Source organism: Mariniphaga sediminis (assembly GCF_003573545.1).
Classification (GTDB): domain Bacteria; phylum Bacteroidota; class Bacteroidia; order Bacteroidales; family Prolixibacteraceae; genus Mariniphaga; species Mariniphaga sediminis.
On the sequence record NZ_QWET01000026.1, the window covers coordinates 1 to 55442 of the forward strand.

Consider the following 55442-nt stretch of genomic DNA (forward strand, 5'->3'; position numbering starts at 1 on the left):
TGCACCTGTAAATCACATGATTTAATTTCTTAAAATTACTCATGTGACGAAGTTAATAAATTTAAGGCGTAGCCTATTAAACATGACCACCCCCGAAGGAGGTGGTTTTAACGATTATAATAAAAAATATTAGTAATGCAAATCAAGAGTTGAACCCACTTCGGGGTTCTTTTCATACCCAATTCATTACCATGGGTTTTACCCGTGGCTATTATTGTTTAATCCCTTTCGGGATAAAAAAATGTCTGAAGGACATAAATAAAAATAGCCCCGTGCGAAGCTCGGGGTAGGCAATGCGGGGTAAAAACGCAACCCCGGAGTGGGTTGAATTTTTGATAATCAGCGAATGTCAACTTTTGATTCCCATTATTCCTTCATCTTCTTATTCCACTAATATTTTTAATGTGTTCTGCCTTTAGAAATTAAATAGGAATGTTAGAAATGTCACTTCCTTTCTGTTTAGGCAGCTAAAATTTTTGCCTAAAAAACTAAATCCACCGGACTTTAAAGGTAATCCATAAAAACTTTGATTATCAAATATACCGGCAAGAAGGTTTTGGTGTAGCCAACGCAATGTTACTGGATGAATGCAGGGAATATTCAACTGAAGAAAAAAATGCCTACGTGTGAAAATTATGGTTGATAAAAAGTTTCACAGATTCTGTCACTATTCATTCGGTAATTCGCCGATTTCTTTCAGAATCTGTATCACCCGTTCTAAATCTGATTCCAAAACCTGCAATTCAACAACAAACGATGGAATGTGACTCATCACCTGGGTTGTCAGTTCATTCTTTAACCGGCATTCAATTCCCTCCGATTCCAGTCTGCTTTTCAACACAGCAAGCTCCGCTGCATAGTGTGATTCTTTAATGGTTACAAATTTCATTTTTTTATCAGAATGATTCTCAAAGATAAAAAAATAATGAACGCTGCAGCCTGGCAGCTATCGGTTAAAATATACTACGCGCGCAGTTTTTTTCCTACTCTTTCCCTTTTATCTGAATTCTAATTTAGGGTGGACCTTCAACGTACGGTAACCATAAATAGCAATCACTACAAAACTGATTAAAGGAAGAATAAATGAAAAATTGACTGCCGGCAACCAGCCAACTGTACCCTGGTCAATAATTGCTCCCTGCAGGGGTGGCATCAGCGCTCCTCCGACAATAGCCATTACCAGTCCGGCTGCACCAATAGTGGCATCGTCACCCAAACCTTCGAGGGCAATGCCATAGATGGTAGGAAACATCAGTGACATAAAAGCGGAAGTAGCTACCAGCAGATATAAACCGGCCATTCCCTGAATGAGAATAACACCTGTTATGGTAACCATCCCCCCCATGGCAAAAACCATAAGAAGAAGACGCGAATTCAGGTATTTCATAAGCATGGTACTGATAAAGCGGCTCGAAAGGAAAATGACCATTGCCACAATATTGTAGTTTTGGGCTGTAGCTTTGGGTATTCCAAGGTTATCGGCATAATGGATGATAAAAGTCCAGCACATAATTTGAGCCCCCACATAAAAAACCTGGGCAATTACACCTTCACGGTATCTCACGTTTTTGAAAAGTCGCCTGAAAGAATCACCTGCCCGGACGGTATGGTTTGCATCGGCCCGGGTGGGCATTTTAGCAAGCAAAATCACAACAAACATCACAATGACTACAAAACCCAGAATAATATATGGATCACGGATAACCGACAGATCGTGCGTACGGATACCTGCTTTTTCGGCTTCGCTTAAAGCAGTAAAAATCAGGTTTCCATCCGCATCTCTTTTTTCGGATTCCAATGCAGAAAGGATAAAATTAGATGCCACAAACATCCCCATCAGCGATCCCAGGGGATTGAACGACTGGGCCAGGTTAAGCCTGCGGGTAGCAGTTTCAGGCGCCCCCATTGAAAGAATATAAGGATTGGCTGTTGTTTCTAAAAAAGCTAACCCGAATGTTAAAATGTAAAGTGAAACCAGAAAAAACTCAAAAATTTCGTACTGGGCAGCAGGAAAAAACAACAAGGCGCCCACTGCGTACAAAGCCAAACCTACCAGGATTCCTTTTTTATAACTGAATCTTTTTACAAACAGCGCCGCGGGGATAGCCATGGTCGCATACCCGCCATAAAAAGCAAACTGCACAAGGGCCGCTCTCACATTGGAGATTTCCATTACGGTTTGGAAAGCAGCAACCATCGGGTTGGTAATATCGTTGGCAAACCCCCACAAGGCAAACAAACTGGTTATGAGGATAAACGGAACTAATAATTTCTTTGAAACAACAACTTTTTCAGGATCTTTCATTCTTTTAGTATTCATCGGTTTTATTTATTCGCCAAAGATGTGAAATTTACCGGCAACCAGTAACCTGTACTTTCCAGTATCCTCAAATTACAGAAACCGATCCTTTCTTTCTGCCTTTAATTGTTCCACTATCTTTTTTACATCTTCGGCTTTATCACGCCTGCAAACCAGTGTAGCATTTCCATCCCTGACAACAATTACGTCGTCGAGGCCGATAAGCGCCACCAACCCATCATCAGAAAAAACATACGAATTTTCGGAATCGAGAAATGTAGCCTCCCCCACTCCGGTATTTCCTTTTTTATCTTTTTCGCTGAATAAATAAACCGACTCCCAACTGCCCAAATCATTCCACTCAAAGTTGCCTTCCACAAGGAAAATATTTTGAGCATGTTCCATAATTCCATAATCAACGGAGATACTTTCCACTGCCCGGTAAATCGTATCCAGTGTTTGCTCATAGGAAGATTTTCCCAATTCTGCCTGTATCTTTTTCAGATCGTGGTAAAGCGAAGGGGCAAATTTTTTAACGGCATCGAGAAAAACTGAAACCTTAAAAATAAAAAGCCCGCTGTTCCAGAAGAAACCACCCTGCCCGAGGTATGATTTTGCCGTATCTAAATCTGGCTTTTCTACAAACTGTTTTACCTTAAACTGCCTGATTTTTTCCCCTCCGGACATTTCCTTTTCAACCTGAATGTACCCGTAACCGGTGGCAGGATAAGAAGGGGTAATTCCAATGGTAACAATCCCGTTTTGTTCACGGGCGGTTTTAGCGCCGGCCAGCACCGTATCGCGAAAAAGTTCTTCATTTCGTATCAAATGGTCTGAGGGCGAAACCACCATCACACCTTCCGGGTCCTCTTTCTCGGCAAACATGGCAGCCAACCCGATACAGGGCAATGTATTTTTCCCTACCGGCTCATAAATCAGGTTCCTGCGTGGAATTCCAGGGGTCTGTTCCTCCAACACCTTCTTTTGGCTTTGACTCGAAACAATGTAAATATGCTGCCTGTCCATGAAATTTTCAAACCGCCGGACTGTAGATTGCAATAATGATTCGTTTCCAAAAAGATTCAAATACTGCTTCGGTTTAGCCGTCCGGCTGCTCGGCCAAAAGCGGGTACCGGAACCTCCCGCCATAATCAGACAATACATTTTTCCCATTGTTTCATTCTTAAACATGAAAGGCTAAAATACTTTTTATTCCGATTATCGCAAAAATGAAAACGACAATACCCCATGTCAATTCTATATAACTGGCTATTTATCACTAAACTAAATTTCATTTGATTTGTATTTTACAGAATTTTTTTTTTACCTTAGTGGCCCTTTTTGGAGAATGGAACGTGTTTATCATTTAAATGGAACATTATGGAAGTTTTAGCCAAACTAATCCACCAGACAAATATAACATATCTTCCAACGAAATTGCCGGTTCAATATTACGGATTACCGGACGGCAAAGTATACCTGATTTACGCCCGGTTTTATGAAGTCAAATTTGACCGGACATACCTGGAGTATGTATTTGCAGAGCATAAGGAGTTTTCCTACGATTTTGAAAATGAAAAACTTATTCCTCACAAGACTTCCAGAAACAACTCCCCTGTGATTTATAATGAAATGGTGGATAAACCGAATCCGAAAATTAAGATCTTAAAAATTTACAGAAACATTCATTCTTTTGCCGAGGCCCGGACCGAATTGTACCGAAAAGCAAAAGAAATAGACAAAAATCTTCGTTCGCAAAAAGAGAATGAAGCACACGAAATACCTTCTTCAAAAATAAAAAACCTGGGGGCAACGGCTTAATCTCCCCTGTTATACAAATTCTCTTCTATCCGGAACAATATTGAAACGGATGCAAAAAAAACTTCATTCCTAAAACCTGTTAATTAAAGAAGAACAAACGCAAAACCCACATGGGAACCCACCAGTAAAAGAATACATAAAAAGCAACAACAAAAAGTATAACTCCCCAAACCAGACATACCAGGGTTACGTAGAAAGCAATCATAAATATGACCACTGTAACCACAACATAAACAATCATTGTAACAAAAATGATAACTGCTACGACCACTGCCACTAAAATATACTCGACTACTTCCACCAAAGTATCCACATAATCCAAAACATAATTTCCGGCTTTCCTCAGCCAATTGGGAACCCAGGCCGGAACTACAGGAACAAGCTTCCGTACCAATCTCGTCACAGGCCTTTGAACAAAAATGGTCTTATACACCTGTTTGGGGATACTAAGTACCACCTTTTGGTAAAGGTTATACCACTCTTTCCATATCTTCACTGCAGTTTTCCAAACCCATTTAAGGCACCCCCAGAATGAATCCCAGAACACAACAAATGGAGAATGGTGATAGGGAACCAGTTTGGTACAAAAAAATACACGCATAGGCGTATTGGGAAAACTTGCCCATAACGACCAACCGGCAAACAGAATAAAGACCACAGAGGCAAGTAGCACAATGATTGCCGCCGGCCAGGTTGCAGGCAGTGTTGCAATTTCAACAGCAATTGTAAAAATTATGAAAAGTATAATTCCGATATCGAGCAGCCATTTGGGGACAGTAGGGACATCTGACTGTGCAAGCTGCAAAAAGCCCCCGGCAAAAGCAATTCCCAGATAAACTTCCGCCAGAATTAAAGATGACCCTACAATCAACCAGGGAGATGAAAAGACATACTCCCAAAACATTCCCTCCCTTATCAGTTGGGAATAGCGGCCCACCGCATCGGGAACCGCTATCCAGGCCAGCCAGATAGCACCCAGCGCAAATAAATAAATAACCAGTGTGGGGAAAATCCCTTTTCGTACCCGGTTATACTCTTTCGGAATTTCATACTCATGCAGCCAATGAATGTCTTTCGGAATCCGCGACATCAAGTGAATAATCCAGGCTAACACTACCCATGGAAAAACAGAGATGAATGTGTCAGAAAGAAGCCATGAAAATTTCTCAAATAAGATAGGTGTAGTTTCCATTTTTTCCTATTTAGTTTGTATTATATAATTCAAACAATCCTCTGATAATCTGTTTAAAACGCCAGCGAGAATATAAAACACCTGATAACTTTCCGCAGGCAGCAAACAGCGCCACCCCGGCAAAAGAAAAGTAGAATGCAGAAGATGAAAAAAAATCGGACCAGGAACCAAATTCAAAAACAGAAAAACGAAAACTTAAAATAATTACAATTATTCCAAGCAAACTTCCCAGGGCACCTTCGCCGCATCCACATGTACAAGCATGGTAGTTTAACTTCTTTTGCCAATAAAAATTATCTGTTGAGTTTAACAGCGAAAGATTGAGAACAATCTTTGTATTTGCCTTTTTAATCGATCTTCGGAAAGAGTGCAAATTTTTCAAATCATCTGCACGGGTAATGTGAATTATATTTTTAGTTCTCATAAGTTTGAAAAGCTTTTGGGATTCAAAGCGTCAAAAACATCAACCGACCCAACTACCTCGCTCAATATGAAGCCAATACAAGTTACAAAAATATTTCAGACAAACAAGTATTAAAATCAACAAAACCTTTACAAGGAAATAAAATCAAAACAATATTCCCTTTTCATTTTGCATGAAGCTCTAATAATTCCGGCAGAATACCGATGCATATTTCACAGCGAAAAATATCGAATCTACCAGTCGACCACTTTCCTTCTATAATCATCTATACATATACACACCTACATAAAATGACATCTTTTCAGAGCAAATAAACACAAAGCAGACAACATGTCATTAAAAATATTGATTTGACCCAAAACTTCGTCAGTATTTTTGGATTGGAACGGGAATTGACTAATTCCGTTCAGAAAATGAAAATAATAGTTTTACAATTAAATTTTAGGAGGAAAAGTCATGAATTTAGTAAGATTTCACCATCATCCGTATCGCACTGTTAACCAAAACCTGGTAGACGAGTTATTTAACAACTTTTTGAAAAACGATTACGACGAAAATTATCTGAAGGGGTGCAACTGCAAACCCGCAACAAACATTTTTGAAACAGAAAAAGATTTCAAACTGGAATTGTACCTGCCAGGGTTCAAGAAAGAGAATGTTCAGTTGAACTTCCATGAAAACATTTTGACAGTAAAGGCAGAAGCTGCCGAAAAGGAAGAAAACAAAGAAGAATTCAAATATGAACACCGCGAGTTTGGAGTTTACAATTTCGAACGGAAGTTTAAAGTTCCAAAAACAGTAGATGCTGAAAAAATAAATGCCCACTTTGAAAACGGAATTTTAGAACTGGTACTTCCCAAAAAAGAAGAAGCCGTTGAAAAACCGCCGGTAGATATTAAGATTGGGTAATTACATATAGCAAATAAAAGGAGTGAAGGTTTAAAGCCCGGTAAGAATTTACCGGGTTTTTTCGTTTCCGTCACCAAATCTACTCATTAACTAACTTTCAATACAAACGGTGAATAAAATTTCCACGGTCAGAAAATACGCATAACGCATTCCCAATCAGAGCAGGAACGCCGCCCAGGCTTACGTTACCGATGAAAATAAACAATTCTGAACCCCTAAAAATTGAAGTTAAATGTTATTTTTACTTTTTTTAAAAATGGAAGGTATAATTATTCCAAACAATTGTCAACCAATAACTGAAAAAAGAAAATGCTTGAACAACTCAAAGAACAAGTATTTCAGGCTAACATTGACCTTGTAAACCACGGGCTTGTTGTTTTAACACGGGGCACTGCAAGCGGTATTGACCGGGAAAGTGGTCTGGTAGTGATTAAACCAGACGGGATTCCTCATCAAAAAATAAAACCCAAAGACATGGTTGTTCTAAACCTTTACGGACAGGTAGAAGAAGGTAACCTGCAACCATCTGGTGATGCACCAACCCATCTGGTACTTTACCGCCAGTTTAAAAATATTGGAGGAGTGGTTCATACTTATTCGGAATGGGCTACCTGTTGGGCGCAGGCCGGTCGCGGGATTCCACCACTCGGAACAGCGCATACCGAATATTTTTATGGAGAAATTCCCTGTACTCGTAAAATGACCCGCAATGAAATGGAAAGTAACTTTGAACATGAAACCGGGAAAGTCATTGTAGAGCGTTTTAGGGAACTGAACCCCGACCAGATTCCTGGAGTACTGGTAAACAATCACGGTCCCTTCACCTGGGGAGCCGATGTCAACAATGCTGTTCAAAATGCCATAGCATTGGAAAAGGTGGCCCAAATGGCCTTTCGTACCTTGATAATCAACCCGGATGCCGAAATGGGAGCAGCACTATTGAACAAACACTTTTTCAAAAAAAATAAGAATTACGGACAAAAATAAATCTATATAAATGAGTCAAAAATATACTATTGGATTGGACTACGGAACGGATTCTGTTCGTTCCCTTATTGTGAATGTAGAAAACGGAGAGGAAATGGCTGGCGCTGTATACAATTACCGTCATTGGAAAGAGGGACTTTACTGCGATGCCCCGTCCAATCGCTTCCGCCAGCACCCGAAAGACTACCTCGAAGGACTGGAATTTACTATCGTGGAAGCGCTGAAAAAAGTCCCAAAAGAAGTAGCTGAAAATGTGGTCGGGATTTCAGTTGACACTACGGGTTCAACCCCGGTGGCGGTTGATGAAAAAGGAACACCGCTTTCTCTGACACCCGGATTTGAAGAAAATCCAAATGCCATGTTTGTTTTATGGAAAGACCACACGGCTGTAAAGGAAGCCGAAGAGATAAACGAACTGGCCCGGAAATGGGACATCGATTTCACCAAATATGAAGGTGGTATTTACTCTTCGGAATGGTTTTGGGCAAAGGTTTTACATATCATTCGGGAAGATGCAGGGGTTTTTCGCGCTGCCTATTCCTGGGTAGAGCATTGCGACTGGATTCCGGCGTTACTCACCGGCGACACCAATCCCAAAACCTTGAAACGGAGTCGTTGTGCGGCAGGGCACAAAGCCATGTGGCACGAGGCATTTAGCGGTCTCCCGTCCGAAGAATTTCTGATAGCCCTCGATCCGATGCTGGCCGGTCTTCGCGAGCGTCTGTACAAAGAGACGTTCACCTGCGATGTGGCCGCCGGAAAACTTTCTCCTGAATGGGCAGAAAAATTAGGATTATCTTCAAACGTTACAGTAGGCGTTGGAGCTTTCGACGCTCATCTGGGTGCTGTAGGAGCAGAAATCAAACCATACTACGTTTCCAAAGTGATGGGCACATCTACCTGCGATATGCTTATTACCCCGATGGAGGAGGCTGGAGACAAACTGGTAAACGGTATTTGCGGACAGGTAGATGGTTCTATTGTTCCTGGAATGCTGGGACTCGAAGCAGGACAATCGGCCTTTGGGGATATTTATGCCTGGTTCAGGCGCATACTGGAATGGCCTTTAAAAAATATCCTGGCAGACACAAACCTGGTGGACGAGGAGACCCGGCAAAAACTAATCGAAGAAACTTCAGACAAGATAATTGCAAAACTGAGCGAAGATGCCGAAAAGGTTGCACTGGAAGATAGCGGGATTGTGGCCCTTGACTGGATGAACGGACGCCGCACACCCGATGCAAACCAGGCACTAAAGGGAGCTATTACAGGTCTGAACCTGGGATCGGATGCTCCGCGGATTTTCCGGGCGCTGGTAGAAGCCACCGCGTTTGGCTCCAAAGCAATTAACGAGCGTTTTGTGGAAGAAGGAGTTCGCATAGACGGGGTGATTGCCCTGGGCGGGGTAGCCAAAAAATCGCCATTTGTAATGCAGGTGGTAGCCGATGTACTGAATATGCCTATCAAAGTAGCCCGATCCGAACAGGCCTGCGCACTGGGATCAGCCATGATGGCCTCGGTAGCGGCCGGGGTGTACTCCACTACCCTCGAAGCCCAGGAGAAAATGGGCGGCGGCATTGAAAGCGAATACCATCCCATTCCTGAAAATGTAGAGAAATACCAAAAACTTTACGATAAGTATAAAAAACTAGGAAAATTTATTGAGTTCGATTACTGAAAGAATCATTTATTATTAAAATAGTTTCTTACCCCATTTCAGGTTTTGCCGGTTTTTTTCGACTAACCACTGCACCGTAATAGGCAATGATTCCAAACGCAATGGCCGGCACCCAAAATGCGAGCTTAATACTGCCTGACTGGTCAGACACAATTCCCTGGATTTGGGTCAGAACCGCTGCACCGGCAATAGCCATAATCATGCCGGCGCCACCTATTTTTGTGTCGCCACCGAGGCCGGCAATACCCAATCCGTAAATGGTCGGAAACATCAGTGACATGCAGCCGGAAATCCCAACCAACGCATAAATTCCAATCCAGCCTCCCCCGTAAATGGTTACCAGTGTGCATAGAATAGCCAAAAAAGACAGGGTCGTCAACAAGATACGTGGTTTAAAAAACCGCATCAATCCGGTGAAGGTAAACCGGCCTACAACAAAAAGCACCAGGGAAAGAATATAATAAGTGGCCCCTGCCTGCTCCGCCGTTCGCGGTAAAAATGCCTTTATACCCAAAAACTCGGTAAAGTTGTAAAACCCTGCCGACAGTGGTTCAATACTTCTCAGACTGGCAATAATTTCATCCGGTGAAGCATCTTTTCCCAGTTGTGAAACAATGGCATCCAACTGCAACTGTTGCATCGCATATCTTATTATAAAGGACCACACCGCAATTTGCGCCCCCACATAAAAAAACTGCGCTGTAACTCCCCACACATAATTCCGGTTTTTTATCAACCGTCGGAATGTTCCCAAAAAATCCAGCTTTTTATCCTCTTCTTTGGCATAAGGCATCCGGGTCAGCCAAATAGCCAGCAGGATGAGCACCATAACCAGCCCGAGCCCCATATAGGTTGCCGTAACAGCATTTAGTTCTGTTCCCTGAATTTTTATCAGTTCCGCAGCAGGCAGGGCCGCCCTTTCTTCGGCACACATTGTATTCAGTTGCGACAAAACAAAAATCTGACTCAGAACAACCCCTGTAATGGCCCCAAAAGGATTGAATGACTGGGCAAAATTGAGGCGTTGTGTTCCGGTTTGCTCAGGCCCGATTGCATACACATACGAGTTGGCAGAGGTTTCAAGAATAGACAGGCCGGCAAAAAGGATTACCAAAGCCAGAAGAAACATTAAAAAACTGATGTTTACATTTACCCCGGCCATCAGCATCGCCGGATAAAACATAAACGCTCCCAGCGCGTACATACCCAGTCCCAGCATAACCCCCGACTTGTACGTATATTTTTTGATAAAAAGCGCAGCCGGTATGGCAAAACCACCGTAACCAAACAGGTAGCAGGCCAGTTGTATCCAGGCCGTTTTGGAATCGGTCAGGCTCATAATCCGCTTAAAAGCAGCCAGCATTGTATCTGTCAGGTTATTGGGGATAGCCCACGCAAAAAAGAGGGAAGTAAGCAGAATAAAAGGCCATACGATCCCTTTGGGAATAATTTGTTGCTTCTCCATATTACAGTATCAGTTACCGAAATTTTGTTGCAATCTCATTCAGGTTGAGGCCAAACAGATCTTTCACCAATTTGGCGAGTTCGGCTTCGCTTCCCTGCACATGAACCACTCTTTGGGAATGGGTAAGCGATTCGCCAGGTTTAAGATCGGCCCCCGGAGATGACGTTTCGATTTCATAAAATGGCCCCATAATGGAACCATCTTCCACCGGCCCGTCGTTGTATGCATTAATGGCATCCCCGGCAAAAGGATTGTCCTGGTCGCCCCACTTGGAGTTCACATAATCTTTTTTCCCGGAAGGCAGCGATCCCCAAAGCAGTGTAAGCATCTTACTGGCTGAATCGTAGCTTCCGCAAAGATCTTTGGCCCTTTCCGGTGGAATGCCAATCTTGCTTCGGTATTTCCCATCGATTTTAAAATAGGCTACTCCCCCTTCAACTCTCAACCTGTCGGAAGGTACTTTCCCAAAATAATCGTCGTTTACAACGGCTCCGTCACCCGCCTCAAGGTAAGGAAGGAAAACGGTGGTTGTTGGCGACGGGCTGAACATGCATAGCATCCAGATTGACAGCAGTCCACCTTCCTTTGTCCAGGCCCGGTCACTTAAATTGGTTATCATATTATCAGACTGGTAAGCAACCACATCGAAAACATCTGCAGGAAACCGAACATTAAAAAGATCTCCCAGCGTGTCTTTTGGTAAAAGCCTTACCCTGCGTTCAATTCCAAGTTTAAACTCAGCCCCTGAAGCATTTTTCAGCGTGGTATTTTTAGCGAAGGTTACACTCCCTTCACCCTGTTCTTTTATATCAAACCTTTCCGTATCAATTACGGCCGGCACATTCCAATTTTCGTAAACCTGTTCTTTCCCCTCTTCAAAATAGATGGAAAAAGGACCGCCTTCAGGCCCCATCCAGAAACGTTCCTCGCCGCCAACCGGATTAAACTGCTCACTTACCTTCCCCGACTCAATGAGCTCGTGGTTAATCCAGCCAAAACTCATTCCTTCGTTTCCATTGGCCGTAGAAGTCATCACTCTTCCCTGGTAACCCGGGGCAATTAATACACAGGCTTTTGAAACTTCATCTTTTAACTCAACTGTTTCAACCTTGTTCTTTTTCAAAAAGGCAACATCAAAACCATAAGTCCCTTTTTCAAATTCGTTTCTTCCTTCTTTCACTTTATTTGCATTTTTATTCCCTCCGGAAACACAGGCAACCAAAACGATAAATGTAGTGGCAAAGGCTACGGCTATGTTTCCGGAAATGGTTGTTCTCATTCTATTCAGGCCTTTAATTTTCATCGAAATAAATCCTTTTATAAATCTAATTCACCTCCAACGCTTCCCATTCCGGCAATTTAGGAAATTTCGCATGAGGTTCGGCCTGGTACCAGTAGGCGACCGAAGAGATGTCCGATTTCTGGGGCAGATATCTTCCTCCGTGCCTCCAGCCAAGATCCTGCATGGTAACCCTCAAATCTTTTCCAAAACGGACAGGATCCATGATATGCCAGCGATAAAGGCCAAAACGTTGTTGCGATTTATAAGTTCCATCAGGCCTGATAACCTGGTGAAATCCAGCATACGGAGTGCTGTACTCTTTATATTGACTATCCCTTATAAAACCATAAGATCCACAGAAATAATCTTCAGTACCGGTGCCGCATATAGTCGGGAATTTCCCATCGCCGTCAATAAAAAATTTGATCTCTCCTTCTCCCCACCAACCATTGTTGGTTACTCCCCAGGCCATGTAAAGCCCTACAAAATGTCCTTTCCCCTTTATATTGTCAACAACTGTATAGTCTGAAGTCTCATTGGAATTGGCCCTTCTGAATTGAGCATGAAAGTAGGCAGCATCATCCGGAACATCTGACAGCGTATAATCTATCTGATAGTAGAGGCGCATATCATCTTTATCATTAATATTCTCCATGGTAATTTTGCATTTCTTCCGAAAAGGCATGGGCCAGTAACAATTAAAGGCGCTTCCCGGATTAACACAAACAGCCAGTGAATTTAGGGGAGCGTACTCACCCCATCCCATGCCGAAAAAATCGCCCACAGGCACTTCTACCGAGGGCGTTTCTTCATCATCCCAGTAGATACGGATAATAGAAAAGCGCCAGTTCCCGGTCGGGGTCATCCATATGTGCTGAATTGCTCCCGGCCCTTCAATTTCGGCCAGGGTGAATGTTTCCCCGGACTGAATCCGGATAAACGGATTTACTTTCCAACCTTGCCCCAGATCACGGGCAGCATGGGAAGCATTTGCCGTATTTCGGGGAGCATCCGAATCAGGAACAGCCATGCCGCCTTTTCCTTTCTCTCCCGTAAAATTCTCAGGACTGATGGAGCGGGTTTTAGCATCAGACATCCGGTACAAGTTGCCCATGTTCATATCAAGACCATTAAAACCCGACTGAGAATATCCTGCGTACATTGTTAAAGAAATCGATAAAAGTAAAATAATCCTTTTCATAATATCTGATTTTAAACAGTTAGTATTTCGTCAAAAAACCGATCCTCTTAAAGTCATCTATCATTGATATTTTGGAAACCATTCCCAGTTAAAAACGGTTGATCCAAAATCATTTCTTCACGACCTATCTCCTTCGCACGCCTCCTTCCGGAAGGGCAATCGTCTGTCATTTTTCCCAAAAGAGATGAAATGAAATGTGAGATACATACATCATTTTATGTATTACATGGCCAACTTACACAACTGACCTTCTCACTTCTTCCACACAAATATATGCTTAAACAATAAAATATTAATGCTTTAAAACAGTGGAATATCTTACAGAAGTATGAAAAATTAGAAAAATGGGCTTTCGTATAAATTTTTCAAATCTGGTGAGTCTGAAAAATAATGTATCCGTAAACAGCAAAACGGACGAGACGAAACAGGGCATAACGCAGAAACCGGAAAGACGGGTAGCCTGCGGAACCCACCAGTAGACAAACCGCCGACCAGGGCAGCGGTGTGAGAGCAGCCACAATAATCAGAAAAATACCGTATTTTTTCAACTGGGGCCATAACTGTTTCAGAAATTTAATCCTTATATAGCGGAACGTAACCCGCTTATACAAAAACCGGCCGATAAGAAAAGTTACGTAGCCAAGTCCGTAAGAAGCAACAGCAAAAAAACTGAGATTCAAAAAGTAGTGGGTAATATTGGCTTTATTAACGGCCCAAATCATAAAAAGCTCGGGAGGGATAATTCCAAAGAAAAACTCAGAACAAATGTAAATAAGATAAATAATCTCAGGACGAGTATAAAATTGTGCGACCCATTCATCGGGAGCATTTGAAATAACAACTTTATTAAAAAAGAAATAAGCAATCAGCAATATAGCCATCCAGGCTAATCCCCGCAACCCGTTTTTTAAAAGAAATCTCATTCTCGAACTGAGTCTCATGGCTTTTTAATCGGTTTTTAAATAAGCGCGAAAAATACAACAAATTTTGTTCCTTTAGGGGATACGAAAGCCCTTTTTGTCTGTTCAGGCTCAGTTAAATTTTACGGGTGCAATTTTCTCTGTTTAGGATTTAGCGGGACTTTCAGGTAGCTCAAACCAGAATCTTGCCCCTTCCCCTTCTCTCCCAGTGCTTTCCACGCCAACCCTTCCATCTAATTTTTCAACAATACGCTTAACAATGGAAAGTCCCAGTCCGTACCCTTCTGCTTTTTCAGGAGCAAGCCGGATGTACTTTTGAAAAAGTTTATGCTGATTCTCCAATGAAATTCCATTTCCATTATCCTGAATCCAGAACCTAACCACACCGTTTTGTAAAGTATCTGCACCCACTTCGATTACCGGGGGAGTCCCTCCGTATTTCATTGCATTTGTAAGATAATTTGCCCACACCTCTTCAATCCACGGGGCATACCCCATGGCAACAGGCCAGGTATCGGGGGTATGAATCTGAGCATTACTTTTTGAAATCAGGTTTTTTAGCTGATTCTTTGCATCTGAAAAAATACGGGCCATTTCCAACGGGGTTCCTTCAATCTCCTGATGACTAACCGTAGCAAGAATCAGTAACTCCTGCGTAATATTCATGGCCTTTTGGGCTGCTTCCCTAACGAGGCCTGCCATTTCTTTCAGCTGTTCCGTATCGCCATCCTCGGCACTCAGTTGCATAACTTCACTGGAAGCATAAACAGAACCGAGCGAATTGCGGAGATCGTGAGCTACTGCATGTGCAAACGCATCAAGGTCCTCTATCAACCGGCCACGTTCTTCCACCTCATTTTGCAACTGCTCATTGGTTTCTTTTATCCTGTTTTGTGTCTGTTTAAGTGAGGTAATATCATTCAACTGCACAAGATAACCGGAAAACTGCTGGTTCCGGTTAAACACAGGAGATATCTGAGTCTGATAAAAACGCAGTAACCCGGTATTGTATACCTCCAGTTCAATCACCTTTATTTTCTCTCCTTCCAAAGAAGCTACCAAATCCTGGTACCTGGCAAAAATGCGCGAAAAATGCTTGCGGATAATGGATTTGCCATTCAGACTAAAAATCCGGTAAAGGGCCGGGTTGCAATCCTCAATGAACCCTTCAGAATTGATTACAATTACTCCGTCGCTCATCGTGTCAATGAGTTTATTCCGGGCAAATGGAACTAAATCAAACATCCGGTACCTGACAACACCGAAGGTAATAATCAGGCCGGGAAACACGAAAAACAGGGGTGTCCAGTCGAGACCAGGAATTGGATTTATCCCGGTAACGTACATTACATTTCCCAAAAACGGAAACAATGTGGCAACAAGCAAGGTATTTGCCTGCGACTTGTAATAAGCCGTGAACTCGTGCATAGCATGGAGCAGATTATACAATCCGGCAAAAATCAAGGTAATGGAATAGCCCCAGAAAACCCAAAACCAGATACCATGTTTATAAAGAAGCATGTTCGCCCCATTTGCAAGCCACACTTTAGACCAAACCAAAAGATGGTAGTCATTTGTAAAAATCAGCAGCAGGGTAAAAAATGGGATAATGGACAAAAGTCCGATGTTCAGCGGCGTAATAACATGATACTTCTGACTGAAGGCGGTGGTAAACAGAAAATAGCATACGGGTAAAAAAGATATCCCTAAATAGGATAGCTGCGACCAATGCTTTTTTGTTTCGAGATCGGGGGAAGAAAATTCCATTCCGTAAGTAAACGCCCAGATTGCTGCAAAAAATTCAATAAACAACATATATTTCACTTCCGGGGACTTCCTGTATCTCCAAAGTATAACAATGGTGCAAACAGCCATAACCACAGCCAGAAATTCAATAATACTTTCCTGTGGCAATGTGTCTAAAATAGTATGAACAAGCGTTCCTGCCATTGAATTTTCGAGCGCAAAAGTAATTTATTTTTACTAAAAACAGGCGAACGACATACTAATTTCTCACTAACTTTTTTGAATAATAACAAAGAAAATTTATTAAAAAAGACCAGATCACCAGTGAATTATTCCTCTTAGCTAGCCAGGAAACAAAGGAGCTCTTTATTTTCATAAGTTCATTATCTTTTAAAAAAGTAAACAAAACAAAAAATAATCTCCTTCGATACTATTTTGAGAGAAATGCCAGTCTCTGATTATTCCCGTAATGAAATAAATATATATTTTGCCAACTGTTTTTGTTGTCATCTCTTTAGGTCGGGAAGACGGTCAACGAAGATATTTCACAAATCACCGAAACAAAATCTATCCACCGTCAGGCAAAACATTTATTTACTGCCCTGTCAGCAGAACCGGTCCCTGCAAACCCGCTTCCTTTACTTCCCAGGCCGCAGCATCAAATGGTTTATAATCGATATTCACAAAATTAATGTCGTAGAATTTTTTCCAATCTACCCCTCTTTTGTCCAAATCACGAATGCGGTTGGCAGCCACATTTGTGACCTCTACCTCCAGCAGGTTTTTGCCTTGTTGCAGGTTGTCTACATCTATTTTAAAAGAAGGGCCCAACAGGGTACCATAATCATTCCCGTTTAACCGAACCCGGGCACAATTCTTTACGTTGCCAAGATCCAGGAGGCCTGAAGTTGCTGATTCATTCCACTCAAACTCCACGGAATAATTTGCCGTTCCGGCAAACCGGCTGGTTTCACTATCTCCCAGCTCAGTCCATGAAACCAGTTCTTCCATAGAAATATCACCCGGAAAAACTGGCCCACCTTCCACAAAGGTAATTTTCCACATTCCCTTTATTTCCCGGCTCTCTTTGTTCCTGTCAAAGTAATTATAGGCTGGTACATTTACCTTCTTTGCAGTACAACGGACAAAAACGGCCCTTTCCGGCTCCAATTGAAGGTGTACCGAGTTGCCCTCATTTTCAGCCTGTGCCATTTCACCGGTTTCAGGGAAATATAACAGGTACGATTTTGCCCGGGCATTCAACTCCACCCATTCATCCAACTCATTCATTCCGGCATTCAAAATCCAATACCATTCTTCACCGTCCTTTTCCACTTTCAAAAAATGAAACCCTTTTTCAACAAGCGACTTTTCTCCCGGAACATTTGCCTTTGCAAGTAACCCGGTAACATTACCTACCTGTTTTACAGACTCAATTCCTGCTTTTATTTCATTGAGTTGTTTTTCCCTTTCCTCAAAATGCAGCATTCCCGGAACACTTTCGGGTAGACTCTCATCGAAAAAAACCTTCCCGCCGCCGGCCATAAAATCGACCAGTTTTTTCATGGTTCCCGTCGGAATGTACTTTACCGGGGGTACAACCACTACTTTATATTCAGCTTTTCCTTCCGTAACAATTCTTCCATTGAGCATCTGGCAATTACCCAACTGCTTATCCGAAATATAATCAAAGGTATAGCCAAAATCGCTCAAGCTTTTAACCGTTTTTGCAAAAGGGGTATCGCTGAACCAACCGGCATTATCCCCTTTGTCGATATTCAGATTATTGAAAAGCCGGCCCTCACTTGCCGTTACATCATAGTAGGGCCAGTAAACCAGCAAATCACTTTTCGGGTTTGTTTGCTGCAATATGGACTGGGAGCGTTCGATGTATTTAAACAGCGCCGGCATTTCGCGCCACAGCGGATTACGATTATTCATCTGCGTGGAGGCGTAAAAAAGCCAGCCGGGCCATTCTGCATCATCCGGAGAGTAACAGGTTCCATGAAAAAAGATGTGGTTAACACCAGCCAGAAAAAACCGGTTGGTAGCGCGCATCATTTCACTGGTTGTTACGGTCCAGTGATCATTAAGCCAGGTAAAACTTTCTGATGAAACCAGCTTTTGACCGGTTACGTGTGCTGATGATGAAGCAAATTTATTTACAAAAATGTTTGCTGTTCCCGGCTCCACTGTTCTGAAAATTTCGGTTTCAGGAATATCACAGGCCGCATACAAATCGAGAATATTGCCTGGCGAACCATGTGCCTGGTTCCGGTTTAAACTTCGGTGACTGTGCGTCCAATCCGTCATTGGCTGAATAAAAGACTCCAGCACCAAATCCGAAAGCGTTTGCCTGTAATCCGATTTCACGCGGGCAATCAAATCTGAATCTTCGCAATCACCGGCCAGTATGTGCAGATATTTTGCCAGATTATAGCCACGCCGTTTTTCGAATTCCTCCGTAAAGTGGGTGGTAAAATCGCCCGAGTATTCAAATGAGTCGTGAAAGAAACAACGAAGCAGGCCTTCATCTATTCCCAGTCTTTTCCAGAACTCATTCAGATACCAGCCGGTTATTTCTTCATTAAACGTATCGATTGCCCAGCCTTTTCCCCCGTCGGAAGCCCGTTTAACCTTATCGTGATTTTTTATCCTTTCGGCAACATAAATTCTTCCGGCCTCGGGCACGGCAAAAGACTCTTCAGGGGCCAAAACAGTGGCCTCCCCCCTTTCATTTACAAACGATAACGCAGCTGCATTTTCAATTCCTTCGGGCATTTCCCATGTTTCCCCGGCTTTCAAATCAAAGCGGTGCATCTTCAACGACCAAAGCCCTTTTTCTTCGGGCACAAAAGGCCCTCCACACCGCCAGCCACTACCAGGAGGCAAATCGACACCCATTCCCAGTTTGTGTGCTTCTTCAATGGTAAACTGCACCATGTCAGAAAATTCAGGCGTCAGGTATTCAATAAACCGATCTTCCTCCCCTTTTACCCCATAAATAGAAGTGATTTCCACACCGCCAATGCCGGCTTTTGCCATCTCTTTTAACTCACGTCGAATATTTTCTCGGTCAACGGCATTGCCAGGCCACCACCAGCGGGTCCAGGGTTTTACCTCAGAAGTGGGTTCGGGCCAGGAAACAGATTCCGTCTGGCAACAGGTAAAAAAAAGAAAAAACACTGGGAGTAAAAGAAATGGTTTGATATTCATCTTTCAGGATTCATTTAATTCTGTTATTTTGTCCTAAAAATAAGTAATAATTTAAAATGAACATTGTCATTCTCGATTCAGGTTATTCATCTTATCATTTTGAAAAATCTCTTTTTGAAAAAAATGGTTTTACCCTGAAGATACATCCTTCGTACAAAGGCGAAAAATCCGAAAAAATGTTGTTTGCCAGGGAAGCGGATGGCATTTTGGTACGCCACACCCCAATTGATGAAGACTTTCTTTCGGAAATGAAAAACCTGAAAGCCCTTGTACGTTACGGTGTGGGATACGACAATGTGGACGTTGATGCCTGCACCCGTCACGGAGTGAAGGTAGCCAACGTTCAGGGATATGCCAACCATGCTGTTTCTGAACATGCTCTGGCCCTTCTATTGGCATGCAGCAGAGGAATGTGGGATACCCGTTCGCAAATTGCCAATCGGTTTGTAGCGCCTCCGGTAAAAGATATTTTCGAGCTGCACGATAAAACCCTTGGCATCATCGGACTGGGTCGGATTGGCAGTACCTTTGGCAAAAAAGCCGTTCCGCTTTTCCGGGAAACCATTGCCAGTGACCCTTACAAGCCACCAAACTATTTTGACTCTTTCGGGATAAAAAAAGTATCACTGGACAAAGTGTTAAAAGAATCTGACATCATCAGCATTCACTGTAATTTGACATCTGAAACAACACATTTATTGAATAAAGACACCTTCAGTAAAATGAAAAAAAAGCCGGTAATCATAAACACAGCACGTGGTGAAGTTGTGGATGAAAAAGCATTATTGAAGGCGTTGGAGGCAGGGCAAATTCATAGCGCAGGGCTGGATGTTTACGAAAACGAGCCTGTTACCAAAGCACAGGAAACACTGATTCATCATCCGCGCACCATCTGCACCGGGCATTATGCCTGGTATTCCGACTATGCTGCCGAAGAATTACAGAAAAGAGCAGCACGAAACCTACTCCACCTGTTAAAAGGGGAAAATGTAGAAGATTGCCTGAATCCATAAAACGAAGAAATCCATCCTTTTAAAGAATTCCCCATAAAGCTCGTGGCTCCGGCTTTGGTCATTCCGGCTTTTGAAGTTTTCGGGCAAAAGTCTGAAATGTTAAAAAAAAATTCGAACAAAACAGTTGCTTTATTCATTGTATTAACTTTAAGATTTCAAATTTCGTAAAAAACAAAAAATAACTATCTTTTAAACAGGGCCATGCTGAAAATGAGATTACAAAGTTCACTCCTTCTGTTTCTGTGCTTTTCAGGAATTTGTTTTCCTTTTTCCGGGAAAACCCAGGAAATATTGACTCCGAAGCCGAACGCCAATACGGTACGGGACACGACCTCCCTTTCGGGAAGAATTGACGAGATTACGGTTACGGCATTCCACTCCCCTTACAATCTTTTCAACACACCGGGTCCGGTCAATCTAATTAGCTCGGCTGGGCTTGAAGCAGGCAGTGCGTTCACGCCGGTTGAAGCCTTAAACCAGGTTCCCGGAATTTTTATGCACCACGGAACGCTGAATACCAACCGCCTGACCATCCGCGGCATTGGTTCCCGCACCCCCTACGCTACCAACAAAATAAAAGCCTACTTTGGAGAGATACCCCTCACCAGTGGCGATGGTGAGACGACCCTCGAAGATCTTGAAAACCCTGCCATTCAGCGGGTAGAAATCATTAAAGGCCCTTCATCGAGCCTATATGGCGCAGGACTGGGCGGCACCATTCTTTTTCACCCCAAAAGAGTCCAACGGGATTTTGTGCAACACCAACTAACCGCTGCTTCGTTCGACGCCTGGAAAAACACTTTATCGGCAGGCATTAACCACAAAAACCTGAATATGTTTGTACTGGGATCGGTACTGAACAGCCAGGGTTTCAGGGAAAACAATGCTACCAACAGGGCCAACATCCTTCTTCGCTCGGAATATACAATTTCTGATATAGCCAATCTCTCGGCATTGATTCAGGTGACTAAAATGAAAGGGTTTATTCCCAGTTCCCTCGATTTTCCCACCTTTCAGGACACCCCTCAAAAAGCGGCAGCCAACTGGAAAGGTATTGAAGGTTACGAGGCATATACAAAAGGACAGATGGGCCTTTCGCTGGATGTATTTCCCGGTGAACTTAACAAAATTTCAATTGCCGCCTTTGGAAGTTTCCGCAATGCGGATGAACTGAGACCGTTTAACCTGCTTGAAGAACATTCAGACTATATGGGCTGGAGGGGCTACTATCAGAAAACAATGGGCGGTAAAAGAACAAAAATCACGCTAACCTCCGGCATCGAATTCTTCAGAGAAAAGTACAACTGGTCTACCTGGTCAAACAAAATCCCGGACAATGCCCTTTCAGACAACCGGGAAAGGCGCTCGTACGAAAATCTATTTATCCAAATGGAATCGGATTTTAACAAACAGCTTTTCCTTTCAGCCGGAATCAACGGAAACCTGACGCGTTTTTATTACACTGACAACTTTCCTGAAGACGGCGACCAATCAGGAAACCGCTTTTACCAGCCAGTGCTTTCTCCCCGCATCGGCTTCAGCTACAAGGCCTCCAATGCCCTTTCGCTTTTCGGAAATGCGAGCCACGGCTTTTCTACTCCTTCATTTGAAGAAACACTTTTACCTGAAGGACAGATCAATACGAACATAAAACCTGAAAGCGGCTGGAGTGTGGAAGCAGGAATAAGGGCCGACTGGAACGAACGCATCCGCGCCACAATCAGTTACTACCGCATTTACATTAAAAACCTGCTGGTGGCACGCCGTACAGGGGAAGACGCCTATGTGGGTGTGAATGCCGGCAAGTCGCTTCACCCGGGACTCGAATCGGAAATTCGCTGGTCTGTTTTGCCCGCTGGTGTTTTCCCTTCACTGATTTTTAGTGGAAATGCGACCCTTGCCAACTACCGTTTTCTGGATTTTACAGATGACGGCAACGACTATTCCGGCAATCTGCTGCCCGGAACTACCCGCACAACCTGGCTGCTGACAGGTGATTTTTCTCCGGTAAAAAACTTTGGCATCAGAGCCTGGCACCGCTTTACAGGGAAAATGCCCGTGAACGATGCCAACGCAGATTTCACAGATCCTTACGGGCTCACCAACCTGGAACTGAAATACGCCGGTACAACCGACGCCTTTAGCATTAAAATAAAAGCAGGCGTGCAAAACATTTTCGATGTTCAGCACGCCGCCATGCTGGCAGTTAATGCACCGGCATTTGGCACTGCCCTGCCACGATATTATTACCCGGGAAATCCACGAAATTATTTTGTTTCCATCCTGATCGGATGGCGTGGTTTGTCCCACTAAAAATCATGCCTGAGCAGCCCTGCAGTTCATTTCCGCCAACCATACGTATCCGGAAAAACTATCGCTTGCTCAGTACCTCCTTTTCATACTGCACCACTTCGGCAATATAGTCTTCGCCGGCAGGCACATCATTTTGCAGGCAATAATAATCCCACACAGCACCAAAAGGTTTAGTCTTCAATTCTTCAAGCAGGGCCAACCGCTCAAAATACCGTTCCTCTTCTTCCAGTTGAACCAATTGGGCAGAGGGCTCCAGCAATGCCACTAAAAAAGCTTTTTGTGCCGCGCGTGTTCCAATCACATAAGCCCCTATCCTGTTAATGGAAGCATCAAAAAAGTCGAGGCCGGTGTTTACCCGGTTAAAAAAGTTATTGCGCACAATCTCCGAAGCAATAAGCTGTACCTCTTCGTTGAGTGTTACCACATGGTCAGAGTCCCAGCGAACCGGACGTGTAACATGCAGTAACACCTCATCCACAAATTGTAGGCACGACGACACTTTATCGCCAACCTGCTCGGTAGGGTGAAAGTGGCCGTTATCGAGGCAAATTAGTTTGTTATTGGCAACGGCATAACCCAGGTAAAAATCGTGCGAACCCACGGTCATCGACTCTGCCCCGATTCCAAACAGCTTACTTTCCACTGCGTCTTTCAAATATTCTTTTGAGAACTCCTTTTCAAAACCTTCATCCAGGGACTTTTTTAGAAGGGAGCGGTAGCCGTTCCGGTCAACCGGAACATCTTTCGAACCATCCGGAATCCAGGTGTTATGCACACAAGGGGTTCCGAGTTGTTTTCCCATTTCGGCTCCGATTTCGCGGCACCTTTTCATGTGTTCTACCCAAAATTGCCGGATTCCTTCATCTTTGGAAGAAAGCGTGAAGCCGCTGTCGGCTTTGGGATGAGAGAAAAAAGTTCCATTAAAATCGAGGCCTATTCCCTGCGCCCGTGCCCAGTCAATCCATCCCTGAAAATGCTCCACGCCAATCTCGTCGCGATCCACCAGTTTTCCGCCAAACTCACCGTAAATGGCGTGCAGGTTCAACCGTTGTTTGCCCGGCAAAAGCTGCATCACTTTTTCCAGGTCAGTCCGCATTTGCTCAATAGTGGTTGCTTTGCCGGGATAGTTTCCTGTCGTCTGGATCCCTCCTCCCGACAAGGCAGCGTCCGGCTTTTCAAAGCCCCCCACATCATCGGTTTGCCAGCAGTGTAAACTAATCACCACTTCTTTCATTTTTTCAACGGCCTTTTCAGTATCTACTCCCAACGCAGCATACTGTTCTTTGGCCAGTTGATAAGCTTTTTCAATGTTATGTGTATTCATTCTTTTACCATTTTTATTTTACAAAGTGTAGCTGAACCGGTAATTCCCGGATCCCAATTGAAGGGTAACGCCATTCTTGTTCTGACTGGCTTTTCCGGATGCAGCATTTTTTAAAGGCGCATCATTCATTGATACATTATCAAGAGAAGCAGCAGGAAGCGTAACCGTTGCCGTGGTGTTTGCAGGGATACTTACATCGTACACCATTTTATTTCCTTCTGTTTTCCAGGCTGATTTTATTTCTCCGTATAGCGATTTATATACTGCTTTCGCCTGTGTAAGGCCTCCTCCCGGATGCGGGAAAAGCATAAAGTGTTTATACCCGGGAGCTTTGGGGTCAATCTGAATCCCGGCCACGTAGTTATACAACCACTCGCCAATCGCGCCGTAAGCATAATGGTTAAAACTGTTCATCCCTTTGCTCTGGAATGTTCCATCCGGTTTTTGCCCATCCCAGCGTTCCCAGATGGTAGTTGCCCCCTGTGTAACGGGATAAAGCCAGGAAGGATACTCTTTCCGGAATAAAAGCATAAAGGCAAGATCCTCATATCCATGGTCCGACAATGCTTTGCAAAGCAACGGAGTTCCTACAAAGCCTGTGGTAAGGTGTTTAAATTTTTGCACATCCTCAGCCAGGAAACGGGCCGCATTGGGCACCAACTTTTCAGGAAGTAAATCAAATGCCAGCGCCAGTGAATAAGCAGTTTGCGTATGTGAAACCAACCGACCTGACGGCGTAACAAATTCATTTACAAAAGCACGTTTGATGTTCTCAGAAAGTTTTGCATATTTTGCTGCATCTTCATTTTTCCCCAGTATTTGGGCAATTTTTGCCAGCAAAGCACTTGAGTAAGAATAATATGCTGTAGCGATGAGATCTTTTTCCGTCGTAGCTCCGGGATAGTCCGAGCGTGTGGTTGCAAAAGCCAGCCAATCGCCAAAATGGTTATCTCCGGTCCACAGATAATCATCTCCTGCCCTGCTTTTCATAAAGTCAACCCATTTTTTCATACTCGGGTACTGCACTTCCAAAATTCGCTGGTCGCCATAGGCAAGGTAGGTATTCCACGGAACAATAAGCGCCGCATCAGCCCATGCGGTTGAACCTCCGCTTCCGTTCAACACATCCGGGATTACATGCGGAACATTCCCGTCAGGAAGTTGGTCGGCAGACAAATCCAGCATCCACTTTGTATAAAACGCCGCCACATCGAAATTGAAAGCTGCGGTAGGGCTGAATACCTGGGCATCGCCTGTCCATCCAAGCCGTTCATCCCGCTGCGGGCAGTCCGTTGGCACATCGAGGAAATTGCCTTTTTGTCCCCACTGAATATTATGCTGCAACTGGTTTATCAACGAGTCAGAACAGACAAAAGTCCCGGTTGGTTCCATTGCTGAATGAATCACCACCCCGGTAATATTATCCAACCCGGGTGTTCCGGGAAATCCTTCGATTTTCACAAACCTGAACCCGTGAAATGTAAACCGGGGTTCATAAATTTCTTCTCCACCTCCCTTTAATATGTATGTATCGGTAACCTTGGCTGCGCGGAGGTTCTCGGTATAAAAGTTGCCGTCCTTGTCAAGCACTTCGGCAAACTTAAGTGTTACGGCGTCGCCCTTTTTCCCGTTTACCTTCAGCCTTACCCAGCCCACCATGTTCTGGCCCATATCCAAAACCATTTCGCCAGAAGGAGTTTTGATGAGTTCAATGGGATGAATTTCTTCTATCGCTTTAACGGCAACTCCTTGTGGTGCAACCAGAATATCTTTGGGATGCTCCATCTTTGCTACGCTCCCCCAACGGCTGTCATCAAATCCGGCAGTAGCCCATCCCGGTATTTCCTTCCGTGCATCGTAGGTTTCTCCGTTATAAATATCAGAAAAAACAATAGGCCCGGTTGTCGCTTTCCAACTGTCATCTGTATTTATTGTTTCGCTTGTACCGTCGGTGTAAACAATATGAAGCTGCGCAATCAACGCCAGCTTATCGCCATAATAACTGTGTTGGTTGCGGAATCCAATATTTCCACGAAACCAACCGTCTCCGAGAATGGCGCCCACTGAATTCCGGGACCGGAGCATTGAGGTAACATCGTAGGTCTGATACTGAATACGGTTTTTATAGCTGGTCCAGCCGGGAGTAAACAACTCATCGCCCACCTTTTCCCCGTTCAGATAAAACTCATATAATCCTAATGCAGAAACATAAGCCCTTGCAGACTTTATTTTTTTGGAAGCGGAAAACTCTTTACGCAAATAATGGCATGGCTTTGAACCTTCCATTTCCTTTTCATTTTCCATTGTAATCCACGAAGCTGTCCACGATCCGGGATTTGTAAGTCCCATTTCCCAGTATGCAGGCTCGCTCCACTTTGTTGCTTTGTTTTGATTGTCCCACACCCGAACCTGCCAGTAAACACGCTGCATCGGCTCCGGCACCGGCCCTTCATATTCCACATTTACAGACTGGTCGCTCATCACTTTTCCTGAACTCCAAATCAGCTTACTTTTTTTATTCAGGTTTGAAGGAGAATCAGCTACCCTGATTTCGTAGGCAGCCTGCAATACATTTTCTTCTTCAGAAAAAATCTTCCAGCTTAACCGTGGATTTTTAACATCAATACCAACCGGATTGGTATGGTATTCACAAATCAGTCCTTCTACCCCGGTGTTTCCGGCAGCAAAAACATTTAAACTACTGCACAAAAACACAACAGCAAAAAAATTCATCCAACGAACTATTGATTTCATAATTAAATTGTTTTAGTTACTATCCTTTTTATTCCATATAAAATACCTCTTCCAACGGAATGGTTACCGGCGAATTGTCGGGGTTTGTTTCCATGATATCCGCCATAAACTTCCACCATTTTTTCACCACTTCGGTTTGTCCCAAATCCTGGGAACTCCCCTCGCCACTTACCTTCTGAAAAGCAAACAGCGTATGGGTTGCTTCATCAAAAAAGATGGAGTACTCGCTGATACCGGCCTCTTTCAGCAAGGTTTTCAATGCGGGCCAGATTTCATTGTGCCTCCTTTTGTATTCTTCCTTTTGCCCCTCGTTCAGGTGCATTTTAAATGCCATTCGTTTCATTGTACCAACAATTTACATCGCATTTCCTATTCCCACAAGAAAAACAGACAGGATTATCACGCCAATTCCAGTGGTAATGGTCCATTTGGTTTTTTTCGAAACTCCGTTCCACTCTTTCCGGTAAATGCCCCACATATTCGCTGTTAAAATGATGGTAGACATGTGAAGTATCCAGCTGCTGGCGCCGTTACCCAGTTTACTTTCTCCCATACCGTAAAAGAAAAACTGGAGAAACCAGGTAGTTCCGGCCAACGCCGAGAACAGAATATTTTTTGCAATAGGCGACGATTTATCCACAAAATCGCCGTAACTCTTGTTTTTGATACTCAGAATAGTGGTCCATATTAAGTTAGTGGTTAAACCACCCCACATAATAATTACATAGGATACATTATTCGCAAACAACGGATTGTATCCAGCTTTAATGGCTGCATCTGCCATGGGCTTTCCCGATTCAATCCCGAAGTTCATAAAGGCGCTTAAAATTCCGGAGATAACGGCAATTATCAGTCCCTTCACCAAACTAAACTCAGCCACACTTTTTTTGCTTTCCTCTTCGGAAATCTCATTTTCTTTCATCATTCCGGCCTTCCCCGAAATGGCAATGCCAATAATACAAACCAATACCCCAATTAACACCATTTGCCCACCGGGGGAAACCATCATATCGGTAAAAGAAACCCTTCCTTCCATTGGGTTAATGCTGTAATAAACCGATGGAACGATGGCGCCAAAAGCGGCACAGAAACCCAGTGTTACAGAATTTCCGAGCGACATGCCAAGATAACGGACCCCCAGTCCGTAGGTTAATCCGCCAATCCCCCATAAAAGTCCCATCAGGTATGTAAAATTGAGTACGCTTCCTGAGGTGGATTGGATGATACCGACAAACCCCGGAGCGGTTAAATAGGCGGCTATGGGCGGAACAATCAGCCAGGAAAATAGGCCTCCAACAATCCAGTAACTTTCCCATGCCCATTTTCGAACCTTATTAAAAGGCATATAAAAACTCCCTGAAGCAAATCCGCCAAGGGAATGATAAAGAATACCAAGTATTACCTGCATTTTTAATTCTTTTTAAAGCTTATAAAATTTGATTTATTATTTTTGATTTTTCATACTGGTAAAAGTATTCTATACAGCAGGGATTTACAATGCACATTCTGATCAACGATTTGCATTTTATGACACAAAAATGAGACAGTTTACAAAATACCTTACAACCGGGAAAGAGGATGTTGACTGGGGCATATACCTTAATTCCGCCGGTTCGCAAACCATACCGCCACAAAGCGAATACCCGCCCAAATCGCATCCAAGCGGCTACTATTTTACCTGGGAGCAGGGTCGCGAGTTGCAGGAGTATCAGCTCAACTTTATTACAGAGGGCGGCGGCGTGCTCGAAAACAAACACGGCAGTTTCCCGGTCAAAGCCGGCAGTATCCTTGTTACGCTCCCCGGAGTATGGCACCGCTATAAGCCCCTCTACCAAACCGGTTGGACCGAAAACTATATTGGGTTTAGTGGTAAAGCCATTGATAAATTCATGCGGCACAAGCAGTTTAGTTCCAGACAACCGGTTATCTACGCAGGTGTAAGAGAAGAAATACTCGACACTTATCTGAAAATTTTTGATTTGGTTGAAGAAGAGTCCCCCGGGTTTCAACACATTGCCTCAGGATTGGTTATCAAACTACTGGGATACCTGGTGGCTTTTGAAAAACAAAAGGAGTTTTCAGGGAAAAAAATTGCGGAAGTAATTGAAAAGGCACGGTTCCAGATGCGAAGTAATGTGGGCAAAAATTTCGATTTGGAAAAGTTTGCCGTAACACACAACATAGGATACTCCTGGTTTCGCCGGATGTTTAAAAATTACACCGGCCTTTCGCCCCGGCAGTATTGCCTTCAGCTAAAAATTATGCGGGCCAAAGAACTGCTGTTGAACACCGACCATTCCGTAAAAGAAATTAGCTACCAACTCGGATTTGAATCCATTCACTACTTCAGTCGTTTATTTAAAAAGAAAACCGGAATGAGCCCCAGTGAATTCAGAAATTAAAAGGATTTTAAAAGATAATTGATATTTTTGCCAACAGCTTAAGCAAGGTATCGCAATAAACGTTTTGCGCGAACCCTAGCCCTGCCATTAGCTTGGCGGGGCTTTTTTTTGATCTTTTTATCAAAATGAGTTGGCTCAAATTCCCCGGAAACTTCAAAACGATACAATAATCAATATCCAATACAAAATTTGGAAATTGAATGTTGGGTATTTTACATTGGGTATTTCCTAAAAGAAAACAAATTATCCATCCTCTCTTCATCCTCTTTGTGGTTATTTGTGGTTAACTTTTTTATTTAACCACAGAGAGCACAGAGAAGACACAGAGAACCGCAGAGTAGTTTTGCCAACCCAAATGTTTTTTCTGTATTGGAGATTTCTGAAAAGAAAAAGAAAATTTCCAATAATCAACAACTAATAGCCAATACCCAAAATTTGGAAATTGAGGGCTGGTTATTCTGCATTGGATATTTCTGAAAAGAAAAACAAACTTCCCATCCTCTCTTCATCCCCTTTGTGGTACATAATTAACTTTTTTATTTAACCACAGAGGGCGCAGAGAAGACACAGAGAACCGCAGAGGTTCTATTGCCAATCCAAAAAGTGTCCTTTCCTGAAATAACTTGACACAAATAGTGTTCTGCTTTAATACGGGGCGCCCTGTTGGTTTCTGACCCTTCCTGTTACACAATTACCTTTCCTGTAATGTTTTGGGCTCTTCCTGTTAAACAGGACAGGAAAAAAGTGAACAGGATTCTGCAAAAATGGAACAGGGCGGCAAAGAATCCTACAGGAGAACAAAAAAGGCAACAGGAAGACAAAAAAGCTTACAGGAGAACCCAAAAATGCAGCAGGAAGGGACTGTCAGTTTTTATTCCACCACTTCCCAGCCGTAATCAATATACTCCCATTTGAAATCACCTTTATTTACCGTAACATGTATAAATCCTTCTTCCATTCCAGACTTTGCACCCTTCCACCAGTTGGCACAAACTGCACCTCCTGTAATATAATGGATATTGTTATAGAAAATATCTTCAAGGATATGAAGGTGACCCTGTAATACACTTTTAACGTTATAATCTTCCAGAATCTTTCTAATTTTCGGTGCATTGGTAATCAATGAACTTCCTCTAATACTTAATAACGGTATATGTGTACTAATCACGACCGGTTTCTCTTTACCGATTGCTGCCAATTCCTTTTCCAGCCATCTTACCTGTAAAGAATCAATATAACCATAATATTGCCGGTCGTTAGTGTAACCTATCCCATCCAGCGAAATAAAATGCCAGCCTTTATGTTCAAACGAACTGAACCTTTCTGCCAAACGGTTTTCAAACATCTTTTTCCCATATTCCTGATGCGTTGAGTCGACTCCACTCTTTTCGTACAAACCAAAAATATCGTGATTGCCAATTGTATTATATACTGGCATTTTAAAATGAGCTGACATTTCCTCATACAGCTTATACAGACTATCACTTCTGGAATAAGCCTGCCCCAAAGCATCCATTATCAGATCTCCCCCTGTGATAACAAAATCAGGTTTTAATTCATTCACTTTCTCAATTGCCTTCAGGAAACCTTCAGTTGCATTTTTTTCAGGTTGCAAATGAATGTCAGTCATAAACACAAATGAAAATGACTTATTCTTAGGAAACTTTGCTGCATCAACCTGACTAGAAAATACAAAAACACAAAAAAATAGTATCGTAATAATCTTTCTCATCCTATCTGTCTTTTAATTTAAAGTCTAATTTGTTTTTTTGATCCGGATACATTCCGGTTTTTGGGCAAAAACGGGTCGATTACGACCAAATTAATTTAACTCTGTAGCATGAACCATTGACAGGTCTTTTTCCCCAAAAGGCATATCCATCTTTTATCTGACTATCAATTTATTAAAACATACCTTTCCCTTACACTCTTGCGTTGAGCCCTTTGTTTTCCTCCCTCCTTTTTAAGTAGCTTCTATGAGCCTTTCCAGCTCTCCCTCATTTGTGTTTATAAAAATGGGATATATATTTTGCTACTATGTAAAGCCCTGAATACTTGGCTATGTTACTTCCCGTAAAAGATGCATTCACAACTCTTGATTGGTTATTCAACGAAAATCTTTACCTATTAATTTGGCTGCATTACCATAAAGAATCTTATTTTTTTCGGAATCAGAAACAGGCAAGTTTTTAATTATCTCAATAGCAAATTTCATCTGCATATGCCCCTGTAACGGACAATCTGTTCCGTAAACGATGTGGTCAGTTCCAATCAATTCCACCATCCTTTCCATTACCCCAGGGTAAACATACATTAAATGGTGAGCTGTATCGACAAAAATATTGTCGCAGGCATAGTCACTAACCTTTTCGAGCCCCTGAAAATTAGGGAAATATGGATACAGACTATTTTGGAATATACCTGCAATATGTGCCATTATCACATTTGTATCCGGATGTTCTGAAGCAAACCTGGCAACATCCCCGGCATCGGAAAAACCGGTTCCCGGCATACACGATACATGAAATAACATAAGGTCTGTTTTATCGGCCACTTTATGTAAAAATTCCTGTGCCAAAGCAGATGACAGATTATACCCATGGTAATCCGGATGAACTTTTACTCCTATAAATTTCGGATTATCAAGATACTTTAAATCATCAAAACTTTCCGGAAACATCGGGTTTACCGTAACATAGCCAAGAAGCTTATCTGTTTTTTCCAGGGCTCTGGCAAGTTCTGCATTTCCTTCCCTCACATCATACATAATTGACCTGGATGCAGTAATACAAAGAAAATCAACTCCTGCCTTTTCCAGGTGTTCTTCGAGTTTCTTTTCATCTGCCTGCCAGAATGGGGCCTGGTTAATATTTCCCAAATGTCCGTGAACATCAATAATCATACTCATAATATATTTATTTTACGTTTAAAATTTGACAATTCTTCTGCTTTGCCATCAGTTATTATAACCCCGTCTTCCCAACGAAATCCCATATTTTGTTTAGCCAGAAATATATCAACCATAAAGACCATCCCCTGGTCAAGTACAAAATCCGAGCTTGTCTCAATAAAAGGATATTCGCATTCCATCTGGCCACATCCGTGTGCCGGGCCATAAAGAATGGTATCTCCATATCCTCTGTCACTTATAAATGAATGGACCTTTTGGGCAACTACATCTGCTTTTGTGCCGGCACGCATCAGGTCAATTGTCATATTTTCAGCATCCAAACCAACTTGCATAAATTCCCGGGTCTCATCTGGACAATGTCCCAATACCACAGGCCTTCCAATACTGGCACTGTAACCATCCACTTTGGCTCCCACACTAAAATGAATGATTTCCCCTTTCTGCACTTTACGATGCGAAGGACGACTTATTGCCTGGGTAGAATTAGGCCCGCTGCAACACCAAATAGGGTAGCCGGTAGCTTCAGCGCCGCTTCCCATCATTGCCCCTGCAGCTATCCCTGCAAGCTGTGCTTCCGTCATGCCTGGTTTTATATTTTGCAAAACGGCTTTAAAACCTAATTCTGAAATACGGGCAGCTTCTCTCAGGCAATTTAATTCTGCCACACTCTTTTTTAGGGTTACTTCTCTTACAAATTCATCTGCTTCCAAAATATTATCCCGGCCAATAACACGGACGATATTTTCAAAAATGACATAGGGAAACATATACCATCCTGAAACCCCCATTTTTTTAATTCTCAAATCATTCAACAACTCCTTCCACGTCATCAGGGTAGTACCGGGGTAATTGGGCTGTGATGATTCCCTGAAATCTTTCATTTTTATGATTCTCTCTATTTTAGAGCGCCCGGAAGCAAAAGTCATACTTTCCGGGCCAATCAACAAAATGGGTTCTCCGGTTTTGGGTACCAGCACTGCAGATGTCTCAAAGCTGGGCCAATAATCAGAGAAATATCTTACCCCGGCTGGTTCACTTTCGGTAGAAAAAACAAGTACTGCATCTATGTCTTTATTCGCAATTACACCTTGTAATCGCTCTATTCTCTCTGCAAATTCTTCTTTTGGAATAAAAAACTTTGTTTTCATTTTACATTAAATATTAATCGTGAAAAACCTTATAACCTCTGTATCCAAAAACAGCCACAACAACAAAACAGATAAAAGGGAGGAAAAATGAAAAGCGGATTGCTGAAAAAGAAAATACTGTTTCCAAATCAATTACAGCCCCCATAACCGGTGGCATAACCGAGCCTCCCAATATGGCCATAATCAGCCCAGCTGCCCCTATTTTCGCATCTTCTCCAATTCCCCGAAGGGCAATTCCATAGATGGTTGGAAACATTAAGGACATACAGGCAGAAATGGCAATTAAAGAGTACAGGCCTAAAACGCCATGAAGAAAAATGGCACCTAATGTAAACAGCATACCTCCCATTGCCAGATACAGCAATAATTTACTGGGAGAAATATACTTAAGGAAAAAAGTGCATATAAACCGGCTAAACACAAAAACTACCATCGCGGCTATATTATAGCTTTGGGCCTTTGCTTCTGAAAAGCCCAATTCTGACACAGCATAATGGATAATAAATGTCCATACCATTATTTGAGCGCCCACATAGAAAAACTGGGCAATTATTCCTTCATAATATCTCTTTTTCTTAAACAAACGCTTTACTGTTGGAATAAAATCCAACCCCTTACCATAATCACGGTGACTTGGTAATTTAGCCACTGCAATTATTATAAACAGAATAACTAATACCCCTGCAATCGCAACATACGGCAATCTTATATACGACAAATCATTCATCGTTAATGATCTATACGCATCAGGACTCATCAGCATCCGTTCTTCCGCAGTAGCAGTACTTAAATTTTTAAGGATTACCTGTTGCGCCGTAAACATACCGACTAACGATCCCATGGGACCAAATGCCTGGGACAGGTTTAAGCGTCTGGTTGCTGTTTCTTCCGGCCCCAGTGAAAGCACATACGGGTTTGCACTCGTTTCCAGGAATGAAAGGCCGCAGGTTAGCACAAAATATGCCAGCAGAAAGGGCCCGAACATCATTGTTGTACTGGCAGGTATAAAAAGAAGGGCTCCTGTAGCATAAAGAAACAGCCCCATAAGGATACCTGATTTATACGAAAACCTTTTTATAAATAATGCGGCGGGAAGGGCCATCGCAAAATATCCACCGTAAAAGGCAAACTGGATAAGTGACCCTTCAAAATGGCTTATGTTCAAAATACGGGGAAAAGCATGTACCAAAGGATTTGTTACATTCTCTCCAAAGCCCCAAAAAGGGAAACAGATGGTAGTTAATATATATGGTAAAAGGAAACTCCCGGGTATTAATATTCTCTTTTTCTGATTCATATAAAACTATATCAAGTGTTTTCAAAAAAACCCATAGTTGTATAGTACGCCATATTGGTTTGTGTGGTATCTAGCCGGCCCAGTTGTGCAATGATTGTCACATCAGAGCGAACACGAATCGAATATTGGCATAAGGGGGGAATAACAACTCCTCCAATTTCTTCAGGATGATCAAGCCTGATGCATAAAACTCTTTCCGGGTGAACATGTATCTCAATACCTTTTACTGGGGGTTTATCTTCAAAATAAAAATCCACAAAAACATGTGCGATGGTTTCATGTGTATTTAATAATACCAGTGCTTCATGGCCTTCCATTTTCCCTGAATTCACTTTTTGAGGAAGATAACCATCAGGAAAATACCAAACTGTGGCTCCTCTTTTTATATTAATTCTACTCATACTACTACTTATCAACACATTATATTTTTTTCAGCACAAGTGCATTGGTCAGGAAACGTTCCCCGAAATGCCCAGACATCTCGGGGATATCTCCCTAACATCTTTCATCACCGTGTTTGGCAATCCATTCCCTGGCGTAATCAACCGCTTTTAGATTTTTATTGACAAGCGGTGTGCAATGAAAAATCATCCCCTCGATTTGACCTTCTTTATACAACCGGAGAGCAAAATCGAGCTGTTTAACCATAAAATCTTGGCTCAGCTCTTTTTTACCTCCAAAATCCCACATATAAATACCAAGTAGTGTCCGTTTGTCCGGAACCAGTGACCGGTATTTTTTAAAATTTTCCTCGATCTTTTGAATGTCGGCTCCGGTCCATATCCAGAGTGAAACAACATCAACATATTTCATGGACCATTGAATTGATGGGTGCAATTGATGCGTATATAAAACCATTGCAAGATCCAGACGCCGTTTATAGGCTAGCGTTTCTCCATACAGTTGATTCATCTCTTCCATAGACAGAGCCGCTGGAGCGACGTCAATCACAGAACTATTATCAGACGCGCGTTCTCCACTAAAGCGGAAAAAATCGTCCAGAAAATAGCCGGTAAGGTTAGGCATCCTGTCGCGCAGGCTAAAAACATAATTTTTCAATGTCTGATAAGATTCGTTAGTGCCCATGGAAAGGGTCCAGGCAATACGTTTGACATCTTTAAACTGTGTCAGGTAGTCATCGTCAGGAACTCCGTGCCTTATTACACAAACATTTGGTATCCCCATATCCTTAATACCATCAGCCATGCTAATGGGAGGACTCAGCGGAATATTATAAAGTCCGTCGGGCCCGTCATAAACCCCGGAGTCATGTCCCCACATCCACAGGCGATCCCGTAAATTGTTCTCGTACGCAGGAAAATTATTTTCTTTGGAACTGATACACCCCATTGGTAAGGACCCCAATGCAGGGAATGCACTTACTCCAGCCAGGAATGAGGCCTTCTTCAAGAATACTCTTCGATTAACCATTGATCTTTCTTATTTTAATTGTTTATTGTAAAACATTATGTTTTGTAAGAAAAACAAAATTCTATCTTAGACTTACATAAACAAGTCATGTAAGTCTAAGATAAAGAGATAAATAATTATTTACTTATCGTATCCGGGATTTTGAGACAGATTAGAATTCAGGGTAAATTCTATCGAAGGAATGGGATACAAATAGTCCCGGTCTTCGTTAAATTCATAGCCGGAAAGGAGTGATTTTTGATATGGATCAATATACCCATTTTCATCAAGATATACATTTGTTCCAATAACCATTTCCGGAAAATCAGCTTGTGAAAACTTCATACCTAATGGCCTTTTATTAACAAATACTTGGTGAGAACGCCATCTAAGCATATCCATCAATCTTAAACCTTCACATGCCAGTTCCACTCTCCTTTCTCTTCTGATTTCATTAATAAGGGGAGATAAAGAAGGAAAATCCCAGTCAGAATCAAATGCTATATTATCCATATTCAAATGCGGCATTCCTACCCGATCTCTCAATTTATTTATGGTTAAATCTATATCTGCCTGAGTCACCTGTCCTAATTCCGCTTTAGCTTCAATATAATTCAGCAGGGCTTCAGCGTACCTAAAAATTATTGAGCCAATCTGGCATTGATAATAACTTTCCTTCAAATGGTCTCCCCACCTGTTGGAATACTTCTTTAACTGGTAACCGGTAACACACAAATAAGAACCACTTTTATCTATATCGGGTTTTTCAAAAAAAGTAATATCCGATCCAATAATATTCACCGGGTCTGTAGGTAAATATATCGTCTGGGCTAATCTGGGATCCCGGTTTACAACAATATCGTTCAGGCTATTGTCACCCTGATAAAGAGAACTTTGGCTTATTGGCAATCCATCTGTACATAAATAATCATCCACCAAAGATTTGGTAATACCACGTCCCATCCCCCAAATACTGGGCTGCCAGCGGAACAATCCCAAATCGATATCCCACTTTTTCCAGAGCATAACCTCTGAGTTATTACTATAATCATCCTGTCCGAAAAACTGGTAGTAATCTATCTCCGGATTATCTCCACCATATATACTATACAATTCTCCATCGATAAGCTGTTTTGCTGCATCCTGGGCAAGAGTCAAATACTTGGTCCCGTCTGAACCGGCAACACCAAAGGAAGTATTGGCATGATACTTTTCCCATGTGCCTTCAAACAGGCATACCCTTGATTTATATAATAATGCGATCTGACTATTCAATCGGGAAGCTGAAACTTCTCCTTTATTTTTCATATATAAAATAGCTTTATCCAGATCAGCCACAATCGAATCCATTACTATATTGCGGGGAGTTCTCTCCATATATAATTCTTCTGAATCATTGTGCAATGGTTCACTTATCCATGGAATATCCCCAAAGTTCCGAAGTAAATTAAAATAGAAATATGCCCGAAAAAAATAGGCTTCTCCAACATACTGCCTTACACTCCCCCATGGAGATTCAACAGTATTATAATGGGTAAGAAAATAATTGACATTTCTGATATCGCTCCAGGACCAGCCACCGCCCGAGGCAGGAACAACTCTGGTACCGGCCAGGATAGAGCTGAATTCAGTCTCGACCAAATTATCACTGTTATTATCCAGTATCGAACCATCACCTCTGGTATCATTAGGAAACCGGGTATAATACTGATTCACATACAATTCTAAATCCTGGGCTGTAGTCCAGTACTGATTGCTTGAGATTGAATCTAAAGGATATTTGTCGAGATAATCTTCACATGCCGTAAAAACAAATGAAAAAAAGATAAATATGTATATATACGTTTTCATAATGTGCTTTATTAAAATGTTACATTTATTCCAACATAAAATCCCTTGGATAGTGGATAAACCAATCCGTTAGACAAACCAAAATTTGCCTCTGGATCAAAGGATTCCATAATTTTTGAGAATGTGAGCATATTCTCAGCATTACAATAGATTCTGATATTCTCAGTTTTTACCTTTGATGATATACTGCCAGGAAGTGTATATCCGATTTGTACATTTTTCAACCTGATATACGATCCATCCTGGATATACCTTGTTGACGGTTCATGATTTTTTGAATTTTCGCTTGTTAAATATGGTTTCGGAAAGTAAGAATCCGTATTGTCAAGGCTCCAGAAATCCAGATTATGCCCTTGCAGGGAAGAATTCCAGAATGCAGTTTGAAATCCCCAAAAACTTGGGTTATTTCCCATCCAGACATCTTTTTTACCAACCCCCTGCCAAAACATGGTAAAATCAAATCTCTTGTAGTTCCCATTCAAATTTATACCATAAAGATATCTTGGAGAGCTATTCCCGATCACTTTCAAATCACCCGGATTATCAACAGTTTGGGTTCCTCTTGTTATTTTTTCATCCCCATCTAAATCTTTGTATTTAACATCTCCGGCACTCCATTTACTATATAACACTGACTGATCCCACCATTCTGAGGCTTCCTGATCTGTTTGAAATAAACCTTCTGTTTCAAATCCCCAAATTTCACCAAATGTCTTCCCTTCATAATAATTATGAATATACTTTGTAGGATTATTATATTTTGTAACAACAGACTTATTATCAGAAAAAACCAGGTTAATATTGTATTTAAAATCGTTGCTTACTGTCTGCTTCCAGTTTAAAGCCAATTCAAAACCATTGGTTTTTAACACCGCATTATTTTTCAAAGGGACATTCGCACCAAATACAGCTGGCAAAGTTTCTCCCGGCCCAAACATATTTTCTGTTTTCCTGTTGAACCAGTCAAAAGACAGATTTAGCCTGTTATTTAAAAATCCGGCATCCATACCCAGATTTACAGTTTTTGATTCTTCCCACGTCAATCCAAGACTTCTATTATTTGGTACGGTTGTATAATTAGGTCTTCTGCCGTCCATTATCCATGCTAAGTTTGTATTTTTTGGCAATACCTCAACATGTAAATAATTTTCTACATTTTGGTTACCTAATGCGCCGTAAGAAGTTCGCAATTTTAAGGTATTGATAACATTACTTAAAGACTCCCAAAAATTTTCCTTCCAGATATTATACCCTACTGATGCTGAAGGGAAAAACCCCCACCGGCGCCCACTCTGAAATCTGGAAGATCCGTCATACCGGCCGTTTAATTCAAGCAGATACTTTTCATCAAAATTATAAGTAAGTCTGGCAAATGCCCCTAACGTTGACCAATGAGACATTGAATCCCCGACATCTTTATCTCCTGTAGCGGTGCTAATTGCAGGTACCGCTTCTGTGATAAGATCTCTGCGCCATCCGTTGATTGAGAAGTTATTTGAAGATTCTGATTGTCCTCCGACTATAACAGCAAATGCATGTTTGTTGATATCCTTTGTAAAATCGATAAAGATATTTGATGTATAATATTCATAAAATGATGAAGTTTGCTCTATCCTGTTATAATTTTGGGCATAATGCCGTACCGGAGTCACCCCATCAACTGCAAATCCCTGAATAATTGCCCTGAAATTATTTCTTTTCGACCCAATGGCATTATAACTAAAGTCTGCATTAACCTTCAAATCCTTTGTTAATTCTAATACAACTGATGGGCTTATCCATAAATCTGTTGAATACTGCCTATCACTTCCACCATTGGCCAAAGCAGGAACCTGATTTAAATCCATCGCATAATCCCCGTTCGGGGTATATATCGGATAATTCGGCCAATTTCTGGCTAACATTCCAAAAATAGCTTCCCTGTTGGTAGAACTTTCACTAGATTGCGGATACTTCTTGTAGCTCCTCGAAAATTTACTTTTCAATGAGATGAGCATCCAGTCAGTAACGTTTAGTGAAAAATTAGAGGTCAGATTATATCTTTGATATTTTTCATTGGCATAATTAAGTTTTCCACCATCATCATTCCAACCTAATCCCACATAGTAAGTCGAATTCGTTCCTCCTCCCGTAATACTTAAATTATGCTTTTGGGAAAAAGTCCTGTCTTTGAAATAAACATCATACCAATCAGTATTTCCATTGGCTAAAGTCCAATATCCCCAACCGTTAGGATCATTTGGATCGGGTATCATAGATGGAAAATTATCAGGATCGGCCTGGTACTTTTTCATTCTTTCGATGGTTTCATCCGAGAACAATTTATTTTGACCGGAATTTATTGCCGCTTCATTCATTTTTGCGGCAAAAACCAAAGAATTAACCCCTTCAGGTAATACAGCAGGTGCCAGCCAGGAGAAACTATTTGAATAGGAGGTGTTCATTTTCATGTCAACGCCACCGGATTTTGTTGTAATAAGAATTACCCCATAAGTTGCCCGCGATCCGTAAATAGCAGAAGCAGCAGCATCTTTAAGAACTGAGATTGACTTTACATCATCCGGATTGACATTATCTATATTCATCGGCATCCCATCTACCAAAACATATGGCGCTCCTCCGGAAAGCGACCCTACACCCCTGATATTAAAATCCATGGATGCGCCGGGTTCTCCTCCATAACGACTGTTAGGAGTAATATTCAGTCCGGGTGTAATGCCCTGAAGGGCATTTGTTATATTAGCGACAGGCCTTTTTTCCAACTGTTCCGAATCAACAACACCAACGGCACCAGTAAGATTAATTTTTTTCTGCGTCCCATATCCAACGGCTACTACCTCTTCCAAACCAATGGTTTCTTCTTCCATCGTAACATTGATGACAGTTTGGTTACTAACAACCAATTCCTGCGTTTTCATCCCCACAAAAGAAAACACCAACGTGGCATCAACAGGAACACTTGAAAGAAAATATTCCCCATCGGCATTGGTAACCGTACCTTGCGTAGTCCCTTTAACCACAACGGTTACACCGGGCAGGGGTTGACCTCCGAAGTCGGTTACTTTACCGGAAACGTTTTTTTGTTGCTGCGATAATTTCGTTTCACCTGATTTTTTCGACAATACAATTTGCTTGTCTCCTATAATTGTATAGGTTACATCGGTTCTTTCGAATAACTCGTCTAAAACCTCCGTTACCGACTTATTGGTCAAATTAAGCGAAACGACCTTTTCCAGGTTAATGACCTTGTTGTTGTAAAACAAAAAATAGCCACTTTCCCGCTCAATCAGCTTTAATGCATTTGAAAGGGATTCGTTTTCAATATTTACATTGAACTTCAGCCGTTGCGGAAAACTGTCCAATGCGATGGATTGTAAACTTGTCAGAATAATTAGGAAAACACTTAGTCTCATAATCTTAACAATTTTTCGACAGCTATTAAATAAATAACTGTAATCCTTTAAGAACCACTTTTTTTTCATAAATTTGTTTTTTTCTGGATTAATAATTTTGATTAATTCACAAGGGACAGTGGTAACGACACTGTCCTTTTTTATTTCTTTTTACTCAGCCCATATACGTACCTCCCTTTTTTCAATATTTGTTTTTACATTGGTCGATATCTCCACCATCTTTAATACTTCCCCAATTGTTTCATCCTGAATGGTTGCCGTGTATTTAATATCGGATTTCAATAAAGATGGGGCGACTTCAAAAGTGCAGTTAAACCATCGTCCCAGTACTCTTACCACTTCATGTAGCGGGGTATCCTGAAAGACAAGGTAACCATCTTTCCAGGAGGTCATTTGTTCTATATCAACCTCTTTAATTAGCAGCTTTTTGGAACTTTTATCAAAAACCGCCTGTTCTCCCGGAACCAACTGTACTATTTCTTTTCCCTGTTTGTTGAGCAGGGCAATCTTCCCTTCTTCCAGGGTTGAAATAAGCTGCTGGTCATCTGCATAGTCATACACATCAAATGAGGTTCCCATCACTTTCACTTTCATCTCATTGACTTCAACAAAAAATGGGTGGTCAGCACTATGGGCAACTTTAAAATATCCCTGTCCTTTCAGTTTTACCGTTCGCTGCTTTTGCTTGTCAATATCCAGCGGATATTCGAGAGAACTTCCGGAGTTTAACCAGACCTCCGTCTGATCAGCCAGGGTAAAATGCAACCGGGACCCCGGATTTGCAAAAACCTCCTGCATTACTAATTCAGGTTCTTCGGGGCGGTTTTCTACACGACTAAGAAGAAACCCGGTATACACCAGCAGGGGAATAAATAAGATTGCAGCAATTCTTACAAAATAGGTTTGCCAACTAATTCTGCGCTTTACTTCGGGTTGCATTTGCTTTTTTTCTTCTTCATATATCAGCGTCAGCAACTTCATCTTAATATCGTCCAAAGAAGGTTCTTCTGTAAAACCGGATTTATCCAGACTTTCCCAATGCCTGTGCATTAACATATCCAGTTGTTCGTCCTTATAACATGCAATAACGTAAGCTCTCAGCCTGTCTTTTTCGTTGTTGCTTAGTCCCCCACTTTGCAACTTACTAAATAGCTCTTTTATATTATTATTACTATCGGATACCATCTACTTATTTACGACTTATATTAAGGTATACACACAGGGAATAAAAAACCCCTATTGGTTTATAAAAAAAAGAAGAATACACACCTAAAATAAAACCGGAAGAATGCTACCTGCAAAGCAATTCAGGTAGAAAAGTCATTAAAAACAATCTCATTAAAACACTACCATTCAAAACACTATCTCTTTTACAACAAATAAATGCCTTTTGGATTACTCAAATAAATAACTCGAAAAAAATGATTCCGGAAAAACCTAAAGAACGCAGATTCTTTTTTATTTCTGCAAGGGCGGCGGTCATCTGATTTTCCACTGTTTTTACGGAGATATCCATCTTTTTGGCAATCTCAGCATTCGAAAGGTTTTTTTCCTTGCTTAAGCAATATATTTCTCTACGCCTTGGCGAAAGCCCCTCAACTGATTTTTGATAAGCCCTGTTTAATTCATTAAAATCCAGTTCTTCATCCAATAATACATTTTTTCCCGGGTGGAGTTTGGAATACTCCAGATATGCCTGGTGGTATTTTGATTTTCGGAGGGTATTTAAAATCGCATTTTTAGCCATGGTGAACAGGAAGGATTCAAAGGAAGTATGGTCAACCAGTTCATTACGCGAACTCCAGATTTTCATAAAAACTTCCTGCACAATTTCTTCGGCTTCAGCCTTATCTTTTAAGTAGCTTAAAGAAAAACGGTATATTTTCTGACTGTATTTATCAAACAGGACCTGAAAGGCAAAAGGTGAACTTTTTTTCAGTTGTTGAAGAAGGTCTGTGTTTTGATATTTCTCCAGGTCAGTCAATTTTTATCTGTGATTCTTTTAAAATTAAAACACAGCAAAATAAATCAAATTGAACGAAAGCAACAAGCGCGCAAAAAAAAGAGGCTGAGAAAAGAAGAGGAGAAGTTGGGAGCGCGCGATAGCTGCTGAACAAAATAAAGTCTCAATAAACATAACCCGTGAAAAATACCCCTACCACTGACGAAGATTTTATTTGCAGAGAACCAGCAAAGTAGCCATTTTATCCGGCATTTCAAACCCATTCTCTGCCACATAGCAGGAATCATCGAATGAAGTATGGCATGTAATCTCTACTGAAAAATATTGAAAGAAATAAAAGATGAGCCAGGCACCAGGCACACTTGGTATCCGTAAAAACATTCATTAAAAAATAATTTCTACATTTGCTCTTGTTCACTTGAATTATCATTGTACATGATAACAGATAAGACCAATAAGATAATCAGATTCGAAGACGGTTCCGAAATATATCTGGAAGATTTTTTCAACTCCAATTACCTCAAATTTAATTCGTTTGCTTTTAATTATTTAGCTGATAAAAATGAATGCGAAGACATCGTTCAGGATGTTTTTATGTCCTTTTGGGAACAGAAAAAGACGTTTCCCAACCTTATTTCTATAAAGGCCTATTTCTATACTTCCATAAGAAATATGTGCCTGAACAGCATAAAGCATGATTTAGTAAAACAAAAATATTTTCAGGAAAGTAAGTATAAAATAGAATCAACTGAATTTTTTCTGGAAGGGATTCTTCGAAAAGAGGCAAACGGGATAATTTACGATGCAATTAATAAACTTCCTTTAATGGAAAAAAAAGTATTATTACTATCCTTAAAGGAATGTTCCAATGAGCAGATTGCCAATGAGCTGAACATAAAAATAAACACGGTTAAAACACATAAATCCAGAGCTTACCAGGTTCTCCGAAAAAAATTAGGGAACCTTATTCTTACCATGATAACCTTAAACAAAAGCTTCTTTTACAATTCAGCCAATTAATACCTGCAGAATTTCTTTTAGGGCCGGCCTTTCGTTTCTTCATATTTAATGAACAAATTACATTTTTTTTTGAATGGATGTAGTCCTGTTTTAATGTGAAGTTGTTTTCAATAATAAGTAAAAATTTTTCCGTATTGATGAAAAATAACATACAAAAGTCCATAATACTTGGACAACTTATTGGGAAGTATTTAACACATTCTGAATCTGCAAAAGAGAAAGAAGTTCTTGATGACTGGCTGAATGAAATTGCTGAAAACAAGGAATTACTGCATTCAATTCATTCCGATAAAAACCTGGCGCAGGAATATGAAACAATGGGTTTATTCAACAAAGATCAGGCTTTGAACAGATTTAAAGACAGAATCCTTCTGAAATCAAAAACACGCGCTCTGGTTCGGTGGAAAATGGCAGCTTCCATTTTAGTTCTGGTGGGAATCTCAAGTGTTTTATACTTTATGCCTCCTAACTTCTTCAAAACACCCCCTGATTTTTCTACCCAACATGAAGAAACGATACGGTACACCTCATTTTCTACAGAAAACGGACAAAGCGCCAAAGTGGTTTTACCTGATAGTTCCATCGTTTGGTTGAATTCGGGCACGACACTTTCTTATCCTGGTGGTTTTTCCGGTCAAAACAGGAAAGTTATTCTCAGCGGGCAGGCATTTTTTCAGGTTACCCGCCATAATAATTATCCGTTTTTAGTCCATGCGAACGATCTTATTGTTACGGTACGGGGGACAAAATTTGATGTGTATGCTTACCCGGAAGAAGATGAAACTGCCATTGCGCTTGAATCAGGCAAGGTGGAACTTACTCACCAAAAAATTAGTTCATTCTCCTATGCCATGAATCCGGGAGAAAAGGCTACACTCGATTTAACCGACAATACCATGAACATAGATTTGATTGATGTTGCGGTTTATTCATCATGGAAAGATGGAAAACTTATATTCCGCAATTCAACAATGGGAAATGTGGTTGAGAAACTAAAAAGGTGGTACGATGTAGACATTGAAATTGTTGATTCCGAGGTATACAACTCAATTTTTACCGGTACCATAAGAAACGAAAGTTATGAAGAAATTTTCAGACTGATTGGAATCGCATGTCATGTGAACTGTAAAATAGTGCACAACTATGAGCAAGAAGCTAAACCTCATATTATTATTTCGAAAAAACAATGAATTATTAATCTATAAATCATATGCTTATGACATAAACCTAAATGAACAAAAAAGGAGATGCTGGTAACATCTCCCTCTTAATTTTTTGCCTCACGGTATCCAACGCGGGAGGCGTAATCAACTTGAATTTTAATAATCCAAATCAAAACAAAATTATGGAAAAAATTTATTATGACTTGATTTTCGGAGGATATAATATCTGGAAATCCAAATATTTAAAAAAAATGAGGACTGTTGCGTTATTGTTACTGATTAGCATTACCCAGACATTTGCATTGGAAAGTTATGCGCAAACCCAAAAGTTAAGTATTAACTGTCAGGATGAAACAATCCACAGCATTTTGCAGAAAATAGAGAATTTATCTGAGTTTAATTTTATGTTCGACGCTACTGTTATTGATATAAATCAAAGAAAAAGTATCGTTTGTAAAAATAAGCAGATAACAACAATTCTCGATCAATTGCTGGAGGATACAGAAATCGTATATGTAATCAGTGATCGCCAGATTGTGCTTTCCAGGGCTAAAATTAAAGATGCCGTGCAAGGACTGACAATTTCCGGGAAAGTTACCGACACTTCCGGCAATCCGCTTCCCGGCGTAACCGTTGTAATGAAAGGGACTGCCCAGGGAACAGTTACCGATGCCAATGGGGAGTACTCAATAACGAACATTCCCAAAGAAGCGACACTGGTATTTTCCTTTGTAGGGATGAAAACCCGGGAAGTAGCTGTGGCAGGCAAAACTTCAATAAGTGTTGTAATGGCAGAAGAGTCCATTGGCCTTGAAGAAGTTGTAGCGATTGGATACGGAAGTCTTTCACGAAACAAAGTTTCATCATCCATCGCAAAAATAAATCAGGACAAGATTCAGGACCAACTGCCCAGTTCAATCGACAGGACACTGGAAGGCAGAATCGCCGGGATGGAGATTAAAACCGACGGCGGCTCTCCCGGAGGAGGTGCCTTAATAAGAATTAGAGGGGTTAGTTCTATTGGTGGAGGAAATGAACCATTGATAGTAATTGACGGAATCCCGCTTCAAAGCAGCTACGATAAACTTTACAGTCCTTTGAGCCTGATAGATCCGGACAACATTGAAACAATTGATATACTAAAAGATGTATCAGCCACAGCAATATATGGTTCAAGGGGGTCAAGCGGCGTTATACTCATTACTACAAAATCGGGAAAAGTAGGCGCCACAAAAGTATCGTTTTCGGCACAAACAGGAGTGGCAGAAATGCTGGCCTGCGAGAAACTGGATTTAATGAACGCCCGGGAATTTGCAACATGGCGAAAAGAGAATGCCTTTGAAAGGGCCAGCTATTACGGGTATGATATATCATTAGACGATATACCGGAAGAATACCGCGATCCTGAAAAACTAGGAGAGGGAACTGACTGGCAGGATTACCTTACCCGTTTAGCCCCGCAACAAAAATACAATTTGAGTGTAACACACGGTACGGAAAAATTTAACGGCTTCTATTCCCTTGGATATATTGACGAACAAGGAGTTATTAAAGAAACAGGATTTACACGTTTTAATATACGTGCAAACATGGAGTATACCCCCAATGAAGTCGTGAAAGTGGCATTAAACCTGCACCCATCGTTCAGGTGGTGGAACAATTACAATCAAAATTTATGGTTGAATACAATCAGGAATACTCCTGTTGACGGGCCGGGATTGGATGACGGGGCCTTTGAAGATCCACGGTATTTTGACGGGGATATAGATACGGATATTTATTCTTCCGGAACTTTTAACGGGATGAACCCACTTTATGCGTTACAGGTATCAACAGATGAAAAAACAAGTGTAGATGTTCATGTTCAACCTTATATTGAAATTATCCCTTTAAAAGGACTCATCCTAAAATCGCAGTTTAATATGCAAATGGGGTTTAACACAGATGAAAAATTCTCTCCTTCTTCCATTGGAGGTCTTAATCAGGTTCCCCCATCACAGGCCGTAGGTTACTACGGTACAAATAAAAACGTTATGTGGCAATTCGAGAATACAATAAATTATACAAAAACAGTAGGAGATCATGATTTCTCTGCTCTTTTAGGCCATTCCATGGAACGTTATCATTTGTATTCAAGCAATTTAACAGGTTCGGGATTTCCATCCGATTATGTAAAAACATTAAATGCAGCCACCGTATTAAGTGGGGGTACTGAAGAAACCAATTGGTCCATGATATCCTATATCTCCCGACTGAATTATAGTTATAAGTCGAAATATCTGTTTACCGGTACTGTCCGCCGGGATGGAAGTTCCCGTTTTGGACCGGATAGCAGATGGGGGATATTTCCATCAGCTTCAGTAGGGTGGAATGTTTCAAAAGAAAACTTTTTCCCGGAAGTTGACTGGCTGTCTAATTTTAAACTCCGCGCCAGTTACGGAACCAGTGGGAACAATGCCATTGGAAACTACACATGGATACCAGGCCTCGCGATAGAAAACTATACTTTTGGAGGGAGCATAGCGAGCGGACAAAAACTGAATGCCATTGAAAATACCAGGCTCAGTTGGCAGGAATCGTCCGAATTTGATCTGGGCTCCGACCTGATACTGCTTGGCGGGAAAATTAATCTTGTATTCGATTATTATTCAAAAATTACTGAAAACATGCTATGGCCTGTTACCATGCCCATTTCATCAGGGTTTAATTCTATGACGCAGAACATTGGCAAAATGCGTAACAGGGGAGTTGAATTTGCCATTAGCTCGATAAATATCTCAAAGCCAGATTTTTCATGGAGTACCGACTTTAATATGTCATTTAACCGCAACCTGGTGCTTGATCTGGGAGATGTTAGTGAAATTACAGGTTCAGGGGCCACCACAATCGTCGGACAACCTGTTGCGATGCTCTATGGATATGTTAGTCTGGGCGTATGGAAAGATCAGGCAGAAATAGACAATAATCCGCATATTCCTAACCAGTTGCCGGGAACAGCCCGGTTTGCGGATGTGGATAATAGTGGCTCCATCGACTCAAGGGATCAAACCATAATTGGGAACCCTCACCCAAAATTCAGAGGGGGTATGAACAACAGCTTCAGGTATAAAAACTGGGATATGAACGTTTCAATGAGTTTTGCCCATGATTATGATGTTATGTCAAAATTCGAACAATTCAGCCTTAACCTTGATGGTGTTTTTAATGTTTTGAAGGAGGCGAAAAACCGTTGGAGATCGCCGGAAGATCCGGGAGACGGACGTGTTGCAACATCCATACATCAAACGGCATATGACAGAGATAAGAGAAATACCGATTTTATTAATAACGTCTCTTTCCTGAAAGTACAAAACATATCCCTGGGATATAGTTTAAAAAACATTAGTTCTATAGACAGGCTAAGATTATATTGTACTTTACAGAATGCATTCCTCTTTACAAACTACAAATACGGGAATCCGGATGTCAATGATAAAGGGAATAGCCCCGTAGCGATGAATATGGATGTATCAGACTATCCATTACAAAGAACTGTTGTTTTTGGAGTGAATGTTGAATTTTAAAAGGTAGAAATTATGAAAAAGATTATATGGTTATTTATTTTAATTGTATTCGCTTTTGGGTGTAATGAAACTGATTTCCTAAATGAAACACCTGTTAGCTATATAAATTCAATGAATTTTTATAACACATCTGACGAATTTGAACAGGCAATAAACAGTGCTTATACAAGTTTACAGCCCCTGCACGGAGGACGCGGAGTTGGGGCGAATGAATCAGGATGGGCATTTGGCGAATTGCGTTCAGACAATACAACTTTTCAGTATAACGAATCGAACCGGGCCGCTATGGCTTTCGAACAATTAGATGAATTTACGATGGACAGCGGTAATGGAATAATTGCCAGTGCCTGGGACAATTCATATATCGGTATTTCCAAATGCAATACCGTATTAAGCTATATCGAAAACACAGAGGTTGAGAACAAAGAAAGATACATTGCCGAAGCAAAATTCTTACGTGCTTATTACTATTTCCACCTTGTCCGACATTTTGGAGACGTTCCCCTTATTACAGATGTAATAAAGGGGTATAATCAGGCTTTTGAGTTGAACAAACGGGTTTCTGCCACCCTGATTTACGAACTAATTATTACGGATTTAGAGGAGGCAAAAGGTAATCTTCCCGCAAGTTATGATGCACCTGACGCAGGAAGAGCGACTGCCGGGGCAGCAAAAACACTGTTGGCAAAAGTACTGATGTGGAACGGACGTTACAGCGATGCGGCCAAAGAGTTAAAAGAGGTTTATACCAGCGGTCAATATTCGTTGTTAGATGATTACTCTTCATTGTTCGATATCAATAATGAAAACAATGAAGAAATAGTATTTTCGGTACAGTATATTACTGGTCCTCATAATTTATACCATACGCTTATGTACCGGTTTTTACCCCATGACTCAGGGACTGAATACCTCCCTCTCGGGCAAATAGAACAAACGGGATTTAACATTCCTACGGCAGATTTGATTGATTCTTTTGAAGAGGGTGACGACCGGCTTTCAACGATTGATTTTTCGTGGGTTACCGATAAAGACCCTGTATATCAGAATTCAATAGTCCCATTTACAAAGAAGTACATGGACAACGGGCATACGATCCGCACGCAGACTGGCAACAACGTAAAAATATTCCGCTATCCACATGTGCTACTTATGCTTGCAGAGTGTTATTTACGGGAAGGAGGAGGAGATCCCCTACCCCTTGTTAATGCTGTCAGGCTAAGAGCAAAACTCCAACCCCTCTCCAGCGTCTCGTTAGATGATATTATTCACGAGCGCAGGGTAGAATTCCACTGCGAGTTGGATCGTTGGGATGTTTTGGTTAGAACAGGGAAAGCGGTAGAAGTAATGACGGCTCATGGGAACCAGCAAAGAGAGAGAAAATTTGTGGGGGAAAACTCCTATAAAAAGATCAAGTTACTTTTTCCTATTCCTGACAAAGCATTGGATTTAGATCCAACGATGGAACAAAATCCGGAATACAAATAGATTTGCTCAAGTGAAAGAATTCCCTGTTAGAAATATGATTCACGTCTAACAGGGAATTTTATTGAAAAATAACAGATTCTCATAAAAAAATATGAAATGGCCTGGCACAAGCTTATATATTCAAAACATTCTTTAAACAACAAGTTGAAATTGAGCAGGCTGAAAAAAATAAAAGTGGTTAATTTGTCTGAAGAGGAAATCGTTTAAAAATTAAAATCCGTTACATTATGGGTTCACTCATAAAAATAAATGCCGTATCCCTTTGTGTGGTTGTATTGCTTGCTACTATACTTTTTTCATGTTCTAAAAAAGAGGAAGCAGTGGAGGTGGTTGACCTGACATGCGAATATTTAACAAACCCGACAGGAATTGATGAAGTTTCCCCGCGTTTAAACTGGAAAATCCATGCGCGCAAAAATAACGTTAAGCAACAAGCTTACAGGATAATAGTATCAAGCACACCTCAAAAGCTGGAAGCGGATGAAGGTGATGTCTGGGATAGCGGAAAAATCATTTCCGACAAATCATCTCATATTGCCTATGCAGGAGCCGGGTTAAAATCGAGACAAAAAGTGTTTTGGAAAGTTGGCATTTGGGAAAGTGAAACTGAACTGCCAATCTGGAGCGATATATCCACTTGGGAAATGGCTTTTCTGGAAGATTCAGACTGGACGGCCAAATGGATTGGGCATGATGAAAATCGTCTGCCGGTTGTTGGACAGAAAAATCCGGCGCCCTATTTTCGAAAACAATTTATACTTGATGATGACATCCAAAATGCACGGGCATACATTAGCGGGTTAGGATATTATGAATTGTTCATAAATGGCAAAAAAGTCGGAGATCGGGTACTTGCTCCCAACCAAACCAATTATGACAAAAGGCAACAGAAAAGCTATTATAACGGAAAAATTACGAATATGTCAACAAGGGTATTGTATGAAACCCATGACATCACTTCCTATCTGCGCAAAGGCAAAAATGTTGTTTCCGTAATCCTGGGAAATGGTTGGTATTTTCAAAACGAACGGGATGAGTACGTCCCCCTGTGTTATGATACTCCGCGTTTTATAGCCCAATTGGAAATGAATGGTTCTGATAATAAAACGACCACAATAATAAGCGACGAATCCTGGAAAGTAAGCTACGGGCCGATACTGGACAACAACATATATTTTGGTGAAATTTACGATGCCCGAAAGGAAATTCCGGGTTGGGACCTGGCAGATTTTGACGACAACTCCTGCGACAATGCAAGTATTGTAAGAGCGCCGGAAGGAAGTTTGCATGCCCAAATGTCTCCTCCTGATAAAATTATCCAAACGATTAAACCTGTCACTATTTCCATTTCAAAGGATAGTGTGTACCGGTATGATTTTGGAACCATGTTTTCCGGTTGGGTCAAACTAAAAGTTAAAGGAAAAAGGGGAAACAGGTTAACATTACATTTCCTTGAAGACAATGATAGGGCATACGGTCAGTCTGACACATATATACTTAAAGGAGAAGAAATTGAAGAATGGGAACCGCGGTTTACCTGGCATGCATTTCGGTACGTGGAGGTAAACAGCTCAGAAATCGAATTAACCCTTGAAAACCTGGAAGGCCGGGTTGTACATACCGATGTCGGGCAGGCGGGTACTTTCGAGAGTTCGAATCCGCTCTTCAACAGAATTATGACAGATTTCGAAAAAACCCAGTTAGATAATATGCACGGGGGAGTTACAACCGATTGCCCGCACCGGGAGCGTCGCGGTTATACCGGGGATGGGCAAATCGCCGCCCAGGCTGCCATTTTCTCTCTTGATATGAGGAGCTTTTATACCAAATGGCTGAATGACATTGCAGACTCCCAAAACAGCGAAACAGGACTTATCCCCAATACAGCGCCGTTTCATAATGGCGGGCAGGGATCAGTGGCCTGGGCTTCAGCGATAATAATAATCCCTTATTATATGTACCTGTATTACGGCGACGTGAGGATACTGAAAAAACATTATCCTGCTATGATAAAATATTTGGGATACTTAAATACGCTCAAAGATAATGATGGACTTATTGTTGAAGAAGAACTTGGCGAATGGGTACCGCCGGATACAAGAGTTATTGATCCGTCATTTGTCAGTTCGGCATTTTATTACTACGTTCTGAAACAGATGGCAGTGATTGCCGGAGTACTTGAAAAAACAGATGATTCAAGCTCATTTATTGAAGAAGCAAAAAACGTAAAACAGGCATTCAACAAAAGATACCTCATCCCTGAAAAATATAGCTATTCGATAGGAAGACAAGGGGCCAATATATTTCCACTTGCTTTTGAGCTGGTTCCGGAAAACATAACCGAGCAGGTATTTGGTACCCTGGTCCGTCATATTGAATCCGGCACCAAAGGACATTTCGACACAGGGATGATGGGAACCCCCTATGTGCTTGAAGTACTTACAAAATATGGTCGCCCGGATTTGGCATACACCCTGATGAACCAGCGGGATTATCCCAGTTTCGGCTATAATATTGAAAAGGGGGCTACCACGTTGTGGGAAACCTGGACAGGGAAGGATTCGCACAGTCACCCTATGTTCGGAAGTGTTTGCGCCTGGTTTTTCAAAGGATTGGCAGGCATCAACCCTGACCCGGATAATCCCGGATTCAAACACGTAATTATAAAACCGAATGTAGTTGATGAACTTGATTTTTCAAAAGCAAAATATGAATCCATGTATGGTGAAATTTCATCATTCTGGGAATATAATGACGGCCTTTTTAGCCTTGAGGTGAAGATTCCTGCAAATACAACGGCAACTGTTTATATCCCGGGGAATAATGTAAATAATGTCACTTTAGATAAAGCGGGTGCCCGATTTATTGGAGTTGAAGGAGATTTTTTAAGGTATGAAATCCACTCAGGACAGTACCGTTTTATTGCCAAAAACATGAATGCTTTTGTAAAAACCCCCATGCTCTCTATTCCGGTAATTACACCTGAGGATACTATCCTCTCTTATCCCGGGCCGGTTCAGGTTAAAATGTGCCAGTATTCAAAAAATGCAGACATCAGATATACGCTGGATGGCCAACAACCCGATGAACTTTCAGAGTTATATACAAAACCCATTGTTATAAATGATAGCAGGACAATAAAAGCAAGGGTTTTTAGGGAAGGGGCAACGCCAGGATTTACAAAAGATGCCAGGATTGTTTTTGTGGACTCCCTGAAGAATGGGCTGCACTACAATTATTATAACTATTTTGGGGATTACAGTACCATGAAAATACCTGATTTTTCAAAATTAACGCCTCAAAAAACAGGAAAATTATATGAAATATCCCTGGAAAAACATGCGTATATGCGCGAGTATTTTGCCTTATTAATCTGGGGTAAAATTGAAATCGCCACTAAAGACATCTATACATTCACTTTAAGTTCCAATGATGGAAGCAGATTATATATCGATGACAAATTGGTTATTGATGCTGATAAAAGCGAGAGTAAACAAGGGATTTCGGGAGATATTGAACTGAATAAAGGCAGGCATAAAATTAGCGTAGAGTATTACCAGGCCGGGGGAGCAAGATGGCTGGAATTATTCTTTAAAAGCGCTAACATTGAACTGCAACAAATACCTGGAAATATGCTTTTTTCGGATGAACTAAAACAATAATTATCTAAAAATCAGACGAATTTATTGACAAAACCGACATTTTACAGTAAGCAAAATTCCATCAGATTGAAGCAACATAACTTAATTATACGCTGAAAATATTATTTATATTCACCCGGTTATGACAAAGTGAAATAATCGAGAAAACGATACATCGCATTAAACAGCTTAGAGTTACAGAACTTCAATGGTTCCTCTAACCGCTTTTACAGGATAATTGAATAAACTAACATTTTAAATAAGTAATAGCATGTTGAAAATAAGCCACAGTCTACCATTAATGGTTTTGTTTTTAGTCGGAACCTTTTTGGTTAAGGCCCAAAACGCAGAAACATTACGCTTTAACTCGTCCGGTGAATATAAGATACTCCAACTTACGGACATACATATCAACCTGGATGAAGGGATTCGTGTTGAAGGGATTGAAACGGCCGGCAAAGTAATAGACATTGAAAAGCCCGACCTTGTGGTTTTAACAGGGGATATTGCCACGGATGGAAATCCGGCTTCTACCTACGATGCCTTTGAAAAACTATTTGAAGAAAAAAAACTTCCCTGGGTAGTTACCTTTGGCAACCACGATTCTTCTGCTGATATGAAAAGGAAAGAGGTGGCGGCCTATTTGGCCAGGCTTAAAAACTGTTTGAACGTGAAAGAGGATGATACCGACGGAGAAAATAATTTCGCAATGCCTGTTTATGGGAAAGACAATGAACAGAAGGCCTTACTTTACTTTATGGATTCTCAGGAGTACAGTACTTTAAAACCTCTGGTTGGGGGTTGGGGTTGGTTTACTCATAATCAGGTAGAATGGTACCGGCAAAAGGCTGCCGAATTAAAAAAGGAGCATAACGGGAAAGTACTTCCTGCATTGGCATTTTTCCATATTCCGCTTCCTGAATATTATGCTGCATGGTCCAATAAAAAAATCAAAGCCATTGGCACCCGTAAAGAAAAGGAATGTGCTCCGGAAATCAATACCGGCATGTTTGCTGCCATGTTAGAATGTGGCGATGTGATGGGAACTTTCGTTGGCCACGACCATTACAACGATTATATTGGTGTGCATTATGGTATTGCTTTGGCATACGGGCGTACGACGAAATATGGAAAAGGGCGTAAACATCCGCTTCCCGGAGGCCGTGTAATTGTGCTGAAAGAAGGGCAGCGCGGGTTCACTACCTGGATTCGCGAAGTTACAGGGAAAAAGTTGCAGGAGAGTCAATATCCTGAATCGTTTTTACCCAAAAATGAATAAAAGAAAAGTCGTAAATGACGGATACCCAGCCATAATTCCTTTCTCAGGTAAAAATCGTCCATGAAAAGCGGTAACCTTTCGTGAAAAATGAGTACTGTTTTGCAGAATTTATTCTTCAATTTTTGTTCTCGATAAAGTCTCCCTTTTAGGTTTTTACATCAATTTAAAGATATAGCCCAAGAATGAATATATTTCAGCTTTGTAATCTAACGTCAGTTCGATGATGTAAGAAACCTAAGAAATTGCTAGCAAAAAAGCAAAGTTTTGTTTATATTTAAGTGTCTTATATTTAAATATTTAACAAACAAAACCTTGCTCTGATATGGACTCTAAAATTACCGAAATTTTC

At 41.3% G+C, this 55442-nt stretch carries 39 protein-coding genes; 13 read left to right on the plus strand and 26 right to left on the minus strand.

Annotated elements, in window-relative coordinates:
• Window positions 1-667 precede the first annotated feature (667 nt).
• From D1164_RS21420 to D1164_RS21430, 3 genes are all read right to left on the minus strand, one after another.
• A complete protein-coding gene (locus tag D1164_RS21420; RefSeq protein ID WP_119351958.1) occupies window positions 668-889 on the minus strand; it encodes a putative signal transducing protein in 222 nt (73 codons plus the stop codon).
• A gap of 108 nt (window positions 890-997) precedes the next feature.
• Window positions 998-2320, minus strand: a complete 1323-nt coding sequence (gene fucP / locus D1164_RS21425; protein WP_241558310.1) for an L-fucose:H+ symporter permease — start codon at window positions 2318-2320, stop codon at window positions 998-1000.
• Between the two features lie 72 nt (window positions 2321-2392).
• The gene (locus D1164_RS21430; RefSeq protein ID WP_172594579.1) at window positions 2393-3463 is read right to left on the minus strand and encodes a mannose-1-phosphate guanylyltransferase; all 1071 of its coding nucleotides are present in this window, start codon (window positions 3461-3463) and stop codon (window positions 2393-2395) included.
• A gap of 216 nt (window positions 3464-3679) precedes the next feature.
• On the opposite strand from D1164_RS21430, the gene D1164_RS21435 reads away from it, so the two are divergent.
• A complete protein-coding gene (locus D1164_RS21435; RefSeq protein ID WP_119351961.1) occupies window positions 3680-4120 on the plus strand; it encodes a hypothetical protein in 441 nt (146 codons plus the stop codon).
• 79 nt (window positions 4121-4199) lie between these two features.
• Here D1164_RS21435 and D1164_RS21440 read toward each other — a convergent pair whose 3' ends face one another.
• Both D1164_RS21440 and D1164_RS21445 read right to left on the minus strand, forming a co-directional pair.
• Window positions 4200-5312 carry a hypothetical protein gene (locus tag D1164_RS21440; protein ID WP_147372259.1) on the minus strand — a complete coding sequence of 371 codons (1113 nt, stop codon included), beginning with the start codon at window positions 5310-5312 and terminating at the stop codon, window positions 4200-4202.
• Between the two features lie 10 nt (window positions 5313-5322).
• Complete coding sequence (locus tag D1164_RS21445) at window positions 5323-5736, minus strand: hypothetical protein (RefSeq protein WP_119351963.1); 414 nt, start codon at window positions 5734-5736, stop codon at window positions 5323-5325.
• 456 nt (window positions 5737-6192) lie between these two features.
• Between D1164_RS21445 and D1164_RS21450 the strand changes: the two genes are divergently transcribed.
• The 3 genes from D1164_RS21450 to D1164_RS21460 all read left to right on the plus strand — a co-directional run bounded on the left by D1164_RS21450 (window position 6193) and on the right by D1164_RS21460 (window position 9310).
• Complete coding sequence (locus D1164_RS21450; RefSeq protein ID WP_119351964.1) at window positions 6193-6645, plus strand: Hsp20/alpha crystallin family protein; 453 nt, start codon at window positions 6193-6195, stop codon at window positions 6643-6645.
• A gap of 309 nt (window positions 6646-6954) precedes the next feature.
• Complete coding sequence (araD, locus tag D1164_RS21455) at window positions 6955-7632, plus strand: L-ribulose-5-phosphate 4-epimerase AraD (protein WP_119351965.1); 678 nt, start codon at window positions 6955-6957, stop codon at window positions 7630-7632.
• A gap of 10 nt (window positions 7633-7642) precedes the next feature.
• A complete protein-coding gene (locus D1164_RS21460; RefSeq protein ID WP_119351966.1) occupies window positions 7643-9310 on the plus strand; it encodes a ribulokinase in 1668 nt (555 codons plus the stop codon).
• A 28-nt stretch (window positions 9311-9338) separates the two neighbouring features.
• On the opposite strand, the gene fucP (D1164_RS21465) is transcribed toward D1164_RS21460, so the two are convergent.
• The 6 genes from fucP (D1164_RS21465) to D1164_RS21490 all read right to left on the minus strand — a co-directional run bounded on the left by fucP (D1164_RS21465) (window position 9339) and on the right by D1164_RS21490 (window position 19140).
• Window positions 9339-10775, minus strand: a complete 1437-nt coding sequence (gene fucP / locus D1164_RS21465; protein WP_119351967.1) for an L-fucose:H+ symporter permease — start codon at window positions 10773-10775, stop codon at window positions 9339-9341.
• Between the two features lie 13 nt (window positions 10776-10788).
• The gene (locus D1164_RS21470; protein WP_206611090.1) at window positions 10789-12078 is read right to left on the minus strand and encodes a DUF6786 family protein; all 1290 of its coding nucleotides are present in this window, start codon (window positions 12076-12078) and stop codon (window positions 10789-10791) included.
• A 22-nt stretch (window positions 12079-12100) separates the two neighbouring features.
• A complete protein-coding gene (locus D1164_RS21475) occupies window positions 12101-13258 on the minus strand; it encodes a glycoside hydrolase family 172 protein (protein ID WP_119351968.1) in 1158 nt (385 codons plus the stop codon).
• A 365-nt stretch (window positions 13259-13623) separates the two neighbouring features.
• A complete protein-coding gene (locus tag D1164_RS21480) occupies window positions 13624-14199 on the minus strand; it encodes a hypothetical protein (protein ID WP_119351969.1) in 576 nt (191 codons plus the stop codon).
• A 123-nt stretch (window positions 14200-14322) separates the two neighbouring features.
• Entirely contained in the window at window positions 14323-16128 is a 1806-nt protein-coding gene (locus tag D1164_RS21485; RefSeq protein ID WP_119351970.1) for a sensor histidine kinase, read from the minus strand.
• A gap of 390 nt (window positions 16129-16518) precedes the next feature.
• The gene (locus tag D1164_RS21490; RefSeq protein ID WP_119351971.1) at window positions 16519-19140 is read right to left on the minus strand and encodes a glycosyl hydrolase; all 2622 of its coding nucleotides are present in this window, start codon (window positions 19138-19140) and stop codon (window positions 16519-16521) included.
• Between the two features lie 56 nt (window positions 19141-19196).
• On the opposite strand from D1164_RS21490, the gene D1164_RS21495 reads away from it, so the two are divergent.
• Window positions 19197-20153: a C-terminal binding protein gene (locus tag D1164_RS21495; RefSeq protein ID WP_119351972.1), complete on the plus strand. Its 957-nt coding sequence runs from the start codon at window positions 19197-19199 to the stop codon at window positions 20151-20153.
• Window positions 20154-20363: 210 nt separating this feature from the next.
• Window positions 20364-22466, plus strand: a complete 2103-nt coding sequence (locus D1164_RS21500) for a TonB-dependent receptor (RefSeq protein ID WP_172594580.1) — start codon at window positions 20364-20366, stop codon at window positions 22464-22466.
• Window positions 22467-22524: 58 nt separating this feature from the next.
• On the opposite strand, the gene D1164_RS21505 is transcribed toward D1164_RS21500, so the two are convergent.
• The 4 genes from D1164_RS21505 to rhaT are packed head-to-tail and all read right to left on the minus strand — an operon-like array spanning window position 22525 to window position 27952.
• Entirely contained in the window at window positions 22525-23790 is a 1266-nt protein-coding gene (locus D1164_RS21505; protein ID WP_119351974.1) for an L-rhamnose isomerase, read from the minus strand.
• An 18-nt stretch (window positions 23791-23808) separates the two neighbouring features.
• Window positions 23809-26544 carry a glycoside hydrolase family 78 protein gene (locus D1164_RS21510; protein ID WP_119351975.1) on the minus strand — a complete coding sequence of 912 codons (2736 nt, stop codon included), beginning with the start codon at window positions 26542-26544 and terminating at the stop codon, window positions 23809-23811.
• Window positions 26545-26572: 28 nt separating this feature from the next.
• Entirely contained in the window at window positions 26573-26887 is a 315-nt protein-coding gene (gene rhaM, locus D1164_RS21515; protein WP_119351976.1) for an L-rhamnose mutarotase, read from the minus strand.
• Between the two features lie 12 nt (window positions 26888-26899).
• Window positions 26900-27952: an L-rhamnose/proton symporter RhaT gene (gene rhaT / locus D1164_RS21520; RefSeq protein WP_119351977.1), complete on the minus strand. Its 1053-nt coding sequence runs from the start codon at window positions 27950-27952 to the stop codon at window positions 26900-26902.
• A gap of 130 nt (window positions 27953-28082) precedes the next feature.
• Here rhaT and D1164_RS21525 point away from each other — a divergent pair, with 130 nt between their 5' ends.
• Complete coding sequence (locus tag D1164_RS21525; RefSeq protein WP_119351978.1) at window positions 28083-28946, plus strand: AraC family transcriptional regulator; 864 nt, start codon at window positions 28083-28085, stop codon at window positions 28944-28946.
• An 871-nt stretch (window positions 28947-29817) separates the two neighbouring features.
• On the opposite strand, the gene D1164_RS21535 is transcribed toward D1164_RS21525, so the two are convergent.
• The 11 genes from D1164_RS21535 to D1164_RS23855 all read right to left on the minus strand — a co-directional run bounded on the left by D1164_RS21535 (window position 29818) and on the right by D1164_RS23855 (window position 43320).
• Window positions 29818-30678 carry a metallophosphoesterase family protein gene (locus tag D1164_RS21535; protein WP_119351980.1) on the minus strand — a complete coding sequence of 287 codons (861 nt, stop codon included), beginning with the start codon at window positions 30676-30678 and terminating at the stop codon, window positions 29818-29820.
• A 375-nt stretch (window positions 30679-31053) separates the two neighbouring features.
• Window positions 31054-31854, minus strand: coding sequence for an amidohydrolase family protein (locus tag D1164_RS21540; protein WP_119351981.1), 801 nt, complete (start codon window positions 31852-31854; stop codon window positions 31054-31056).
• On the minus strand, window positions 31851-33005 hold the full coding sequence (locus D1164_RS21545; protein ID WP_119351982.1) for a M24 family metallopeptidase: 1155 nt from the start codon (window positions 33003-33005) through the stop codon (window positions 31851-31853). The genes D1164_RS21540 and D1164_RS21545 overlap by 4 nt, the downstream gene beginning before the upstream one ends.
• A 13-nt stretch (window positions 33006-33018) precedes the next feature.
• Window positions 33019-34302, minus strand: coding sequence for an L-fucose:H+ symporter permease (gene fucP, locus D1164_RS21550; RefSeq protein ID WP_119351983.1), 1284 nt, complete (start codon window positions 34300-34302; stop codon window positions 33019-33021).
• An 11-nt stretch (window positions 34303-34313) separates the two neighbouring features.
• On the minus strand, window positions 34314-34703 hold the full coding sequence (locus D1164_RS21555) for a sensory rhodopsin transducer (RefSeq protein WP_119351984.1): 390 nt from the start codon (window positions 34701-34703) through the stop codon (window positions 34314-34316).
• A gap of 94 nt (window positions 34704-34797) precedes the next feature.
• Window positions 34798-35733, minus strand: a complete 936-nt coding sequence (locus tag D1164_RS21560) for a hypothetical protein (protein ID WP_147372260.1) — start codon at window positions 35731-35733, stop codon at window positions 34798-34800.
• 120 nt (window positions 35734-35853) lie between these two features.
• A complete protein-coding gene (locus D1164_RS21565) occupies window positions 35854-37563 on the minus strand; it encodes a RagB/SusD family nutrient uptake outer membrane protein (RefSeq protein ID WP_119351986.1) in 1710 nt (569 codons plus the stop codon).
• Window positions 37564-37574: 11 nt separating this feature from the next.
• Window positions 37575-40976: a TonB-dependent receptor gene (locus tag D1164_RS21570; RefSeq protein WP_172594581.1), complete on the minus strand. Its 3402-nt coding sequence runs from the start codon at window positions 40974-40976 to the stop codon at window positions 37575-37577.
• A 150-nt stretch (window positions 40977-41126) separates the two neighbouring features.
• Window positions 41127-42161: a FecR family protein gene (locus tag D1164_RS21575; protein WP_119351988.1), complete on the minus strand. Its 1035-nt coding sequence runs from the start codon at window positions 42159-42161 to the stop codon at window positions 41127-41129.
• 214 nt (window positions 42162-42375) lie between these two features.
• Window positions 42376-42960 (minus strand): RNA polymerase sigma-70 factor, encoded by a 585-nt coding sequence (locus D1164_RS21580; protein ID WP_119351989.1) that lies wholly within the window; start codon window positions 42958-42960, stop codon window positions 42376-42378.
• 189 nt (window positions 42961-43149) lie between these two features.
• Window positions 43150-43320, minus strand: a complete 171-nt coding sequence (locus D1164_RS23855; RefSeq protein WP_172594582.1) for a hypothetical protein — start codon at window positions 43318-43320, stop codon at window positions 43150-43152.
• Window positions 43321-43374: 54 nt separating this feature from the next.
• On the opposite strand from D1164_RS23855, the gene D1164_RS21585 reads away from it, so the two are divergent.
• The 6 genes from D1164_RS21585 to D1164_RS21610 all read left to right on the plus strand — a co-directional run bounded on the left by D1164_RS21585 (window position 43375) and on the right by D1164_RS21610 (window position 55093).
• Window positions 43375-43959 (plus strand): RNA polymerase sigma-70 factor, encoded by a 585-nt coding sequence (locus D1164_RS21585; RefSeq protein WP_119351990.1) that lies wholly within the window; start codon window positions 43375-43377, stop codon window positions 43957-43959.
• A 137-nt stretch (window positions 43960-44096) separates the two neighbouring features.
• Window positions 44097-45149: a FecR family protein gene (locus tag D1164_RS21590; RefSeq protein WP_119351991.1), complete on the plus strand. Its 1053-nt coding sequence runs from the start codon at window positions 44097-44099 to the stop codon at window positions 45147-45149.
• A gap of 155 nt (window positions 45150-45304) precedes the next feature.
• Window positions 45305-48685: a TonB-dependent receptor gene (locus tag D1164_RS21595; RefSeq protein ID WP_172594583.1), complete on the plus strand. Its 3381-nt coding sequence runs from the start codon at window positions 45305-45307 to the stop codon at window positions 48683-48685.
• A gap of 12 nt (window positions 48686-48697) precedes the next feature.
• Entirely contained in the window at window positions 48698-50173 is a 1476-nt protein-coding gene (locus tag D1164_RS21600) for a RagB/SusD family nutrient uptake outer membrane protein (RefSeq protein WP_119351993.1), read from the plus strand.
• A gap of 227 nt (window positions 50174-50400) precedes the next feature.
• Window positions 50401-53835, plus strand: coding sequence for a family 78 glycoside hydrolase catalytic domain (locus D1164_RS21605; protein WP_119351994.1), 3435 nt, complete (start codon window positions 50401-50403; stop codon window positions 53833-53835).
• Between the two features lie 250 nt (window positions 53836-54085).
• Complete coding sequence (locus D1164_RS21610) at window positions 54086-55093, plus strand: metallophosphoesterase family protein (RefSeq protein WP_119351995.1); 1008 nt, start codon at window positions 54086-54088, stop codon at window positions 55091-55093.
• The last annotated feature ends 349 nt before the right edge of the window (window positions 55094-55442 follow it).

What these genes read in the sequence shown, in the direction of transcription:
- D1164_RS21420 (WP_119351958.1), bottom strand. Translation starts at nt 889, where the DNA reads ATGAAATTTGTAACCATTAAAGAATCACACTATGCAGCGGAGCTTGCT.
- fucP (WP_241558310.1), bottom strand. Translation starts at nt 2,320, where the DNA reads ATGAATACTAAAAGAATGAAAGATCCTGAAAAAGTTGTTGTTTCAAAG.
- D1164_RS21430 (WP_172594579.1), bottom strand. Translation starts at nt 3,463, where the DNA reads ATGTATTGTCTGATTATGGCGGGAGGTTCCGGTACCCGCTTTTGGCCG.
- D1164_RS21435 (WP_119351961.1), top strand. Translation starts at nt 3,680, where the DNA reads ATGGAAGTTTTAGCCAAACTAATCCACCAGACAAATATAACATATCTT.
- D1164_RS21440 (WP_147372259.1), bottom strand. Translation starts at nt 5,312, where the DNA reads ATGGAAACTACACCTATCTTATTTGAGAAATTTTCATGGCTTCTTTCT.
- D1164_RS21445 (WP_119351963.1), bottom strand. Translation starts at nt 5,736, where the DNA reads ATGAGAACTAAAAATATAATTCACATTACCCGTGCAGATGATTTGAAA.
- D1164_RS21450 (WP_119351964.1), top strand. Translation starts at nt 6,193, where the DNA reads ATGAATTTAGTAAGATTTCACCATCATCCGTATCGCACTGTTAACCAA.
- araD (WP_119351965.1), top strand. Translation starts at nt 6,955, where the DNA reads ATGCTTGAACAACTCAAAGAACAAGTATTTCAGGCTAACATTGACCTT.
- D1164_RS21460 (WP_119351966.1), top strand. Translation starts at nt 7,643, where the DNA reads ATGAGTCAAAAATATACTATTGGATTGGACTACGGAACGGATTCTGTT.
- fucP (WP_119351967.1), bottom strand. Translation starts at nt 10,775, where the DNA reads ATGGAGAAGCAACAAATTATTCCCAAAGGGATCGTATGGCCTTTTATT.
- D1164_RS21470 (WP_206611090.1), bottom strand. Translation starts at nt 12,078, where the DNA reads ATGAAAATTAAAGGCCTGAATAGAATGAGAACAACCATTTCCGGAAAC.
- D1164_RS21475 (WP_119351968.1), bottom strand. Translation starts at nt 13,258, where the DNA reads ATGAAAAGGATTATTTTACTTTTATCGATTTCTTTAACAATGTACGCA.
- D1164_RS21480 (WP_119351969.1), bottom strand. Translation starts at nt 14,199, where the DNA reads ATGAGACTCAGTTCGAGAATGAGATTTCTTTTAAAAAACGGGTTGCGG.
- D1164_RS21485 (WP_119351970.1), bottom strand. Translation starts at nt 16,128, where the DNA reads ATGGCAGGAACGCTTGTTCATACTATTTTAGACACATTGCCACAGGAA.
- D1164_RS21490 (WP_119351971.1), bottom strand. Translation starts at nt 19,140, where the DNA reads ATGAATATCAAACCATTTCTTTTACTCCCAGTGTTTTTTCTTTTTTTT.
- D1164_RS21495 (WP_119351972.1), top strand. Translation starts at nt 19,197, where the DNA reads ATGAACATTGTCATTCTCGATTCAGGTTATTCATCTTATCATTTTGAA.
- D1164_RS21500 (WP_172594580.1), top strand. Translation starts at nt 20,364, where the DNA reads ATGAGATTACAAAGTTCACTCCTTCTGTTTCTGTGCTTTTCAGGAATT.
- D1164_RS21505 (WP_119351974.1), bottom strand. Translation starts at nt 23,790, where the DNA reads ATGAATACACATAACATTGAAAAAGCTTATCAACTGGCCAAAGAACAG.
- D1164_RS21510 (WP_119351975.1), bottom strand. Translation starts at nt 26,544, where the DNA reads ATGAAATCAATAGTTCGTTGGATGAATTTTTTTGCTGTTGTGTTTTTG.
- rhaM (WP_119351976.1), bottom strand. Translation starts at nt 26,887, where the DNA reads ATGAAACGAATGGCATTTAAAATGCACCTGAACGAGGGGCAAAAGGAA.
- rhaT (WP_119351977.1), bottom strand. Translation starts at nt 27,952, where the DNA reads ATGCAGGTAATACTTGGTATTCTTTATCATTCCCTTGGCGGATTTGCT.
- D1164_RS21525 (WP_119351978.1), top strand. Translation starts at nt 28,083, where the DNA reads ATGAGACAGTTTACAAAATACCTTACAACCGGGAAAGAGGATGTTGAC.
- D1164_RS21535 (WP_119351980.1), bottom strand. Translation starts at nt 30,678, where the DNA reads ATGAGAAAGATTATTACGATACTATTTTTTTGTGTTTTTGTATTTTCT.
- D1164_RS21540 (WP_119351981.1), bottom strand. Translation starts at nt 31,854, where the DNA reads ATGAGTATGATTATTGATGTTCACGGACATTTGGGAAATATTAACCAG.
- D1164_RS21545 (WP_119351982.1), bottom strand. Translation starts at nt 33,005, where the DNA reads ATGAAAACAAAGTTTTTTATTCCAAAAGAAGAATTTGCAGAGAGAATA.
- fucP (WP_119351983.1), bottom strand. Translation starts at nt 34,302, where the DNA reads ATGAATCAGAAAAAGAGAATATTAATACCCGGGAGTTTCCTTTTACCA.
- D1164_RS21555 (WP_119351984.1), bottom strand. Translation starts at nt 34,703, where the DNA reads ATGAGTAGAATTAATATAAAAAGAGGAGCCACAGTTTGGTATTTTCCT.
- D1164_RS21560 (WP_147372260.1), bottom strand. Translation starts at nt 35,733, where the DNA reads ATGGTTAATCGAAGAGTATTCTTGAAGAAGGCCTCATTCCTGGCTGGA.
- D1164_RS21565 (WP_119351986.1), bottom strand. Translation starts at nt 37,563, where the DNA reads ATGAAAACGTATATATACATATTTATCTTTTTTTCATTTGTTTTTACG.
- D1164_RS21570 (WP_172594581.1), bottom strand. Translation starts at nt 40,976, where the DNA reads ATGAGACTAAGTGTTTTCCTAATTATTCTGACAAGTTTACAATCCATC.
- D1164_RS21575 (WP_119351988.1), bottom strand. Translation starts at nt 42,161, where the DNA reads ATGGTATCCGATAGTAATAATAATATAAAAGAGCTATTTAGTAAGTTG.
- D1164_RS23855 (WP_172594582.1), bottom strand. Translation starts at nt 43,320, where the DNA reads ATGTTTTTACGGATACCAAGTGTGCCTGGTGCCTGGCTCATCTTTTAT.
- D1164_RS21585 (WP_119351990.1), top strand. Translation starts at nt 43,375, where the DNA reads ATGATAACAGATAAGACCAATAAGATAATCAGATTCGAAGACGGTTCC.
- D1164_RS21590 (WP_119351991.1), top strand. Translation starts at nt 44,097, where the DNA reads ATGAAAAATAACATACAAAAGTCCATAATACTTGGACAACTTATTGGG.
- D1164_RS21595 (WP_172594583.1), top strand. Translation starts at nt 45,305, where the DNA reads ATGGAAAAAATTTATTATGACTTGATTTTCGGAGGATATAATATCTGG.
- D1164_RS21600 (WP_119351993.1), top strand. Translation starts at nt 48,698, where the DNA reads ATGAAAAAGATTATATGGTTATTTATTTTAATTGTATTCGCTTTTGGG.
- D1164_RS21605 (WP_119351994.1), top strand. Translation starts at nt 50,401, where the DNA reads ATGGGTTCACTCATAAAAATAAATGCCGTATCCCTTTGTGTGGTTGTA.
- D1164_RS21610 (WP_119351995.1), top strand. Translation starts at nt 54,086, where the DNA reads ATGTTGAAAATAAGCCACAGTCTACCATTAATGGTTTTGTTTTTAGTC.